General features: G+C 64.0%; 50 protein-coding genes, 1 tRNA gene and 1 pseudogene (1 of these 52 running past the window's edge). 9 read left to right on the forward strand and 43 right to left on the reverse strand.

Annotation, left to right across the window (positions count from 1 at the left end; all coding sequences use genetic code 11):
* Nucleotides 1-112 precede the first annotated feature (112 nt).
* The 21 genes from J7573_RS06120 to trmJ all read right to left on the reverse strand — a co-directional run bounded on the left by J7573_RS06120 (nt 113) and on the right by trmJ (nt 18,847).
* Nucleotides 113-904 (reverse strand): amidohydrolase, encoded by a 792-nt coding sequence (locus J7573_RS06120; protein ID WP_294330355.1) that lies wholly within the window; start codon nt 902-904, stop codon nt 113-115.
* Nucleotides 892-2,040, reverse strand: coding sequence for a pyridoxal phosphate-dependent aminotransferase (locus tag J7573_RS06125; RefSeq protein WP_294330356.1), 1,149 nt, complete (start codon nt 2,038-2,040; stop codon nt 892-894). Before J7573_RS06125 ends, J7573_RS06120 begins: the two co-directional genes overlap by 13 nt.
* A gap of 212 nt (nt 2,041-2,252) precedes the next feature.
* Nucleotides 2,253-3,716, reverse strand: coding sequence for a ribosome biogenesis GTPase Der (gene der / locus J7573_RS06130; RefSeq protein WP_110637516.1), 1,464 nt, complete (start codon nt 3,714-3,716; stop codon nt 2,253-2,255).
* Nucleotides 3,717-3,833: 117 nt separating this feature from the next.
* Nucleotides 3,834-4,976: an outer membrane protein assembly factor BamB gene (bamB, locus tag J7573_RS06135; RefSeq protein WP_103445618.1), complete on the reverse strand. Its 1,143-nt coding sequence runs from the start codon at nt 4,974-4,976 to the stop codon at nt 3,834-3,836.
* Nucleotides 4,977-5,615: a tetratricopeptide repeat protein gene (locus J7573_RS06140; RefSeq protein ID WP_085673696.1), complete on the reverse strand. Its 639-nt coding sequence runs from the start codon at nt 5,613-5,615 to the stop codon at nt 4,977-4,979.
* Nucleotides 5,616-5,654: 39 nt separating this feature from the next.
* Nucleotides 5,655-6,944: a histidine--tRNA ligase gene (hisS, locus tag J7573_RS06145; RefSeq protein WP_085673698.1), complete on the reverse strand. Its 1,290-nt coding sequence runs from the start codon at nt 6,942-6,944 to the stop codon at nt 5,655-5,657.
* 24 nt (nt 6,945-6,968) lie between these two features.
* Nucleotides 6,969-8,078 carry a flavodoxin-dependent (E)-4-hydroxy-3-methylbut-2-enyl-diphosphate synthase gene (gene ispG, locus J7573_RS06150; RefSeq protein WP_110637517.1) on the reverse strand — a complete coding sequence of 370 codons (1,110 nt, stop codon included), beginning with the start codon at nt 8,076-8,078 and terminating at the stop codon, nt 6,969-6,971.
* A 3-nt stretch (nt 8,079-8,081) separates the two neighbouring features.
* Nucleotides 8,082-9,107 carry a RodZ family helix-turn-helix domain-containing protein gene (locus J7573_RS06155; RefSeq protein ID WP_294330375.1) on the reverse strand — a complete coding sequence of 342 codons (1,026 nt, stop codon included), beginning with the start codon at nt 9,105-9,107 and terminating at the stop codon, nt 8,082-8,084.
* Complete coding sequence (pilW, locus tag J7573_RS06160; RefSeq protein ID WP_294331279.1) at nt 9,104-9,865, reverse strand: type IV pilus biogenesis/stability protein PilW; 762 nt, start codon at nt 9,863-9,865, stop codon at nt 9,104-9,106. Before pilW ends, J7573_RS06155 begins: the two co-directional genes overlap by 4 nt.
* A gap of 13 nt (nt 9,866-9,878) precedes the next feature.
* The gene (gene rlmN / locus J7573_RS06165; RefSeq protein ID WP_054887568.1) at nt 9,879-11,024 is read right to left on the reverse strand and encodes a 23S rRNA (adenine(2503)-C(2))-methyltransferase RlmN; all 1,146 of its coding nucleotides are present in this window, start codon (nt 11,022-11,024) and stop codon (nt 9,879-9,881) included.
* Nucleotides 11,025-11,052: 28 nt separating this feature from the next.
* Nucleotides 11,053-11,478 (reverse strand): nucleoside-diphosphate kinase, encoded by a 426-nt coding sequence (gene ndk, locus J7573_RS06170; protein WP_011532343.1) that lies wholly within the window; start codon nt 11,476-11,478, stop codon nt 11,053-11,055.
* A 90-nt stretch (nt 11,479-11,568) separates the two neighbouring features.
* Nucleotides 11,569-11,769, reverse strand: a complete 201-nt coding sequence (gene iscX, locus J7573_RS06175; protein WP_016393987.1) for a Fe-S cluster assembly protein IscX — start codon at nt 11,767-11,769, stop codon at nt 11,569-11,571.
* 11 nt (nt 11,770-11,780) lie between these two features.
* Nucleotides 11,781-12,122, reverse strand: coding sequence for an ISC system 2Fe-2S type ferredoxin (gene fdx, locus J7573_RS06180; RefSeq protein WP_054887566.1), 342 nt, complete (start codon nt 12,120-12,122; stop codon nt 11,781-11,783).
* Nucleotides 12,123-12,125: 3 nt separating this feature from the next.
* Nucleotides 12,126-13,988: a Fe-S protein assembly chaperone HscA gene (gene hscA / locus J7573_RS06185; RefSeq protein ID WP_294330417.1), complete on the reverse strand. Its 1,863-nt coding sequence runs from the start codon at nt 13,986-13,988 to the stop codon at nt 12,126-12,128.
* Nucleotides 13,989-14,030: 42 nt separating this feature from the next.
* A complete protein-coding gene (gene hscB / locus J7573_RS06190) occupies nt 14,031-14,552 on the reverse strand; it encodes a co-chaperone HscB (protein WP_110637521.1) in 522 nt (173 codons plus the stop codon).
* Nucleotides 14,553-14,560: 8 nt separating this feature from the next.
* Nucleotides 14,561-14,884 carry an iron-sulfur cluster assembly protein IscA gene (gene iscA / locus J7573_RS06195; RefSeq protein WP_023630636.1) on the reverse strand — a complete coding sequence of 108 codons (324 nt, stop codon included), beginning with the start codon at nt 14,882-14,884 and terminating at the stop codon, nt 14,561-14,563.
* A 35-nt stretch (nt 14,885-14,919) separates the two neighbouring features.
* Nucleotides 14,920-15,306, reverse strand: a complete 387-nt coding sequence (gene iscU / locus J7573_RS06200) for a Fe-S cluster assembly scaffold IscU (RefSeq protein WP_007929523.1) — start codon at nt 15,304-15,306, stop codon at nt 14,920-14,922.
* A gap of 46 nt (nt 15,307-15,352) precedes the next feature.
* The gene (locus J7573_RS06205; RefSeq protein WP_027920282.1) at nt 15,353-16,567 is read right to left on the reverse strand and encodes an IscS subfamily cysteine desulfurase; all 1,215 of its coding nucleotides are present in this window, start codon (nt 16,565-16,567) and stop codon (nt 15,353-15,355) included.
* Nucleotides 16,568-16,613: 46 nt separating this feature from the next.
* Nucleotides 16,614-17,105 carry a Fe-S cluster assembly transcriptional regulator IscR gene (iscR, locus tag J7573_RS06210; protein ID WP_008092572.1) on the reverse strand — a complete coding sequence of 164 codons (492 nt, stop codon included), beginning with the start codon at nt 17,103-17,105 and terminating at the stop codon, nt 16,614-16,616.
* Nucleotides 17,106-17,284: 179 nt separating this feature from the next.
* On the reverse strand, nt 17,285-18,073 hold the full coding sequence (gene cysE / locus J7573_RS06215; protein WP_294330789.1) for a serine O-acetyltransferase: 789 nt from the start codon (nt 18,071-18,073) through the stop codon (nt 17,285-17,287).
* Nucleotides 18,074-18,076: 3 nt separating this feature from the next.
* Entirely contained in the window at nt 18,077-18,847 is a 771-nt protein-coding gene (gene trmJ, locus J7573_RS06220; RefSeq protein ID WP_294330791.1) for a tRNA (cytosine(32)/uridine(32)-2'-O)-methyltransferase TrmJ, read from the reverse strand.
* A gap of 151 nt (nt 18,848-18,998) precedes the next feature.
* Here trmJ and suhB point away from each other — a divergent pair, with 151 nt between their 5' ends.
* Nucleotides 18,999-19,817 (forward strand): inositol-phosphate phosphatase, encoded by an 819-nt coding sequence (gene suhB, locus J7573_RS06225; RefSeq protein WP_294330793.1) that lies wholly within the window; start codon nt 18,999-19,001, stop codon nt 19,815-19,817.
* Between the two features lie 168 nt (nt 19,818-19,985).
* Here suhB and J7573_RS06230 read toward each other — a convergent pair whose 3' ends face one another.
* The 6 genes from J7573_RS06230 to queA form a co-directional block, all read right to left on the reverse strand.
* Entirely contained in the window at nt 19,986-20,528 is a 543-nt protein-coding gene (locus J7573_RS06230) for a glycine zipper 2TM domain-containing protein (RefSeq protein ID WP_294330796.1), read from the reverse strand.
* Between the two features lie 132 nt (nt 20,529-20,660).
* Complete coding sequence (secF, locus tag J7573_RS06235) at nt 20,661-21,569, reverse strand: protein translocase subunit SecF (protein WP_294330798.1); 909 nt, start codon at nt 21,567-21,569, stop codon at nt 20,661-20,663.
* Nucleotides 21,570-21,579: 10 nt separating this feature from the next.
* Nucleotides 21,580-23,442, reverse strand: coding sequence for a protein translocase subunit SecD (gene secD / locus J7573_RS06240; protein ID WP_294330800.1), 1,863 nt, complete (start codon nt 23,440-23,442; stop codon nt 21,580-21,582).
* 64 nt (nt 23,443-23,506) lie between these two features.
* Nucleotides 23,507-23,842 carry a preprotein translocase subunit YajC gene (yajC, locus tag J7573_RS06245; protein ID WP_027920288.1) on the reverse strand — a complete coding sequence of 112 codons (336 nt, stop codon included), beginning with the start codon at nt 23,840-23,842 and terminating at the stop codon, nt 23,507-23,509.
* A 42-nt stretch (nt 23,843-23,884) separates the two neighbouring features.
* Nucleotides 23,885-25,000: a tRNA guanosine(34) transglycosylase Tgt gene (gene tgt / locus J7573_RS06250; protein WP_165837370.1), complete on the reverse strand. Its 1,116-nt coding sequence runs from the start codon at nt 24,998-25,000 to the stop codon at nt 23,885-23,887.
* Between the two features lie 14 nt (nt 25,001-25,014).
* Nucleotides 25,015-26,064: a tRNA preQ1(34) S-adenosylmethionine ribosyltransferase-isomerase QueA gene (gene queA / locus J7573_RS06255; RefSeq protein ID WP_294330805.1), complete on the reverse strand. Its 1,050-nt coding sequence runs from the start codon at nt 26,062-26,064 to the stop codon at nt 25,015-25,017.
* A 108-nt stretch (nt 26,065-26,172) separates the two neighbouring features.
* On the opposite strand from queA, the gene J7573_RS06260 reads away from it, so the two are divergent.
* The 4 genes from J7573_RS06260 (at nt 26,173) to J7573_RS06275 (ending at nt 28,643) form a co-directional block, all read left to right on the forward strand.
* Nucleotides 26,173-26,257, forward strand: a tRNA-Leu gene (locus tag J7573_RS06260).
* A 287-nt stretch (nt 26,258-26,544) separates the two neighbouring features.
* A complete protein-coding gene (locus J7573_RS06265) occupies nt 26,545-27,192 on the forward strand; it encodes a trypsin-like peptidase domain-containing protein (RefSeq protein ID WP_294331286.1) in 648 nt (215 codons plus the stop codon).
* Between the two features lie 105 nt (nt 27,193-27,297).
* Nucleotides 27,298-28,068, forward strand: a complete 771-nt coding sequence (locus J7573_RS06270) for a hypothetical protein (RefSeq protein ID WP_294330808.1) — start codon at nt 27,298-27,300, stop codon at nt 28,066-28,068.
* Nucleotides 28,069-28,163: 95 nt separating this feature from the next.
* Nucleotides 28,164-28,643: a GNAT family N-acetyltransferase gene (locus J7573_RS06275; protein ID WP_294330811.1), complete on the forward strand. Its 480-nt coding sequence runs from the start codon at nt 28,164-28,166 to the stop codon at nt 28,641-28,643.
* A 45-nt stretch (nt 28,644-28,688) separates the two neighbouring features.
* Here the strand turns inward: J7573_RS06275 and phnE are convergent, their stop codons facing one another.
* The 4 genes from phnE to J7573_RS06295 are packed head-to-tail and all read right to left on the reverse strand — an operon-like array spanning nt 28,689 to nt 31,922.
* Nucleotides 28,689-29,456 carry a phosphonate ABC transporter, permease protein PhnE gene (gene phnE / locus J7573_RS06280; protein ID WP_294330816.1) on the reverse strand — a complete coding sequence of 256 codons (768 nt, stop codon included), beginning with the start codon at nt 29,454-29,456 and terminating at the stop codon, nt 28,689-28,691.
* Nucleotides 29,453-30,280 carry an ABC transporter permease gene (locus tag J7573_RS06285; RefSeq protein WP_294330819.1) on the reverse strand — a complete coding sequence of 276 codons (828 nt, stop codon included), beginning with the start codon at nt 30,278-30,280 and terminating at the stop codon, nt 29,453-29,455. Before J7573_RS06285 ends, phnE begins: the two co-directional genes overlap by 4 nt.
* Complete coding sequence (locus tag J7573_RS06290; RefSeq protein ID WP_294330823.1) at nt 30,274-31,071, reverse strand: ATP-binding cassette domain-containing protein; 798 nt, start codon at nt 31,069-31,071, stop codon at nt 30,274-30,276. The genes J7573_RS06285 and J7573_RS06290 overlap by 7 nt, the downstream gene beginning before the upstream one ends.
* Entirely contained in the window at nt 31,068-31,922 is an 855-nt protein-coding gene (locus tag J7573_RS06295; RefSeq protein ID WP_294330826.1) for a putative selenate ABC transporter substrate-binding protein, read from the reverse strand. Before J7573_RS06295 ends, J7573_RS06290 begins: the two co-directional genes overlap by 4 nt.
* 126 nt (nt 31,923-32,048) lie before the next feature.
* On the opposite strand from J7573_RS06295, the gene selD reads away from it, so the two are divergent.
* Both selD and mnmH read left to right on the forward strand, forming a co-directional pair.
* Nucleotides 32,049-33,083 carry a selenide, water dikinase SelD gene (gene selD, locus J7573_RS06300; protein WP_294330828.1) on the forward strand — a complete coding sequence of 345 codons (1,035 nt, stop codon included), beginning with the start codon at nt 32,049-32,051 and terminating at the stop codon, nt 33,081-33,083.
* Nucleotides 33,083-34,204: a tRNA 2-selenouridine(34) synthase MnmH gene (mnmH, locus tag J7573_RS06305; RefSeq protein ID WP_294330831.1), complete on the forward strand. Its 1,122-nt coding sequence runs from the start codon at nt 33,083-33,085 to the stop codon at nt 34,202-34,204. The genes selD and mnmH overlap by 1 nt, the downstream gene beginning before the upstream one ends.
* Nucleotides 34,205-34,272: 68 nt before the next feature.
* Here mnmH and J7573_RS06310 read toward each other — a convergent pair whose 3' ends face one another.
* The 12 genes from J7573_RS06310 to hmpA form a co-directional block, all read right to left on the reverse strand.
* Nucleotides 34,273-34,653 (reverse strand): lysozyme inhibitor LprI family protein, encoded by a 381-nt coding sequence (locus tag J7573_RS06310; protein ID WP_294330834.1) that lies wholly within the window; start codon nt 34,651-34,653, stop codon nt 34,273-34,275.
* A gap of 11 nt (nt 34,654-34,664) precedes the next feature.
* Nucleotides 34,665-35,222, reverse strand: a complete 558-nt coding sequence (locus J7573_RS06315; protein ID WP_294330837.1) for a hypothetical protein — start codon at nt 35,220-35,222, stop codon at nt 34,665-34,667.
* The gene (locus J7573_RS06320) at nt 35,219-35,782 is read right to left on the reverse strand and encodes a GNAT family N-acetyltransferase (RefSeq protein ID WP_294330841.1); all 564 of its coding nucleotides are present in this window, start codon (nt 35,780-35,782) and stop codon (nt 35,219-35,221) included. Before J7573_RS06320 ends, J7573_RS06315 begins: the two co-directional genes overlap by 4 nt.
* Before the next feature lie 214 nt (nt 35,783-35,996).
* A complete protein-coding gene (locus tag J7573_RS06325) occupies nt 35,997-36,380 on the reverse strand; it encodes a YkgJ family cysteine cluster protein (protein ID WP_132846393.1) in 384 nt (127 codons plus the stop codon).
* Nucleotides 36,381-36,531: 151 nt separating this feature from the next.
* A complete protein-coding gene (alaC, locus tag J7573_RS06330; RefSeq protein WP_103445641.1) occupies nt 36,532-37,740 on the reverse strand; it encodes an alanine transaminase in 1,209 nt (402 codons plus the stop codon).
* 337 nt (nt 37,741-38,077) lie between these two features.
* Nucleotides 38,078-38,965, reverse strand: coding sequence for a heme o synthase (gene cyoE / locus J7573_RS06335; protein ID WP_110638487.1), 888 nt, complete (start codon nt 38,963-38,965; stop codon nt 38,078-38,080).
* Nucleotides 38,966-38,976: 11 nt separating this feature from the next.
* Entirely contained in the window at nt 38,977-39,309 is a 333-nt protein-coding gene (gene cyoD, locus J7573_RS06340; RefSeq protein WP_103445642.1) for a cytochrome o ubiquinol oxidase subunit IV, read from the reverse strand.
* Nucleotides 39,309-39,932 carry a cytochrome o ubiquinol oxidase subunit III gene (cyoC, locus tag J7573_RS06345; RefSeq protein ID WP_027920308.1) on the reverse strand — a complete coding sequence of 208 codons (624 nt, stop codon included), beginning with the start codon at nt 39,930-39,932 and terminating at the stop codon, nt 39,309-39,311. Before cyoC ends, cyoD begins: the two co-directional genes overlap by 1 nt.
* Before the next feature lie 3 nt (nt 39,933-39,935).
* Nucleotides 39,936-41,954 carry a cytochrome o ubiquinol oxidase subunit I gene (gene cyoB, locus J7573_RS06350; protein WP_027920309.1) on the reverse strand — a complete coding sequence of 673 codons (2,019 nt, stop codon included), beginning with the start codon at nt 41,952-41,954 and terminating at the stop codon, nt 39,936-39,938.
* A 3-nt stretch (nt 41,955-41,957) separates the two neighbouring features.
* Complete coding sequence (gene cyoA, locus J7573_RS06355) at nt 41,958-42,893, reverse strand: ubiquinol oxidase subunit II (protein WP_103445643.1); 936 nt, start codon at nt 42,891-42,893, stop codon at nt 41,958-41,960.
* A gap of 558 nt (nt 42,894-43,451) precedes the next feature.
* Nucleotides 43,452-43,958: a disulfide bond formation protein B gene (locus J7573_RS06360; RefSeq protein WP_294330867.1), complete on the reverse strand. Its 507-nt coding sequence runs from the start codon at nt 43,956-43,958 to the stop codon at nt 43,452-43,454.
* A 497-nt stretch (nt 43,959-44,455) separates the two neighbouring features.
* Nucleotides 44,456-45,634: an NO-inducible flavohemoprotein gene (gene hmpA / locus J7573_RS06365; protein WP_294330870.1), complete on the reverse strand. Its 1,179-nt coding sequence runs from the start codon at nt 45,632-45,634 to the stop codon at nt 44,456-44,458.
* Between the two features lie 155 nt (nt 45,635-45,789).
* Here hmpA and norR point away from each other — a divergent pair, with 155 nt between their 5' ends.
* Both norR and J7573_RS06375 read left to right on the forward strand, forming a co-directional pair.
* The gene (gene norR / locus J7573_RS06370) at nt 45,790-47,343 is read left to right on the forward strand and encodes a nitric oxide reductase transcriptional regulator NorR (RefSeq protein WP_294330873.1); all 1,554 of its coding nucleotides are present in this window, start codon (nt 45,790-45,792) and stop codon (nt 47,341-47,343) included.
* A 137-nt stretch (nt 47,344-47,480) separates the two neighbouring features.
* Nucleotides 47,481-57,671 (forward strand): annotated as a pseudogene (locus tag J7573_RS06375) (BapA/Bap/LapF family large adhesin) (its annotated part continues 1,314 nt past the right edge of the window); the annotation flags it as partial.

The following is a 57,671-nucleotide window of genomic DNA, read 5'->3' on the forward strand; positions in this document are numbered from 1 at the left end:
GGCCCCGGCAACTTATGCAGCAACCTTGAAATCGTGGGGCCGCTTCGCGGCCCATCGCCGGCAAGCGCGGCTCCCACAAAGGCCATTCCAGGCCATACGGGCCAGTGTCGGTTCAGTGCAACTCGAAGGTATCGGCATCCAGGTTGGCCGGGAACTTGGTGCGGTACGCACCCAGCTCCGCAGCGCTCAACACTGCGGTGAACACCCCGTCCGCCTCCCCTGCACTGAGCAGGCTCTCACCCTGGAAGTCCAGCACCTGGCTGTCACCGGAGTAGGCAAAGCCCTTGCCGTCCGTCCCCACCCGGTTCACCGCCGCCACGTAGCACAGGTTCTCGATGCCCCGCGCCGGCAACAGGCGGTTCCAGTGCTGGCGGCGCGCTGCAGGCCAGTTGGCGGTGTACAGCAGCAGGTCGGTGTCCTGGGCATCACAGCTCCACACCGGGAAGCGCAGGTCGTAGCAGATCAGCGGGCGCACCCGCCAACCCTTGACCTCGAACTGCACCTGGCGCTCGCCCGGGGTGTAGTGCTTGTGCTCGCCCGCCATGCGGAACAGGTGGCGCTTGTCGTAATGCAGGATCTCGCCGTCCGGCCGCGCCCACAGCAAGCGGTTGCGGTGGCTGCCGTCAGCGGCCTGGATGATCACACTGCCAGTAATCACCGCGTCGATGCGCTTGGCCTGGGCCTTGAGCCATTTGTAGGTCGGGCCGTTCTCGGGCTCGCAGAGGGTTTCCGACTGCATGGAAAAACCCGTGGTGAACATCTCTGGCAGAACCACCAGGTCGCTGCCGCGAGCCTGGTCCAGCAGCACTTCGAAATGCGCGTAGTTGGCCTCACGGTCATGCCACGCCAGGGTGGTCTGGACCAGGGCGACTTTCAGGTTGGGCAGTGCACTCAGATCGCGCATAGTTTTTCCGCTGCCTGACGCAGCGTCTCCTCACGTTTGGCAAAGCACAGGCGCACCAGGCGTTGCTCGGGGATGGGTTGCTGGTAGAACACCGACACCGGAATGGTCGCCACGCCATGCTCACGGGTGAGCCACAGGGCCATGTCGACATCGTTCAGGTCCGGGCGGATCTGCGAGTAATCCACCAGTTGGAAATAGGTGCCCGCAGTGCGGGTAAAGCTGAAGCGTGAGCCTTCGAGCAGGTCGCAGAACAGGTCGCGCTTGGCCTGGTAGAAGGCCGGCAGCTCGTCGATGTGCTCCGGGTGCTCGGCCATGAAGTCGGCCAGTGCGCATTGCAGCGGTGTCACGCCGCAGAAGTTGACGTACTGGTGCACCTTGCGCAGTTCGGCGCTCAAGGCCGGCGGTGCGATGACGTAGCCGGTCTTCCAGCCGGTGACGTGGTAGGTCTTGCCAAACGAGCTGATAACGAACGCCCGCGAGTACAGCTGCTCGTGGGCCAGCACGCTGGCATGGCGCACGCCGTCGTAGACCAGGTGTTCGTAGACTTCGTCGCTGATCAGGTAGATATCGCGATCGGCGATCAGCCGGGCCAGCTGGTCGAGGTCCTCACGGCTGATCAGCGCACCACTGGGATTGTGCGGCGAGTTGAGAATGACCATGCGCGTGCGCGGGCTCAGGGCAGCACTGAACTTCTGCCAGTCGATGCGGAAGCCGCCGTCGCTCAGTTGCACATGCACGCAGCGCCCGCCCGCCAGTTCCACGGAGGGCTCGTAGCTGTCGTAGCACGGGTCGAAGACGATCACTTCGTCACCGGCGTGGATCACCGCCTGGATGGCGCAGAAGATCGCCTCGGTGGCGCCCGGGGTGATGGTCACCTCCTGGTCGGCATCCACCTGCGCGCCATACAGCCGCGCGACCTTGGCCGCCACTTGTTGGCGCAGGGCCGGCAAGCCGGTCATCGGCGAGTACTGGTTATGCCCGGCGGCCACGTGCCGGCCGACTGCATCGAGCAGCGCCTGCGGGCCATTGAAGTCGGGAAAACCCTGGGACAGGTTGAGCGCGCCGGTCTGCATGGCGAGCTGGGACATGGTGGTGAAGATGGTCGTGCCGACATTCGGCAGTTTGCTGCGGATCATGGAGCCCTCTTTCCTGGGGTGTATCCGGCACGGGGGTGGAGTCCGAGCATAGCGGATCGAGCGGTCAGGAAAAAGGTTGAAACAATAGGGGGATTGCGCTGGATCAAAGGGCCTCTTCGCGGGCTCGCCCGCTCCCACAGGTACTGCACACCGCTTGAGGTTTGTGCAGTACCTGTGGGAGCGGGCAAGCCCGCGAAGAAGCAGACGCGGAATCAGCGCTTGTCGCGGCGCTTCTTCTCGGCCTTCTTGTGGTGCGACATCAGGCGGCGCTTCTTGTTGACCTGACGATCGGTGAGGGTGTTCTTCTTGCCCTCGTACGGGTTCTCACCGCCCTTGTACTCGATGCGGATCGGCGTACCGACCAGCTTCAGCACACGGCGGTAGGTGTTCTCCAGGTAACGCGAGTAGGACTTCGGAATCTTCTCGGTCTGGTTACCGTGGATCACGATCAGCGGCGGGTTGGCACCACCCAGGTGGGCATAACGCAGCTTGATGCGGCGGCCGTTGACCAGCGGTGGCTGGTGCTCGCTCACGGCATCTTCGAGGATCTGCGTCAGGCGGCTGGTCGGCCAGCGGGTGACCGCCGACTTGAACGCGGCCTGTACTGACTTGTACAGGTGGCCCACGCCAGTGCCGTGCAGGGCGGAGATGAAGTGAATGTCGGCGAAATCGACGAAGAACAGCCGGCGCTCCAGCTCGGTCTTCACGTAGTCGCGCTCGCCCGACTCCATGCCATCCCACTTGTTCAGGGCGATGACGATGGCGCGGCCGGCTTCCAGGGCGAAGCCCAGCAGGTTGAGGTCATGGTCGACCACACCTTCGCGGGCATCCATGACGAAGATCACCACGTTGGCGTCCTTGATCGCCTGCAGCGTCTTCACCACCGAGAACTTTTCGACTTCCTCGTGGATCTTGCCGCGCTTGCGCACACCGGCGGTGTCGATGAAGGTGTACTTCTCGTCATCACGCTCGAACGGGATGTAGATACTGTCGCGGGTAGTGCCCGGCTGGTCGTACACCACCACACGCTCTTCGCCGAGCATGCGGTTGACCAGGGTCGACTTGCCCACGTTCGGGCGGCCGATGATGGCGATCTTGATGCCATCTTTCTCGCTCGGGCCGGGGATGCGAACCGCTTCCTCGCCTTCGGCGACTTCCTGGTCCAGGGCTTCTTCCTCGGCGTCACGAGGAATATGGCCGAGTACGCTTTCCATCAGCGCATTGATGCCACGGCCCTGGGAACCGGCCACCGGAATGGCGTTGCCCATGCCCAGCGGCGAGAACTCGGCGCGGGCGACGTCGGCGTCGATGTTGTCGATCTTGTTGGCCACCAGGATGGCCGACTTGTTGCGCTTGCGCAGGTGCTCGGCAATCATCTGGTCGGCGGCGGTCATGCCGGCGCGGGCGTCGACCAGGAACAGCACGTAGTCGGCTTCTTCGATGGCCATGAGCGACTGCTCGGCCATCTTCTCGTCCATGCCCACTTCGTCACCGGTGATACCGCCGGTGTCGATGAGGATGAAGGAACGACCCTGCCAGGTGGCATCACCGTATTGACGGTCACGGGTCAGGCCCGACAAGTCACCGACGATGGCATCGCGGGTCTTGGTCAGGCGGTTGAACATGGTGGATTTGCCGACGTTCGGGCGGCCCACCAGGGCGATTACGGGAACCATGCGGCTCTCCACTCTTGAATTCTTGAAAATGCAAAGGCCGCTGCAAGGCAGCGGCCGGAGTTCGGGCGGCGTGTCCTACGCCGCGGCCTGAAGCCCGCCAAGGCTTCAAGCATAGCTTCAGCGGATGGTCAGTGCCTCGAGCTTGCCGCTGTTGCCGAAGACGTAAATGGTGTCGCCGACCACAAGTGGGCGGGCGCGCAGGCCATCGCTGTCGATACGCTCACGGCCGACGAAGCGGCCATCGACCTGGCTCAGCAGGTGCAGGTAACCCTCGAAGTCCCCTACAGCCACGTAGCTGGAGAACACTTCTGGCGCGGTCAGCTGACGGCGGGCCATCGAATCGTTGGTCCACAGCGCGCTGGAAGAGCGCTCGTCGACACTTTCAACGGTACCGGTGGCTTCGCTGACATAGACGTTGCCGTAGCCCTGGGCGACACCCACGTAGCTGGAGGCATCGCGCTGCCACAGCACACGGCCGCTTTCCAGGTCCAGGCCCGCTACGCGGCCCTGGTAGGTGCTGACGTACAGGGTACCACCGGACAGCAGCAGGCCGCCGTCGATGTCGACCACGCGGTCCAGCTCGGAACGGCCCTGCGGGATGGCCACGCGGCTCTCCCACACCGGCACGCCATTGTTGATGTCCACCGCCACCACCTTGCCGGTGGACAGGCCGGCAACGGCCAGGCGGTTGGTGGCGATCGGCGCGCCGGTGCCACGCAGGGTCAGCACGGCCGGGGTGTTTTCATAGATCCAGCGGCGGTTGCCGGTGCTGGCGTCGAGGCCGATCAGGCGATCGTCCTGGGTCTGCACCACCACCACGTCACCGTTGTTGGCAGGCGGCGCCAGCACTTCACTGGTCACACGCGAGCGCCAGCGCTCTTCACCAGTGCTGGAGTCCAGGGCGACCACTTCACCCTTGAGGGTGCCGAGCATCACCAGGCCGTAGCCCACGCCGACAGCACCGGACACCGGCAGCTCGAGGTCTTTCTTCCACACCACGTCACCGGTGATGCGGTCGAGGGCAAAGACTTCACCGTTGACGTCGGAGGCGTAGATACGGTCGTTTTCGATGGCCGGAACCAGGGTGTTGTAGGTTTCACCCTGGCCGTCACCGATCGAACGGCTCCACTGCTTCTTCAGCACCACTTCTTCGGTGAACTTGGTCAGCTCGGCCGGAGGCAGTTCCTTCTTGCTGTTGCTGCTGCAACCTGCGGCCAGCACGGCCAGGGTCAGCACTGCTGCTTGTTTCCAACCGATCACTTACGCGTCCCCTTTGGCCAGGTCATCCAGCTTCAGTTGCAGGCCACCGACCGCTGCTTCGTCAGACAGCGCGGCCTTGGCTTTTTCGTAGGCACTGTGGGCATCGTCGCCGCGACCCAGTTGCACCAGCAGGTCACCCTTCAGTTCTTCGCGGCTGGCCAGGAAGGCCTTGTCAGCATCGCCGTCGAGCAGTTTGAGGGCCTCTTCGGCCTTGTTCTGGGCAGCGAGCACGCGTGCCAGGCGCTGGCGCGAGATTTCGCCCAGGGTGACGTCGGCCGGCTTGTCCAGCACGCTCTTCAGCTCGGCAGCGGCGTCGTCGAGCTTGCCGCTCTCGACCGCGACCTTGGCCACGAACAGGCTGCCGTACTGGGCGTACGCCGTACCGCCGAACTCGCTCTTGAGCTTGCCGGCCAGCTCCGCGACCTTGGTCGCGTCTGGCTGGCCATTCGGCGTCAGGCTGGTCTCAAGCAGGGCCTGATACAGCTGCGAGGCACCTTGCGACTGGTTGTTCTGGTACTTGTGCCAGGTATTCCAGCCCAACACCACCACGCCAGCCAGCAGGGCACCGGTCAGCAGCGGCTTGCCGTTGCGGTTCCACCAGTCCTTGACCCCTGCCAGTTCATCATCGGTACTCGACACCCCAATACTCCTTTTCGCCTATTCGCTTGTTGAACCGCGTTACGCCTGAGCGATCGCGGTTTCCAGGTGCTCAGCCAGAGCATCCCAGGCAATGTTCTGTTGTTCGCCCTGACCACGCAGGGGCTTCAAGCCGATTTCTTGCTTGGCCAGTTCGTCGTCGCCGAGGATCAGGGCGAACAGCGCGCCGCTCTTGTCGGCCTTCTTGAACTGGCTCTTGAAGCTGCCCCCCCCGGCGTTGACCGCCAGGCGCAGGCCCGGCAAGCGATCACGCAGGCCTTCGGACAGGCGCAGGCCGGCCAGTTCCGCCTGCTCGCCGAAGGCGCACAGGTAGACGTCGATGGTGCGGTTGATCGACTCGGGGACCTTGCCGAGGGTTTCCAGCAGCAGGATCAGGCGCTCGATGCCCATGGCGAAACCAACGCCAGTGGTCGGCTTGCCGCCCATCTGCTCGACCAGGCCGTCGTAACGGCCACCGGCGCAGACGGTACCCTGGGCGCCGAGCTTGTCGGTGACCCACTCGAACACGGTCTTGCTGTAGTAGTCCAGGCCGCGTACCAGCTTGGTGTTGATCACGAACGGGATGCCAGCGGCATCGAGGCGTGCCTTGAGGCCCTCGAAGTGCACGCGGGAATCTTCGTCCAGGTAGTCTTCCAGCTTCGGCGCGCCGACCAGCACCGCCTGGGTGCCCTGGTCCTTGCTGTCGAGGATGCGCAGCGGGTTGCTCTTGAGGCGGCGCTGGCTGTCTTCGTCAAGCTGCTCCAGGCGCGCCGAGAGGAACTCGACCAGCGCGTCACGGTAGCGGGCACGGGCTTCGCTGGTGCCCAGGCTGTTGAGTTCGAGCTTGACCGCGTCCTGGATGCCCAGCAGGCCCCACAGGCGCCAGGTCAGCATGATCAGCTCGGCGTCGATGTCCGGACCGTCCAGGTTGAACACTTCCACACCGATCTGGTGGAACTGGCGATAGCGGCCTTTCTGCGGGCGCTCGTGGCGGAACATCTGGCCGATGTACCAGAGCTTCTGCACCTGGCCGTTGCCGGTGATGCCGTGCTCCAGCACAGCGCGCACGCACGCGGCAGTGCCTTCGGGGCGCAGGGTGAGCGAATCGCCGTTGCGGTCCTCGAAGGTGTACATCTCTTTTTCGACGATGTCGGTGACTTCACCAATGGAGCGCTTGAACAGCTCGGTGAACTCGACGATCGGCGTGCGGATCTGGCTGTACCCGTAGGTGTCCAGCAGGCCGGCGACGGTGCCTTCGAAGTAGCGCCACAGTGGCGACTGCTCTGGCAGGATGTCGTTCATGCCACGGATGGCTTGCAGCGATTTGCTCACGAAAAGTCCTTACGAATCTGTGTGTCAGCTGCGGGCGATCAGCGCCGCGTCAGCCTCGACCTTTTCGGCCGCTTTCTGGCGGATGAGCTTCTCCAGCTCATCGACCAGGTTGTCATTGGTCAGTTTCTGCGCCGGCTTGCCGTCGATGTAGATCAGGTTCGGCGTGCCACCGGTCAGGCCGACGTGGGCTTCCTTGGCTTCGCCGGGGCCGTTGACCACGCAACCGATCACCGCCACGTCCAGCGGCACCAGCAGGTCTTCCAGGCGGCCTTCCAGCTCGTTCATGGTCTTGACCACATCGAAGTTCTGCCGCGAGCAGCTCGGGCAGGCGATGAAGTTGATGCCACGCGAACGCAGGTGCAGCGACTTGAGGATGTCGTAGCCGACCTTCACTTCTTCGACCGGGTCGGCCGCCAGCGAGATACGGATGGTATCGCCGATGCCTTCGGCCAGCAGCATACCGAGGCCGACGGCGGATTTCACCGTCCCCGAGCGCAGGCCACCGGCTTCGGTGATGCCCAAGTGCAGCGGCTGGATGATCTGCTTGGCCAGCAGGCGGTAGGCTTCGACGGCCATGAACACGTCGGAGGCCTTGACGCTGACCTTGAAGTCCTGGAAATCCAGGCGATCGAGGTGTTCGACGTGACGCAGGGCCGATTCGACCAGCGCGGCCGGGGTCGGCTCGCCGTACTTCTTCTGCAGGTCCTTTTCCAGGGAACCGGCGTTGACGCCGATGCGGATCGGGATACCACGGTCGCGGGCAGCGTCGACCACCGCGCGCACGCGGTCTTCACGGCCGATATTGCCCGGGTTGATGCGCAGGCAGTCGACGCCAAGCTCGGCCACGCGCAGGGCGATCTTGTAGTCGAAATGGATATCGGCAACCAGCGGCACGCTGACCAGCTGCTTGATCTTGCCGAACGCCTCGGCGGCGTCCATGTCCGGTACCGAGACGCGGACGATGTCGACGCCGGCATCGACCAGGCGCTGGATCTGCGCCACGGTGGCCATCACATCGTTGGTGTCGGTGTTGGTCATGCTCTGCACCGCGATGGGGGCATCACCACCCACCGGCACATTGCCGACCCAGATTTTGCGGGATTCGCGACGTTTGATCGGAGATTCGCCGTGCATGACTTACTGTCCCAACTTCAGGCGAGCGGTCTCGCCACTGGTGAACGGGGCAACATCGACGGCCTGGCCGTTGTAGCTGACCTGGGCGCCACGGGCAAAGCCCAGGCGGACCGCGAAGGGCGGCTTGCCGGTCAGCTCGAGGTTGTCCCCCTTGCGCTTGATGGCGCTGAACAGCACCTTGCCGTTGCCATCGGACACTTGGGTCCAGCAATCGGCGGTGAACTGGATTGCAACCTTGGCACTGCCGGCCGGCACGGCCGCAGGGGCGGCAGGCTCGGCGGCGGCGACGGCCGGCACGCTGGCAACTGGCGCGGCTGGCGCTACCGGAGCCGCAGGGGCCGGGGCTGGTGCGACAACATGGGCCGGAGCCTGCTGAACCAGGGCAGGAACAGGCGCTGGGGCCGGTGCAGGCAGAGCTGGGGCGGCTTCGCTGGTAGTTTCGACTGCGGTTTCGGCGGAGGCCTGTTCCAGTGGCAGCGGTGCGCTCTCAGGTTGCTGACCCGCCGTCACGGCCTGGTCTTCAGGCTCGTCCAGCGGGTGGATCTGGGTGGTGCCGTCGGCACTTTCGACTTCCACATGCTCGAGGGCGATCTTGGCCAGGTCCTTGCCTTTCATGCTGCCCTGGTCCTGCCACCAGATGAAGCTGCCGCCAACCACTGCGACCAGCAGCAGCAGGGTGACGCCGCGCATGATGTTGTGCGACAGCCGCACCGGTTCCTCGATACGACCCAGGGAGTGCACTTCACTGCCCTTGGCGTGGGTGCCGGTGTACTGGTCGAAGGCCTCGACCAGCGGAGCCTGGTCCATGTCCATCAATTTGGCGTAGGCGCGGATGTAACCACGGGCAAACGTATGCCCTGGCAGCTTGTCGAAGGCGCCGGTTTCCACGTGGTTCAGCGAACTTACGGTGAGGTTGAGCTTGCGGGCCACCTCGGCTTGCGACCACTCCCGTTTCTCGCGGGCCTGGCGCAACAGCTCACCGGGGTTCTGGCCAGTCGCTGCTGCTACTTCGGGATGCGCGGCTTTCATCGTTGCTCCGACAGGTATTGCTGATATTCCGGCGTACCGGGATAAAGTCGTTGTAATTGCTGGCCCAGATCGGCCAGGGTGCCCTGCTCGTCGAATACCCGGGCAAGGCGGCTGCCCAACAGAAGGCTACGGGCGCTGTGATCGCTCAACTGGCTGAAACGATCGTAGTACTCCCGGGCCGGCACATAATGCCTGTTTTCGTAGGACAACTCAGCCATTTCCAGCAACGCTCTGGGCTGGCGTCGGTTGAGTTGCAGGGCCTTGGTCAGATACGCATGTGCCTGGTCGCGATCATCGAGCTCCAGGGCCGTCAGGCCAAGGTTCTCGTACACCCGCGAGCGTTCAGGATACAGGGTATCGGCACTGGCCAGGCGAAACATCTGCTCGGCTTCGGCAAAACGTTGCTGAGCATATAGGAAACTGCCGTAGTTGTTGCGAATTCGCGTGTCGCCCGGCCGGGCGGCCAGCGCCTTTTTGAAGTGTGCCTCGGCAAGGGCTGGCTCGCCTTCGGCCTGGAACACCAGGGCCAGGGCCGCGTGAGCGTCGGCATCCGCGGCATCCAGCGCGAGGGCCTTGCCCAGGGGGGCCTTGGCCTGCTGGGTCAAACCTTGTTGCAAATAACCCAGGCCAAGCTGCGTGTAGGCCCGCCCTGCCTCCGCCCGCCCCTGGCGGTTGGCCAGGGGATCGCCCGCGCCGCCCGACACGCAGCCGGCCAGCAGCGAAAGCGCAAGGATCGACAGCGCGGCGCGCAGGCTCATGGCAAGGCCGGACTCAGTGACGCACGGCGCTGTCTTGCAGCTCGGCGTCAGCGGACAGCTGGCGGACCGCGATGTAGCGCTCGCTGCGGCGGGTACGGTCATTGACCTGGCCGACCAGTTGACCACAGGCAGCGTCGATGTCGTCGCCACGGGTGGTACGCGTGGTGACGTTGAAACCACCGTGGTGCAGCAGGTCCTGGAAGCGGCGGATCGCGTTGTTGCTCGGCCGCTCGTAACCCGAATGCGGGAACGGGTTGAACGGGATCAGGTTGATCTTGCACGGTACGTCGCGCAGCAGCTCGATCATCTGTGCCGCATGCTCAGGCTGGTCGTTGACGTCCTTGAGCAGGGTGTATTCGATGGTCAGCACGCGCTTGCCGCCCAGGGTCGACATGTAGCCCATGCACGATTCCAGCAGCATCTTCAGCGGGTATTTCTTGTTGATCGGCACCAGCTGGTTGCGCAGTTCGTCGTTCGGCGCGTGCAGCGACAGCGCCAGGGACACGTCGATGTGCTTGGCCAGTTCGTCGATCATCGGCACCACGCCCGAGGTGGACAGGGTGACGCGACGCTTGGAAATGCCATAGCCCAGGTCATCCATCATGATGTGCATGGCGGCGATGACGTTGTCGAAGTTCAGCAAGGGCTCGCCCATGCCCATCATGACCACGTTGGTAATCGCGCGGTCGATCTTGGCCGGGACGGTCCCGAAGGATTTGTTCGCAAGCCACACCTGGCCGATCACTTCGGCGGCGGTGAGGTTGCTGTTGAAGCCTTGCTTGCCGGTGGAGCAGAAACTGCAGTCCAGGGCGCAGCCGGCTTGCGACGAAACGCAGAGGGTACCGCGGTCGTCGGTAGGGATGTAGACGGTTTCGACGCAGCTGCCGGAGGCAACGCGGATCACCCACTTGCGGGTGCCGTCGGCGGAAATGTCTTCACTGACCACTTCCGGGGGGCGAATCTCGGCAACGGCCTCGAGCTTTTCGCGCAAGACCTTGCCTACGTTGGTCATGGCCGCAAAGTCGGACACGCCAAAATGGTGAATCCATTTCATCACCTGACCGGCACGGAAGCGCTTCTCCCCTATCGAGTCGAAGAACTTTTCCATTTCCGGCTGGGTCAGCCCCAACAGGTTGATTTTGCCAGTAGATGTCGTCATGGATTCACCCTCACCCGTAAGCTTTCGCTTAGCGAGTGGTTACCTCGGTAGCAGCGAAGAAGTAAGCGATTTCGCGAGCAGCGGCAGCTTCGGAGTCCGAACCGTGAACGGCGTTGGCGTCGATCGACTCGGCGAAGTCAGCACGGATGGTGCCTGGAGCAGCTTCTTTAGGGTTGGTAGCGCCCATCAGCTCACGGTTCAGAGCGATGGCGTTTTCGCCTTCCAGAACCTGAACAACAACCGGGCCGGAAGTCATGAAGGCAACCAGGTCACCGAAGAAGCCACGAGCGCTGTGCTCGGCGTAGAAGCCTTCGGCTTCGGCTTTGGACAGTTGCTTGATTTTCGAGGCAACGATTTTCAGACCAGCTTCTTCGAAGCGGGTGGTGATCTTGCCGATTACGTTCTTGGCAACGGCGTCAGGCTTGATGATCGAGAAAGTACGTTGAACAGCCATGGAAAACTCCAGAATATTGAGTGTTACGAAAAATTAAACCCGCGAATTATACGCGGGTTCCAGGGGATTGCCTAACCTGCAGCGTCACGCTTAGTCGGCTTCTTCGATCCAGGCCGCCTGGATGGCCTCGAGCACTTTCTCACCGCCACGTGACGGATCGTCGCTGAACTCTGGCAAGGCCAGCACCCAACGGTGCAGATCGACGAAATTCACATATTTAGGATCGACTTCCGGCTTGCTTTCCGCAAGCTGGATGGCGATCTCAAGTACATCAATCCATTTCAGGCTCATGGGGGCAAACCTCAGTGCGGCGCTTCGGCAGCGTGGTTGAGCGAATACTTGGGAATCTCGATGGTGAGGTCATCCTCACCAACGATCACCTGGCAGGCCAGGCGCGATTGCGCCTCCAGGCCCCAGGCCTTGTCCAGCATATCCTCTTCCAGCTCGTCGGCTTCCTCGAGCGAGTCGAAGCCTTCGCGCACGATGCAGTGGCAGGTGGTGCAGGCGCACACACCGCCGCACGCGCTTTCCATCTCGATGTGGTGCTCGTGGGCCAGCTCCAGGATATTGGTCCCTGGCTCCACCTCAACCACCAGCCCGTCCGGGCAGAACTTCTCGTGCGGCAGGAAAATCACCTGGGGCATCGGTTACTCCTCGATCTCATTCAGGTTGCGCCCGGCCAGTGCGGCTTTGACCGTCGAATCAAGGCGACGGGCGGCAAAGGCATCGGTCACCTGCGACAGACGCTTGGTCTGCTGCTCGATGGCCGCGCCATCGGTGCCGCTGAGCAAATCACGCAATTCTTGCATCTGGTACTCGATGGCGACCCGCTCGTCTTCGCTGAGCAGGCGCTCACCGTCGGCGTCCAGGGCGCCCTGCACCGCTTCGAGCAGGCGTTCGCCGTCGACCTGGTGCTCGCGCAGCTGGCGCGCCTGCTTGTCTACGCCTGCGTGCTCGAAGGAGTCCTTGAGCATGCGGGCGATCTCGCCGTCGGTCAGGCCGTAGGACGGCTTGACCTGGATGCTGGCTTCCACGCCCGAGCCCAGTTCACGGGCGGCAACGCTGAGCAGGCCGTCGGCGTCGACCTGGAAGGTCACGCGAATCTTGGCGGCGCCGGCAACCATGGCCGGAATGCCGCGCAGCTCGAAGCGCGCCAGGGAGCGGCAGTCGCTGATCAGCTCGCGCTCACCCTGCAGGACGTGGATCATCATGGCCGACTGGCCATCTTTATAGGTGGTGAACTCCTGAGCGCGGGCCACCGGAATGGTGGTATTGCGCGGGATCACCTTCTCCATCAGACCGCCCATGGTCTCAAGACCCAGGGACAACGGGATGACATCGAGCAGCAGCAGTTCGCCACCTTCGCGGCGGTTGCCGGCCAAGGTGTCGGCCTGGATGGCAGCGCCAATGGCCACGACCTGGTCCGGGTCGATCGAGGTCAGCGGGGTGCGACCAAACAGCGCGCCCACGGCTTCACGCACGCGAGGCACGCGGGTCGAACCACCGACCATCACCACTGCGCCCACTTCTTCCAGCTCGACACCGCTGTCGCGTACGGCGCGGCGGCAGGCTTTCAGGCTGCGGGCAACCAGGGGCTCGATCATCGCTTCGAAGGCGGCACGGCTCAGCTCGCCCGTCCAGGCGCCATGGCTGACGCTGACAGTGTCGGCATCGGTCAGGGCTTCCTTGGCGGCGCAGGCGGCCTGCAGCAGCTGGCGCTGGGTAGCCGGGTCGAGATCGGCGGAGAGGCCGGCCTGCTCGATGATCCAGCCAGCGATGGCGTGGTCGAAATCGTCACCGCCCAGGGCAGTATCGCCACCGGTAGCCAGCACTTCGAACACACCGGCGGTCAGGCGCAGGATGGAAATATCAAAGGTACCGCCACCCAGGTCATAGATGGCCACCAGGCCTTCGGCATTCTGGTCCAGGCCATAGGCCACGGCAGCGGCGGTCGGCTCGTTGAGCAGGCGCAGCACGCTCAGGCCGGCCAGGCGTGCAGCGTCCTTGGTGGCCTGGCGCTGGGCGTCGTCGAAATAGGCCGGCACGGTAATCACCGCACCCACCAGCTCACCACCCAGGGTGGCTTCGGCACGTTCGCGCAGCACCTTGAGGATGTCGGCGGACACTTCCACCGGGCTTTTCGGCCCCTGCACGGTGTCGATGAATGGCATGTGCGACTCACCGCCGATAAAGCGGTACGGCAGCTGCTCGCCGAGCTGCTTGACGTCCGCCAGGCCACGGCCCATCAGGCGCTTGACCGACAGCACGGTGTTCAGCGGGTCGCTGGAAGCCGCTTCGCGCGCGGCAAGGCCGACTTCGCTGTGGCCAGCCAGGTAACGCACCGCCGACGGCAGAATGACGTTGCCCTGCGCATCGGGCAGGGGCTCGCTGCGACCGCTGCGCACGGCAGCGACCAGAGAATTGGTGGTACCCAGGTCGATCCCCACCGCCAGGCGACGCTGGTGCGGCTGAGGGCTTTGACCGGGTTCGGCGATCTGCAGTAGGGCCATGCTTATCTGAATACCTTAGGCGTCATCACGGGCGACACCGGGTTAATCGTCGAGGCGCTCTTCCAGTTGGCGCACTTCTTGGGCGAGCTTGTCGAGGAACTGCATGCGGCGCATCAGGCGCTCGGCCTTGTCGCGCTCGGCAGGCACATCCCAGCAGGCGGCGAAATCCTCGTTGAGGGTGTCCTGGGCAGCCTTCAGGCGCTTCTTGAACACGGCCACGCCATCGAGGTCGGCTTCGTCCTGCAGCTCTTCGAGCTCTTCGCGCCACTGCATCTGCTGCAACAGGAAATCAGGGTCATGGACCGTGACTTCCTGGGGCACTTCGTGGCCACCGATAGCCAGCAAGTAGCGGGCACGGCGCGGCGCACTGCGCAGGGTCTGGTAGGCGTCGTTGAGGGCCGCGGACTTCTCCAGCGCTACCCGCTGCTCGCGCTCGGAGGCATCGGCGAAGCGGTCCGGATGGACCTCGCGGGCCAGCTCGCGATAGCGAGTGGCCAGTTTGTCGAGGTCCAGGCGGAATGAAGGCTGGAGGTCAAACAGAGCGTAATGACAAGGAGTACCCACGGCCAGCCTCAGACGTTGAAGCTTTCGCCGCAGCCACACTCACCGCGCACGTTGGGGTTGTTGAACTTGAAGCCTTCGTTCAACCCTTCCTTGACGAAGTCCAGCTCGGTGCCATCGAGGTACACCAGGCTCTTGGGATCGATGATCACCTTGACGCCATGGTTCTCGAACACCTGGTCCTCTGCGGCCAGCTCGTCGACGAACTCCAGCACGTAGGCCAGGCCCGAGCAGCCGGTGGTGCGCACGCCCAGGCGAATGCCTTCACCCTTGCCGCGCCCGTCGAGGGAGCGGCGAATGTGGTTGGCGGCGGCTTCTGTCATGCTGATAGCCATCGGAACTCCTTGAGTCTTACCTTGCAACGGGCGGCTTAGATCAAGCCTTTCTTCTGCTTGTAGTCGCGAACAGCTGCCTTGATGGCATCTTCGGCGAGTACCGAGCAGTGGATCTTCACTGGCGGCAACGCCAGTTCTTCCGCCAGCTGGGTGTTCTTGATGGTTTCGGCTTCGTCCAGGGTCTTGCCCTTCATCCACTCGGTGGCGAGGGAGCTGGAAGCGATGGCCGAACCGCAGCCGTAGGTCTTGAACTTGGCGTCTTCGATGATGCCTTGCTCGTTGACCTTGATCTGCAGACGCATCACGTCACCGCACGCTGGAGCGCCGACCATGCCGGTACCGACATCCGGGTCCTCGGCGTTCATCTTGCCGACGTTGCGTGGGTTTTCGTAGTGGTCGATGACCTTTTCACTGTATGCCATGGTGCAATTCCTTCCTCATCAGGGAGCCGCTCTTGCCGGCGACTGCTTAGTGGGCGGCCCACTCGATCTTGGAGATGTCAACGCCGTCTTTGTACATATCCCACAGCGGCGACAGCTCACGCAGTTTGTTGACGGCCATGCAGACTTGCTGCGCGGCGTAGTCGACTTCTTCTTCGGTGGTGAAGCGGCCGAAGGAGAAGCGGATCGAGCTGTGCGCCAGCTCGTCGTTGCGACCCAGAGCGCGCAGTACATACGACGGCTCGAGCGAAGCGGAGGTGCAGGCCGAACCGGACGATACGGCGATGTCCTTCAGGGACATCAGCAGCGACTCGCCTTCGACGTAGTTGAAGCTCAGGTTCAGGTTGTGCGGTACGCGGGCAGTCTTGCTGCCGTTGACGTACAGCTCTTCGAGGTCCGAGACCTGCTTGAAGAAGCGGTCGCTCAGGGCCTTGATGCGCACGTTCTCGGCGGCCATTTCCTGCTTGGCGATGGCGAAGGCTTCGCCCATGCCGACGATCTGGTGGGTCGGCAGGGTGCCCGAACGCATGCCGCGCTCATGGCCACCACCGTGAATGATGGCTTCCAGGCGCACGCGCGGCTTGCGGCTGACGTACAGCGCGCCGATACCTTTAGGGCCGTAGACCTTGTGCGCCGAGAACGACATCAGGTCGACCTTCAGCTTCTGCAGGTCGATTTCAACCTTGCCAGCCGACTGGGCGGCATCGACGTGGAACAGCACGCCACGCGAACGGGTCAGTTCACCGATGGCGGCGATGTCGTTGATCGAGCCGACTTCGTTGTTCACGTGCATCAGCGAGACCAGGATGGTGTCGTCGCGCAGGGCGGCCTCGACCATGGCCGGGGTGACGATGCCGTCTTCGCCCGGTTCCAGGTAGGTGACTTCGAAACCTTCACGCTCGAGCTGGCGAGCGGTATCCAGGACCGCCTTGTGCTCGATCTTGGAGGTAATGATGTGCTTGCCCTTGGTCTGATAGAAGTGCGCCACGCCTTTCAGGGCGAGGTTGTCGGACTCGGTGGCACCGCTGGTCCAGACGATTTCGCGCGGGTCGGCGTTGATCAGCTCGGCAACCTGGCGGCGACCGTTCTCGACCGCTTCTTCGGCCTTCCAGCCAAACACGTGGGAGCGCGAGGCCGGGTTACCGAAGTTGCCGTCGACCAGCAGGCAGTCGGCCATCTTCTGGGCGACACGTGGGTCGACCGGCGTGGTAGCGGAGTAATCGAGGTAGATCGGCAACTTCATGGGTATCTCCTATCAGGCGGTGGCGTCGCTCGTCACTGTTAAAAGGTCAGTCGACGGCGGACGTCTCAATCTTGTCCAGCTGGGCGGTACGGCCTGCGACACGCCGCAGGTCCTGGCGCTGGGCGACCTCTTGCACCTCACGGCGCATGACGAGGTCGGCCAGGCTGATGCCACTGAGGAATTCGTGGATCTGCTGGCTGAGGTCGCACCACAGGTGGTGGGTCAGGCAGGTGTCACCGGCATGGCAATCCCCGAGGCCCTGGCAACGGGTGGCATCGACCGACTCGTTGACCGCGTCGATGACCTGGGCCACCTGGATGGTTTCCATGCCGCGCGACAGCTGGTAGCCACCGCCCGGACCGCGCACGCTGGAGACCAGGCTGCTGCGGCGCAGCTTGGCGAACAGCTGTTCCAGATAAGAGAGGGAAATGCCCTGGCGCTCGGAAATGTCGGCCAAAGACACCGGCCCATGCTGCGCGTGCAGTGCCAGGTCGAGCATGGCAGTGACGGCGTATCGGCCTTTGGTAGTCAGTCGCATGGCTAATGGGTACCACGGGAGTTACGGGATGTGTGCGAGTATGCGATTCCCGAGCATTTAAGTCAACTATTAGACCTACTGCTTTAGTCGGATTTGCATCTGGGAGGCGGGCGCGAGTGTAACAGCAATGGGGCGTGAGCACACGCCCCATATGTCAGGGTGACGTCACTGCGGCGTAATCAATGCGACTGAGTGTCGCGCTGGGCCGCCTGGGTTTCGACCGCAAAGTCATCTTCCGGCAGCTTCGGCAGCTCCTTGGCACAGTAGTCACTGCCCATCTTGGTCAGCGCGCCACACATACCCTCCAGGCGCTCGTCGACGGCCTGCAGGTGATCAAGCATCTGACCGATGGCACGGGCTACCGGGTCCGGCATGTCGCCGCTGACACCATAGGCATCGAAACCGATCTTCTCGGCCATGGCCTTGCGCTTGACCTCAAGCTCGGTGTCCTCGCTGTTCTTGACGATGATCCGCCCCGGGATGCCGACTGCAGTGGCACCGGCCGGCACCGCCTTGGTCACCACCGCATTGGAGCCGATCTTGGCCCCGGCACCGACGGTGAACGGGCCCAGCACCTTGGCGCCCGCCCCTACCACCACACCGTTCTCCAGGGTCGGGTGGCGCTTGCCCTTGTTCCAGCTGGTGCCGCCCAGGGTCACGCCCTGGTAAAGGGTGACATCGTCGCCGATCTCGGCAGTTTCGCCGATGACGATGCCCATGCCGTGGTCGATGAAGAAGCGCCGACCGATGGTCGCACCGGGATGGATCTCGATACCGGTCAGCCAGCGACCGAAGTTCGACACCAGGCGGGCCAGCCACTTGAAATCGCGCTTCCACAGGGCGTTGCCCAGGCGATGCAGCCAGATGGCGTGCATGCCGGGGTAGCAGGTCAGCACCTCGAAGGCATTGCGCGCCGCCGGGTCACGATGGAATACGCTCTGGATATCTTCACGCAGACGCTCGAACATCTGTCAGTCCTTCCGTTTATGCGGCTCGCCCCGGGCGACCTTCTGGGTCTCGGTGAGGATGCCGCGCAAAATGCTCATTTCCGAACGATTGACCGAGCTGCGCCCATACAGCCGACGCAGGCGCGGCATCAGGTGCTTGGGCTTCTCGGGGTCGAGGAAGCCGATGTCCACCAGGGTCTTCTCCAGGTGTTCATAGAACAGCTCCATTTCGTCCATGGTCGCCAGCTCGTTGCTGCGCAGCGAGTTGGCGTCGAACTTCTCGACTTTCGAGGGCGCGCCCTCGGCTGCCAGCCAGGCCATGCGCACCTCATAGGAGAGCACCTGGACCGCGGCGGCGAGGTTCAGCGAGCTGAAGTCGGGGTTCGAGGGAATGTGCACGTGGAAGTGACATCGCTGCAGTTCTTCGTTGGTCAGGCCGGCGTGTTCGCGCCCGAACACCAGGGCGATCTCTTCACCGCCGTTGGCGTGTTCCACGGCCTTGGCCCCGCATTCGCGCGGGTCGATCAACGGCCAGGGGATGCTGCGCTCACGGGCACTGGTGCCCATGACCAGACTGCAGCCGACCAGCGCGTCTTCAAGGCTGTCGACCACCTGGGCATTGGCCAGGATGTCGTCGGCGCCCGAGGCACGCGCAGTGGCGTCGCCGGACGGGAACTCTTTTGGCTGCACCAGCACCAGACGCGACAAGCCCATGTTTTTCATGGCACGCGCAGCGCCGCCGATGTTGCCGGGGTGGCTGGTATTGACCAGAACAACACGAATATTTTGCAGCAAGGTGTTGTGCTCACAGATGCAGGTTTGGGGGAAATCGATCTTACAGAACCGACCAGCGTAACGCCATGAAAGCAAATGTGACACTTCTGCCGCCAAACTTTTCTGCTAGAATGTTCGGCTTTCTTCTTTAACATCTCCAGGTGACCCGCCCATGCAGCCTATGCTGAATATCGCCCTGCGCGCCGCTCGCAGCGCCAGTGAACTGATTTTCCGCTCCATCGAACGCCTGGATAGCATCAAGGTCGACGAGAAAGAGGCCAAGGACTACGTCTCCGAAGTGGATCGCGCCGCCGAGCAGAGCATCGTCAACGCCCTGCGCAAGGCCTACCCGAACCACTCCATTCAAGGTGAAGAAACCGGCCTGCACGCCGGCACCGGCGAAGAAGGCAAGGACTACCTGTGGATCATCGATCCGCTGGACGGCACCACCAACTTCCTGCGTGGCATCCCGCACTTCGCTGTCAGCATCGCCTGCAAATACCGTGGCCGCCTCGAGCACGCCGTGATTGTCGACCCGGTTCGCCAGGAAGAATTCACCGCCAGCCGCGGCCGTGGCGCCCAGCTCAATGGCCGTCGCCTGCGCGTCAGCTCGCGTACCAGCCTGGAAGGCGCCCTGCTGGGCACCGGCTTCCCGTTCCGTGACAACCAGATGGCTGACATGGACAACTACCTGGGCATGTTCCGCGCCCTGACTGGCCAGACCGCCGGCATCCGCCGCGCCGGCTCCGCCAGCCTGGACCTGGCCTACGTGGCTGCCGGCCGTTTCGACGCCTTCTGGGAGTCGGGCCTGTCCGAGTGGGACATGGCAGCGGGTGTGCTGCTGATCCAGGAAGCCGGTGGCCTGGTGAGCGACTTCAACGGTGGCCACGACTTCCTCGACAAGGGCCACATCGTTGCAGGCAACATCAAGTGCTTCAAAGCCGTACTGACCGCTATCCAGCCACACCTGCCAGAAAGCATGAAGCGCTAAGCGCGGATTGCAGGCAAAAAAAAGCACCCCTCGGGGTGCTTTTTTTATACCTGGATGTTTTGCACTAGCTGTACCGCCCTCTTCGCGGGTAAACCCGCTCCCACAGGGACCGAATTACCACTGCGGGAGCGGGTTTACCCGCGAAGAGGGCGGCGCAGGCAACACAAATTACTGACCGGCCTCGCTAAGGATCAGCTTGCCGTTCTTGTCCAGCGGAATGGTCGAGCCCGGCTCGCGGTCCATCTTCACCTGGCCAGCCTGGTTGCCAATGGTGTACTTGACGTTGTAGCCCACCACCTTCTCGCTGATGTCGTTGACCGTGTTGCAGCGGGTTTGCGTGGTGGTGTAGGTGTCACGCTCCTGCATGCCTTCCTGCACCTTGTTACCGGCATAACCACCACCGACCGCACCGGCCACGGTGGCGATCTTCTTGCCAGTGCCGCCGCCAATCTGGTTACCCAGCAGGCCGCCAGCAATGGCACCGACCACGGTACCGGCGATCTGGTGCTGGTCCTTGACCGGCGCCTGACGCGTGACGGCGACGTCCTTGCAGACCTCGCGCGGGGTCTTGACCTGTTGCTTGATCGGTTGCACGTCGGTGACCTGAGCGTACTCAGGCCCTTTGTTCACCAAGCTGTAGGTCGCCACAGCACCTCCGGCAGTTACACCGACAGCACCCAGTACCGCACCCACCAGCATTGATTTGTTCACATGAACCTCCTGATCATTTCCCGATCGTTCCTGCAGGGGACTAGCCCGCCTTCTCCCAGCCTTGGAGCGAAAAAAAAGGCGCGAGTTCAACACTCGCGCCTTTTTGGTCGCCGAACGGCGTAGGACTAATCCTTAAGGACGGTCATCCACGCCTTCGTTTTTCGCAGGCGGAATCAGGTCTTCGCTGTTCAGGTTCAACCAGATCAGTACCACGTTGGCGATGTAGATCGACGAGTAGGTACCGGCCATGACACCGATGAACAGTGCCAGGGAGAAGCCGAACAGGTTATCGCCACCGAAAATCAGCAGCGCGCCGATCGCCAGCAAGGTCGAAACCGAAGTGGCGATGGTACGCAGCAGGGTCTGGGTGGTCGAGACGTTGATGTTCTCGATCAGCGAGGCCTTGCGCATCACGCGGAAGTTCTCACGCACCCGGTCGAATACGACGATGGTGTCGTTCAGCGAGTAGCCGATGATCGCCAGTACCGCCGCCAACACCGTCAGGTCGAAGGTGATCTGGAAGAACGACAGGATACCCAGGGTCACCACCACGTCGTGGATCAGCGAGACGATCGCGCCCACGGCGAACTTCCACTGGAAGCGGAAAGCCAGGTAGATGAGGATGCCGCCCAGCGCCAGGAGCATGCCGAGGCCGCCCTGGTCACGCAGCTCTTCACCCACCTGCGGGCCGACGAACTCGACACGCTTGAGGGTAGCCGGGTTGTCGCCGCCCGCCTTCTGCAGGGCCGCGCCAACCTTGGCACCCAGTTGCGGGTCATCGCCCGGCATGCGCACCAGCAGGTCGGTGGTGGCGCCAAAGCTCTGCACCACGGCCTCGTGGAAGCCGGAGTCGACCAGCTCGGCACGCACCGCCTTGAGGTCGGCCGGGCGCTCGTAGGTCAGCTCGATCAGCGTACCGCCGGTGAAGTCCAGGCCGAAGTTCAGGCCCTTCTGCCACCAGCTGAACAGCGCCAGTACGGTGAGGAGCACGGTAACGGCGAACGCGACATTGCGCACGCCCATGAAGTTGATGGTTTTCATCGCAGCTCCCTCAAACCCACAGCTTCTTGATGTCACGCCCGCCGCAGGTCAGGTTGACCATTGCGCGGGTCACCATGACGGCGGTGAACATCGAGGTGAAAATCCCGAGGGACATGGTGACCGCGAAGCCCTTGACCGGGCCGGTACCCATGGCGAACAGGATGCCGCCGACCAGCAGGCTGGTCAGGTTGGCGTCGATGATCGCGGTATAGGCGCGGTTGAAACCTTCGTGGATGGCGCGCTGCACCGACATGCCGGCATTCAGCTCCTCGCGGATACGCGAGAAGATCAGCACGTTGGCGTCCACCGCCATACCCATGGTCAACACGATACCGGCGATACCCGGCAGGGTCAGGGTCGCGCCCAGCAGCGACATCAGCGCCAGCAGCAACACCATGTTGCCCGCCAGGGCAACGGTGGCGATCACGCCGAAGCCGCGGTAGATGGCGATGATGAACAGCGAGACGAACAGCATGCCCCACAGCGACGCATCGATACCCTTGGTGATGTTGTCGGCACCCAGGCTTGGACCAATGGTACGTTCTTCGGCGAAGTACATCGGCGCGGCCAGACCACCGGCACGCAGCAGCAGGGCCAGTTCCGACGATTCACCCTGGCCGTTCAGGCCAGTGATGCGGAACTGGCTGCCCAGCGGCGACTGGATGGTCGCCAGGCTGATGATCTTCTTCTCTTCCTGGAAGCTCTGTACGGCAACGTCCTTCTCGACGCCGTCGACAGTCTGCTTGACGTAGCGGGTGACCGGCTTCTGCTCGATGAAGATCACCGCCATGCTGCGACCAACGTTGCTGCGGGTCGCACGGCTCATCAGCTCGCCACCGTGGCCATCCAGACGGATGTTCACCTGCGGGCGGCCATGCTCGTCGAAGCTGGCCTGGGCGTCGGTGACCTGGTCACCGGTGATGATCAGGCCGCGCTCGACAGCAGCGGAGCGGTTGCCTTCACGGAACTCGAAGACTTCGGTAGTGGCCTTGGAAGCGCCCGGCTCGGCACCGAAGCGGAACTCCAGGTTGGCGGTCTTGCCGAGGATACGCTTGGCTTCGGCAGTGTCCTGCACACCTGGCAGCTCGACCACGATGCGGTTGGCGCCCTGGCGCTGTACCAGCGGCTCGGCCACGCCCAGCTCGTTCACGCGGTTGCGGACGGTGGTGAGGTTCTGCTTGATCGAGTATTCGCGGATCTCGGCGACTTTCGCCTGGGTCAGCGCCAGACGCAGCACGGCGAGCTCGTTGCGCTCGGTGGTGGTCAGGTCGAAATCATTGAAATTCTTGCGGATCAGGGCACGTGCCTGTTCGCGGGTAGCATCGTCAGCGAAGCCCAGCATCACACCGCCATCCTGCTGCGGCAGGCTGCGGTAGCGGATGCGCTCTTTGCGCAGCAAGGTCTTGACCTCGCCTTCGTAGACTTTCATGCGGGCACTCATGGCCTTGTCCATGTCCACTTCCAGCAGGAAGTGCACACCACCGGACAGGTCCAGGCCCAGCTTCATCGGGCTTGCACCCAGGTTGCGCAGCCATTTCGGAGTGGTCTGGGCCAGGTTCAGGGCCACGACGTACTCATCGCCCAGCGCCTTGCGCACTACATCCTTGGCTGGCAGTTGATCTTCCTGGTTGGTCAGGCGAATCAGCCCACTGCCCTTCTCACCCAGGCTTGCGCCCTTGACGGTGATACCAGCATCGCCCAGCGCCTTGCTGACGCGGTCGAGGTCGGCCTGGTTGACCTGCAGCGCCGAACTGGCACCGCTGATCTGCACCGCCGGATCATCCGGGTAGAGGTTGGGAGCGGAATAAATGAAACCGATCGCCAGTACCACCAGGATCAGTGCGTATTTCCACAGAGGGTATTTGTTCAGCATCACGCCGCCCGTTCAAGACGCGGGGCGCTTTGCGCGCCCCGACTGGAAAAATGAAACCGGTAACTCAGATAGCCTTGAGCGTACCTTTTGGCAGGGTGGCCGCGATGGCACCCTTCTGGAACTTCAGCTCGACGGTGTCGGAAACTTCCAGGACCACGAAGTCATCGGAAACCTTGACGATCTTGCCGGCGATGCCGCCGTTGGTGACAACTTCGTCACCTTTCTGCAAGTTGCTCAGCAGGTTCTTCTGCTCTTTGGCGCGCTTGGACTGCGGGCGCCAGATCATCAGGTAGAAGATGACCAGGAAACCGACCAGGAAAATCCACTCGAAACCGGTACCGGCTGGGCCAGCGGCGGGTGCTGCAGCGTCCGCGTAAGCGGCGGGGATCAAGAAGCTCATTGGGCACTCCTAATGTAATTTTCTAATAATGGATGCGAACAGTCAGTCCAAAGGCGGCACAGGCAGCCCGCGCTTGGCGTAGAAGGCGTCGACAAAGGCGGCCAATTTACCCTGTTGAATAGCCTCGCGTAAACCGGCCATCAAGCGCTGGTAATGGCGCAAGTTGTGGATGGTATTCAGCATGCTGCTCAGCATTTCGCCGCACTTGTCCAGATGGTGCAGATAAGCGCGGGAGAAGTTGGTGCAGGTGTAGCAGTCACAGGTCGGATCCAGCGGCGAATCATCGTGGCGATGGAACGCGTTGCGGATCTTGATCACCCCTGTATCGACGAACAGGTGGCCGTTGCGCGCGTTGCGCGTGGGCATCACGCAGTCGAACATGTCGACGCCGCGGCGCACACCCTCAACCAGATCTTCCGGTTTGCCTACCCCCATAAGGTAACGAGGTTTGTCAGCCGGCATCTGGTCCGGCAGGTAGTCGAGCACTTTGATCATTTCGTGCTTCGGCTCGCCGACCGACAGGCCGCCGATGGCCAGGCCGTCAAAGTCGATATTGACCAGCGCTTCCAGCGAGCGCATGCGCAAGTCCTGGTACATGCCACCCTGGACGATACCGAACAGCGCTGCGCTGCTGTCGCCGTGGGCATTCTTCGAGCGCTGGGCCCAGCGCAGCGACAGCTCCATGGAGGTACGCGCCACATCGTGCTCGGCCGGGTACGGCGTGCACTCGTCGAAGATCATCACGATGTCCGAGCCCAGGTCGCGCTGCACCTGCATGGACTCTTCCGGGCCCATGAACACCTTGGAGCCGTCGACGGGCGAGGCGAAGGTGACCCCCTCTTCCTTGATCTTGCGCATGGCGCCCAGGCTGAACACCTGGAAACCACCAGAATCGGTGAGGATAGGGCCTTTCCACTGCATGAAGTCATGCAGGCCGTTGTGCTTCTTGATCACCTCGGTACCCGGGCGCAGCCACAGGTGGAAGGTGTTGCCGAGGATGATCTCGGCGCCGATGGCCTCGATGTCACGCGGCAGCATGCCCTTGACCGTGCCATAGGTGCCCACCGGCATGAACGCCGGGGTCTCGACCGTGCCACGGGGGAAGGTCAGCCGACCACGACGGGCCTTGCCGTCGGTGGCCAGCAGTTCGAACGACATTCGACAGGTGCGACTCATGCTTGATCCTCTGGGCCGCGTGGCGCCGGATTGCGGGTGATGAACATGGCATCACCGTAACTGAAGAAGCGGTAACCGTTGTCCACCGCCGCCGCATAGGCAGCCATGGTCTCGGGGTAACCGGCGAAGGCCGAGACCAGCATCAGCAGCGTGGACTCCGGCAGGTGGAAGTTGGTGACCAGGCAATCGACCACATGGAAGGGCCGACCCGGGTAGATGAAGATGTCGGTGTCACCGCTGAAGGCCTTGAGCACGCCATCACGCGCTGCGCTCTCCAGCGAGCGTACGCTGGTGGTGCCGACTGCGATCACCCGGCCGCCACGGGCGCGGCAGGCCTCGATGGCGTCGACCACGTCCTGGCTCACTTCGAGCCACTCCTTGTGCATGTGGTGATCTTCGATCTTGTCGACCCGCACCGGCTGGAAGGTGCCGGCGCCCACGTGCAGGGTGACGAAGGCGCGCTCGACGCCCTTGGCAGCGATCTTTTCCAGCAGCGCTTCGTCGAAATGCAGGCCCGCAGTCGGCGCAGCAACCGCACCGGCGCGTTCGGCGTACACGGTCTGGTAGCGCTCACGGTCGGCGCCTTCATCGGGGCGATCGATGTACGGCGGCAACGGCATGTGGCCGACACGATCGAGCAGTGGCAGCACCTCTTCGTTGAAGCGCAGCTCGAACAGCGTGTCGTGGCGGGCGACCATTTCGGCCTCGCCACCACCATCGATGAGGATCACTGCACCCTCTTTCGGCGCCTTGCTGGCACGCACATGGGCCAGCACGCGGTGGCTGTCGAGCACACGCTCGACCAGCACTTCCAGCTTGCCACCGGAGGCTTTCTGGCCAAACAACCGCGCCGGAATCACCCGGGTGTTGTTGAACACCATCAGGTCGCCCGGCCGCAGATAGTCGAGCAGATCGGGGAATTGCTGGTGCGCCAACGCCCCGCTCGGCCCATCGAGGACCAGCAGACGGCTGCCATGGCGCTCGGCCAGAGGGTGGCGGGCGATCAGGGAATCGGGGAGTTCGAAAGAAAAATCGGCGACGCGCATGATGATGTTCGGGTTCGACAGGGCCGGGAAGTTTAGCCCAATGCGTGAAAATTGACCATGAAAGCCGATTGACCGGCTTGGACGACCTCTCTATACTGCGGCGCCTAAGCCCTGATGGCGGAATTGGTAGACGCGGCGGATTCAAAATCCGTTTTCGAAAGGAGTGGGAGTTCGAGTCTCCCTCGGGGCACCAAGATCCAGAAAAAACCGACCGAATGGTCGGTTTTTTTGTGCCCGCCATTCAGCGTTCATGCAAACCTCCCGGCGCAACCAATATTGGCGCCAACCCAACGACCTCGAACCCTACTGACATCCACGCATTCAATTGGCCAACCGTTCGATAGTGGCCATAAGCTGTCACTCGTCGGTTATATGCCGAAAGTATTGATACCGTAATGTCACTTGGCCATAGTGGCGCCCCCTTGACCCATGACCACTGCGTGCCCCATGAACAAAACCGCGCCCTGTCTGGCAGCAATGATGCTGCTGAGTGGGTGCAATGGAATGCCAACCGCATACGTTTCTGACCCCGTCTACGACCAGGCTTTTGTCGTCACCTCCGGTGCCCCCCTGCCAATGCTGCTGATGGCTAGCGCCATCCAGTGGAACGAAGACTACGCCGTCACTGCCAAGCACACTCCGTTCCTGCGCAACGTGGTGCATGAAGGGCTGGGTGATGTGGTGTTCTTCAAGCACAAGGCCAGCAAGGTTCCGCAGTGGCGCCAGTTCGTACCGGGCGAGTCGGTGACTGCGGTCGGCTTCAACAGCTTGATGATGCCGGTGCAAGGCAAGGGCCATACGCTCGACTCGCTGGTGCGCCTGGAAGGCACACCGGGTAGCGTCTTCTACTCGGTGCACGACGGCCCGCTGGTCAAGGGCATGTCCGGTGGCCCGGTGTTCGCCGATGACGGCAAGGTGGTCGGGATGAACGTCGCCTTCATCGCCAAGGACGGGATCGATGCCCGCAACCGCCCGGACCTGGCCGACAAGGCGCGGGTCAGCGTGTTTCTGTCATACAGCGAACTCGACAAGGAATGGCGGCGCTTCCAGTATCTGGCGCACAAGGGCAAACCGCACAGCGCGCCTGCTGCGGTCAAGGGCTATGTGGCGGTGGCGAGCAAACCCTGATCAAACGAAGCAGCCCGACCCTTTACCCCTGCGACCTACAACGCCGATAATGTCATTTTGAAATCACTCGTCTCGACCACCTTGAGACAATGACACGGAGTTCGTATGTCACAGATGGAGCAGACCCTGCCGGCTGCCAAGAGCAATCGCGTCACCTCCATGGTCGCCAAGATCATGACGGGTATAGGTGTCGCACTTGGCGCGATGTGGGCGGTCATCACCTACCTGGTGCCCGATCCAAGCGTATTTGGTTTCGGCTTCATCAATTGGCGCAACATCGTCCTTCTGGTCAGCACCTTCGCACTGCTGTCGAGCCTGTCGATCTGCTGGCAGATTCGCAACTTGCCAAGAATGATGCGCGGCTCGCTTACAACGGTACTGATTACCGTCCTGTGCTTCGTGTTTTTCATTCTTGGCACCGAATACGCCAAACCCAGCTTCGAGTTCGCCAAGGTGCAATCCAATGTCATCGAGAACGATGGTAGCAACCTGCTCGGCAAACGCATGGAAGTGGTCGACGATATACGCTTCGAGTTGATCGGCTGCGAGAACATTGGCCGCTACCCCAATTGCACGCTCCAACTGACCAACCTGGGCATGGACCGCTCATTCAGGTTCCAGAGTGAATCACGCCTGTTCGATGAGGCTGGCGCCCCGATCAAGATCAGCCAGGTGCGGGTAGGCCAGCAGCTCAGCGAATGGAATGGATTCCAGTTGATTCGCAATGTGCCAACATCGGTCACCTTGCTGTTCATGGAAGCCGACCGGAAAATCGAACGCTCGCCATCCATCAAGCTGATGTTCCAGACCCGCAGCAACGATGAGCAAGCACTCAAGTTCAATGATGTCTCGATGAGCAACCAGTCCGAACGCTAGTATGTCGGTATCCGTGACCACAGGGCCTGCGCACCTTCCCGGGAGCACACCCTGTGGGGCAGGCTTGAAGACCCTACAGCGCAAAGGCCCCTGTCATGCACCTTGCCCACCGCCCTGTCCAACCCAGTGACATCCCGGCCATCTGCTGCTTCCCGCAAGGCCCGGACGAGCTGTTCTACATGTTTCCCAAAGCCACCTACCCGCTCACCCCCGCGCAATTGGGCGACGCCATCGCCCAGCGCAGCGGTTCGACCGTGGTCGAAGGTGACGGCCTGGTGCTCGGTTTCGCCAACTTCTACAAGGCCGAGCACGGCGGTATCTGCGCCCTCGGCAACGTGGTGATCGCCCCCGCCGCTCGCGGTCAGGGCGTGGCGCGTTACCTGGTGCAATGCATGGTCGAGCAGGCCCGCGTGCAGTTCGCGGCGCGGGAGGTCTGGGTGTCGTGCTTCAACCACAACACCGCAGGCTTGCTGCTTTATCCACAGCTTGGCTTCGTGCCGTTTGGCATCGAGGAGCGGCAGGCTCAGGATGGCAAACGGGTGGCGCTGGTGCAGATGAAACAGCAACTTCGTTGATCAGGGCATTGCGCGCCCGGGCCGCGAAGCGGCCCCGGCTAACTGTCAGGCGCGCACATACCGCTGGCGCAACACATCACTGAAGGCATCCACCAGCAGCACCAGCAGCAACATCGCCATGATCACCGTACTGGCCTGGGCCTCCTGGAACAGGCTGAGGGTGGTATAGAGCATCTGCCCCAGTCCCCCTGCCCCGACAAACCCCAGCACACTGGCCATGCGAATGTTGTTCTCCCAGCGGTACAGGCTGTAAGCGAGCAACTGCGGCCACAGGTTCGGCAAGGTCCCGAAACAGAACGCGGCCACCTGCCCCCCGCCCTGCAGGCGAATGGCTGCGGCGGGCTCTGCCGGTGCATTCTCCAGCGCTTCTGCGAACAGCCGCCCCAACACCCCGGACGTGTGCAGCGCCAGGGCCAAGGTACCGGCATTGGGCCCCAGGCCCGCCGCCAGCACCGTCAATGCCGCCCACACCAACTCCGGAATGGCCCGCAAGGCATTGAGCAGCAACCGCGCCAGCGATTGCAGCGGCCAACCGAAGCGCCCCGCCGCCGGCAAGGCCAGCAGCATGCCGAGGAACATCGCCAGCAACGTGCCCAGCCCGGACATGGCCAGGGTCTCCATGGCACCCCGCCCTACCGCCTGCAGATGTTCGCCGGACAAGTCCGGATGCAGGAAGCGAGCTGCATACTCGCCCATCTGCCCCAACCCGCCATCACCCACCAAGGCATGCAGGTCTAACTCCAGATAACCGAACGACGCCACCACTGCCGCGACGATGGCAACGATCACCAGCAGGTTGATCACCCGGTTCATGCCAGCCTCCCGCGCAGGAAGCGGCTGAGCAGGTCGGCCAGCAGCACCAGGCCGAGGAACGCCAGCAGCATGCTCGCCACTTCGCCCCCGGCGAACATGCGCATCGACAGGTCGATCTGCTGCCCCAGCCCACCGGCACCGACAAAGCCCATCACCACCGAGGCGCGCACGGCACATTCCCAACGATAGACGGTATAGGACACCACTTCCGCCGACGCGCTGGGCAAGATGCCGTAGAAGAACGCCGTCAATCGGCCGCTGCCGGCCTGCAGCAAGGCATGCGCCGGGCGCTGGTCGACCGATTCGAAGATTTCCGCGTAGACCTTGCCCAGCATGCCGCTGTAGGTAATGGCGATGGCCAGCACCCCGGCCGTCGGCCCCAGGCCCACGGCCCGCACGAACAGCAGCGCCCAGACGATCTCCGGCACGCTGCGCAGAAAAATCAGCAAGCCGCGCACAGGCAGGCGCAACAAGCGCGACCACGGCCCGGCCCGGCCACCCCGGGAGGCGGCGCGCAGTGACAGCGCACGGCTGGCCAGCAGGCTGGTCGGGACCGCCAGCAACAGCGCCAGGGCCATGCCGGCTGTCGCCACGGCCAAGGTCTGCAAGGTGGACTCGTACAGCAACTTGAGGAATTCGGCACTGTGCGCCGGCGGCCAGAAGGCGCTGGTGAAGCTGGCGATCTGCTGCCGGTTCTCCGCCTGCAGCAAGACGCCAGGGTTCAGTTCGCTCAATTGCAGCCCAGGCCACAGCACGGCCAACGCCAGCAAGGTCAGCAACAAACGCGGCAACGCAGCCGGGTCGCGGGCGTCGGCCTTCAGCATCGCGGAATCTGCACGGTCAGAGTCGGCCCCTGGGCTTGCGCTGGCGAACCCAGTTGTTCGTTGGCGTACAGCGCCTCCAGCAACTGCTCGGTCACCGCCTCGGCGGGGCAGTCGAACGCCACCTGCCCTTCACGGATACCGATCACACGCGGAAAGTGCGCCAGCGCCAGGTCCACCGCATGCAGGCTGGCCACCAGGGTCACGCCATTGGCCACGGCATGGCGATTGAGCAATGCCAGGCTGTGATCGGCCAGCACCGGGTCCATGGCTGACACCGGCTCGTCGGTCAGCAGCAGTTCCGGGCGCTGATACAACGCCCGGGCGATGCCGACCCGCTGCAACTGCCCGCCAGACAACTGCCCGCACTGGACGAACAGCTTTTCGGCCAGCCCCAGTTCGGCCAAGGCCTGACGCGCGCCCGGCACATCGGTCGGATACACCAGGTTGAGCAGGCCACGCAGCAGGCCCCACTTCCCCAGGCGCCCCGCCAGTACGGCCGTCACCACACGCTGGCGCGGCGGCAGCGGCGGAGCCTGGTGCACCAGGCCAATCCGTGCACGCAGGCGCTGGCGCGCCCTGGCAGTGAGCGCCCAGGGCTGCTCACCGAACAGTTCCAGGTGCCCGCTGCTGGGCTGCACGGCGGTGGCCATCAGGTGCAGCAGGCTGGACTTGCCGGCCCCCGAAGGGCCGATGATCGCCACCCGCTCCCCCTTGGCAATGCTCAGGCTGACAGCATCGAGCGCGCGGACCTGGCCGTGGCGCAGGCCGGCGCCGTGTACATGAATAGTCACTTGAGCAGGCCGGCCTCACGTGCGGCTTGCTCGGTGCCCGCGTAGTTTTCAGGCTTGGTCTCGATGAAGCGGCTGGCCGCCTGCAGGTCGAGGATCGCTTTGTGCTCCGGGTTGGCCGGGTCGAGGTCGAGGAAGGCCTTCTTGATTTTCTCTTTCAGCGCCGGGTCCATGTTGCCGCGCACGGTCCAGTTGTAGTCGTAGTAGGTCGGCGTGGTGGCGAACACCTTGACCTTGCTGGTATCGACCTTGCCGGCATCGACCAGCTTCTGCCAGACGCTGGCATTGAGCACGCCGCCATCGACCTTGCCCGCCTGCACCCAGGCCACGGTGGCGTCGTGGGCTCCGGAATAGGCCACACGGCTGAAGTAGCTCTCAGGCTTGATGTTGTCTTCCTTGAGCATGAAGTAGCGCGGCATCAGGCTGCCCGAGGTGGACGAGATCGAACCGAAGGCGAACGACTTGCCCTTGAGGTCGGCCAGGCTCTTCACGGCCGGGTTGGCGGTGATGAACTTGGAGGTGAACTGGGCGTCCTGCTCACGCTGCACCAGCGGCGTGGCGGTCGGGTCCTTCAGGTGCACCTGGACGAAGGTGAAACCACCCAGCCAGGCCATGTCCAGGCGGTTGCTGGCCAGCGACTCGACCACCGCCGGGTAGTCGGCGACCGGAACGAACTTCACGTCCATGCCCAGTTGCTGGGACAGGTACTTGCCCAGTGGCTCGAACTTGCGCAGCAGTTCGGTCGGCGCTTCGTCGGGGATGGCACTGACCCGCAAGGTGTCGGCAGCCTGGGCGACTACGGCACAGCAGGACAGCACGAGGCCGGCGGCGAGCGCCAGGGGGCGTTTGAGCATGGGAGTTCTCCGGTTCAATAGCGGGGAAAGTGCCGGCGACGCGCCGACGGTGGGAATTATAAGAGTCGCAGGCGCAAAGGCCAGCTTTGCTACAATCGCGCAACAAATTGATCCCCTGAGGTGCACATGAGCGAGCCGATTCGCCTGACCCAGTACAGCCACGGTGCCGGCTGTGGCTGCAAGATCTCCCCCAAGGTGCTGGATGTGATCCTCGCCGAAAGCGGCGTCCAGGCCCTGGACCCGAAGTTGTGGGTCGGCAATGCCTCGCGTGACGACGCTGCCGTATATGCCCTGGATGACGAGCGCGGAGTGGTATCGACCACCGACTTCTTCATGCCGATCGTCGACGACCCGTACGATTTCGGGCGCATCGCCGCGACCAACGCGATCAGCGACATCTACGCCATGGGCGGCGACCCGCTGATGGCCATCGCCATCCTCGGCTGGCCAGTCAACGTGCTGCCACCGGAAGTCGCCCGCGAAGTGATCCGCGGCGGCCGCGCCGTGTGCGCCGAAGCCGGCATCCCGCTTGCCGGCGGCCACTCCATCGACGCCCCCGAGCCCATCTTCGGCCTCGCGGTCACCGGTGTGGTCAGCAAGCGCCACCTCAAGCGCAACGACACCGCCACTGCCGGCTGCCGCCTGTACCTGACCAAGCCACTGGGCATCGGCATCCTTACCACCGCCGAGAAGAAGGCCAAGCTGCGCGAGCAGGACCAGGGCCTGGCGCGCGACTGGATGTGCACGCTGAATACCCCGGGCAGCCGCTTCGGCAAGCTCGATGGCGTCAAGGCAATGACCGACGTCACCGGCTTCGGCCTGCTCGGCCACCTGGTGGAGCTGGCCGAAGGCAGCGGCCTGACGGCAGAGCTGGACTACGCCGCCGTGCCACGCCTGCCGAGCGTCGACCATTACCTGGCCGAAGGCTGCATTCCTGGCGGCACACTGCGCAACTACGACAGCTACGGGCACAAGCTCGGCGCGCTGACTGACGAGCAGAAGCACCTGCTGTGCGACCCGCAGACCAGCGGCGGCCTGCTGGTTGCCGTTACCCCTGAAGGCGAAGCCGAGTTCCTGGCAGTGGCAGGCGAACTGGGGCTTAACCTGTCGCCAATCGGCCTGCTGGTCGAGCGACAGAGCCATGCGGTCGAGGTGAACTGATGCGCCCCGACTGCACCGACTTCCGCCAGCTGTTCCTCGACGACGCGCCGATGATGGACATGCGCGCGCCGATCGAATTCGTCAAAGGTGCCTTCCCCGGCACCGTCAACCTGCCGCTGATGACCGACCAGGAGCGGCAGAAGGTCGGCACCTGCTACAAGCAGCAGGGCCAGGCCGCTGCCATCACCCTCGGCCACCAGCTGGTCAGCGGCGCGACCAAGCGCGAGCGCCTGCATGCCTGGGCCAGCTTCGCCAAGGCCCACCCTGATGGTTACCTGTACTGCGCCCGCGGCGGCCTGCGCTCGCTGATCGTGCAGCAGTGGCTGCGTGACGAGGCCGGCATCGACTACCCGCGCATCAAGGGCGGCTACAAGGCCATGCGTACCTTCCTGCTGGAAACCACCCAGCAGGCGGTCGAACAATGCGACTTCGTGCTGGTTGGCGGCCTCACCGGCACCGGCAAGACCGATGTGCTGCACCAGCTGAACAACGTGCTCGACCTTGAAGGCCATGCCAATCATCGCGGCTCCAGCTTCGGCAAGCGTGCCACCGGCCAGCCGGCGCAGATCGACTTCGAGAACAAGCTGGCCGTCGACGTGCTGAAGAAGCGTGCCCGTGGCATCGAACAGTTCGTGCTGGAAGATGAAGGCCGCATCGTCGGCAGTTGCTCGGTGCCGCTGGAGTTGTACCAGGGCATGCAGCAGTACCCGATGGTGTGGCTGGAGGACAGTTTCGAGAATCGCGTAGAGCGCATCCTGCGCGATTACGTGATCAACCTGTGCGCCGAGTTCGTCGATGTGCATGGCGAGGACGACGGTCGCCGGCTGTTTGCCGAACGCATGTCGCAGAGCATGAGCAACATCCACAAGCGTCTTGGCGGAGAGCGCTTCCAGCGCCTGAGCGAAATCCTGCGCGAAGCGCTGGACGAGCAGCTGCGCAGTGGCGCGGTGGACCTGCACCGGGGCTGGATCGAAGGGTTGCTCAAGGAATACTACGACCCGATGTACGCCTACCAGCGTGAAGCCAAGGCCGAGCGAATCGAGTTTGCCGGGGATGGCGTGGAAGTGCGCGAGTACCTCAAGGCCCGGGCCCTGCGCGAAGCAAAGTCCCACTCATTCTGACCGACTGGCGCGATCCATTGTAGGAGCGGCCTTGCCGGGGCGCTCCTACAGTAACCGCGTCAACCCGGTCACTGCCCAGGGCTGAGTACGCGCTCGAGCTCTGCCGCCCGCTCGCGGGTCATGTCCAGCACACACATGCCACCTTCCAGCTGCGCCAGGGTCCCGCCACTGGCCTGCACATGGAACTTGCAGTTGGCATCGCGGTAGGCGATCCACTGCCGCTGCACATCGCGCAGGCTCTTCTGCGGCCCCGACTCAAGCTTGCTCGTCAGTTGCTTGTAGACCCGATTCAGGCGCTGGTCCTGAAGTTGCGTCTCTGCCTGGATGCAACTGCTCATGGCCAGCGTGCTGGAGGCTTTGTCCATGCACTGGTTGTAGGCCGGCGAGTTGTCATCGGCCAGCGCCATCGGCGCAAGAAAGGCCAACAGCATCAGGTATCGCTTGTTCATCGCAAATCCCTTCATAGCGTTTGTACCGGCGGCGGCGGCATCAGCACCTTGCCCGGCTCGAATTGCAGCGCTGGCATCTGGGTCGCCGCGTAGGCGGTCACGGCCAGTGCCGCAATCAGGGCGACATCCAGCCAGTTCCAGCCCGGCACATCGTCACTGCAGCGCGCGGTCCAGCATTGCCAGGCCTGGCCCACGCAAAACACCGAGATCGCTGCCAGCCACAGGTAGAAGCCCGCGCCGAAACCGGTGCGGTTGGTGAATTCATAGCTGATGTTGTCCGGCAGGCGCTCTATACCAAAGCTGCTGGCAGCGAGGTACAAGGCACCCAGCCCAAGCAGCAACGCCAGCCGACGCAAGCGTCGATGGCAAAGGATGGCCACCGCCAGCAGCGGGTTGGCGAACCACTGGAACATGCCGAAGGGGATGCCCCAGGGGCCGTACAGGAACATCTGCAGCGCCGGCATGTGCCGGCCGGCGCTCATCTGGGCGCCGTCGAAGGCCAGGCTGAGCAGGTACAGGCCAAGGCTCAGGGTCAGGTAGAAGGCCGGTAAGCGGGCGCCCAGGGTCATGCGACTGGCGGCTCCAGCAGCAGGCCGTAGATGCCCGAGTCGGTCAGCTCGCCCGCCACGCACCAGCGTGCGCGCAGCGTGCCTTCGAGGACGAAGCCCTGGCGTTCGAGGGTGCGGGCCGAGCCTTGGTTGCGTGGGTCGATCTCGCCTTCAAGGCGGCGCATGTGGAGGGTGTGGGCGATGTAGTCGATGAAGCAGGTCAGCGCTTCGTCCATGTAGCCCCTGCCCTGCACGGCGCTGGCCAGGCAGTAGCCGATCTCGCCGCGGCGTGAGACATCGTCGATGTTGAACAGCTGGACCATGCCGATCAGTTCGCCGTTGTCGCGGCGGTACATGCCCAGCTTGAGCTGGTCGCCATTGGTATAGGCTTCGCGGTCGGCGGCCAGGGCGCTTTCGGCTTCGGCCAGGTCTTGCCAGGGGGCATGGTGCCAGTAACGCATGACCTCGGGGTCGGCCATGATCGTCAGCCATTGCGCAGCGTCGGCATGGCGCATCGGCCGCAGCTGCAGGCGCGGGCTGTCGAGGCAGAGGTCAGTCGGGAAACTGCGGGGTGGGGTCACGCCGGATCTCCTGTCCATTGCTGGGGAGATGACAGTTTAACGTCATGTGACCGGTTCGAGCATCCCGGGGCTCTGTAGGAGCGGCCTCGTGTCGCGAAAGGGCCGCAAAGCAGCCCCAGGGAATTCGCGCGGTTGCACAACTTACTGGGGCCGCTGCGCAGCCCTTTCGCGATACAAGGCCGCTCCTACAACGCCCGCGCAGACTCGAGGGTTATCAGGCCACCTCGGCCCCATCATCCGGCCAATGCGGCTCGTTGGCCCCGGGCGGGGTCAGTGGCGGCAGCCCATAGGCCGCCCGCGCATCGTCACAGCTGGGGTTGTGCACTCCACCCTCCCACGACGCTTCGAACTCACGGCATGGGCTGGAACGGTTGGCGTAGATGGTGCACGCCACCTCCTGGCCGATCTCGCCCTGCAGGCTCACGCAGCGGCAAGGCTTGGCGTCGGTGCCGATCATGGCAACACGGGTGGGGTTGATCTGTACCACCAGGTCATCCGGCACGAGGCCGCCGGCAGACTGGCATTCGCCCCAGAAGAAGGACACACGGAAGTACCCGCAGCAGGCGCCGCAGTCAAGGCAAGGGTTGTATTCGGACATGATGGCACGGAAGGAGGGTTGTTGTTATCGGGGCTGGGCCCGCGCGCCATTTGTAATCGAAGCCAGGTCGGCTGAGAAGAGGGGCAATGCAAAAATAGTTTGCCGTTGATCCGGCAGGCCCGAGCCCGCCGAAGCGGGCCCGGGTGAAGCGCTATTTCTGGGTCAGGCCATCGGCCCGGAACATCTGGCGGATACCGCGAATCGCCTGGCGAATGCGGTCCTGGTTCTCGATCAGGGCGAAGCGCACATGGTCGTCGCCGTAGTCACCAAAACCGATGCCCGGCGACACGCAGACCTTGGCTTCGGCCAGCAGTTTCTTGGAAAACTCCAGCGACCCCAGGTGCGCATACTGCTCCGGAATCTTCGCCCATACGTACATCGACGCTTTGGGGTTCTCGACCATCCAGCCCAGTTCGTGCAGGCCCTTGACCAGCAGGTTGCGGCGCTGGCGGTACTGCTCGGCGATGTCACGCACGCACTGCTGGTCGCCTTCCAGCGCGGCAATCGCAGCCACCTGCAGCGGGGTGAAGGTGCCGTAGTCGTGGTAGCTCTTGATCCGTGCCAGGGCGCTGACCAGCTCGGGGTTGCCGACCATGAAGCCGATCCGCCAGCCGGCCATGTTGTAGCTCTTGGACAGCGTGAAGAACTCCACCGCAATGTCCTTGGCACCCGGTACCTGCATGATCGATGGGGCCTTCCAGCCGTCGTAGACGATGTCGGCGTAGGCCAGGTCGTGCACCACCAGCACGTCGTACTGCTTGGCCAGGGCCACCACGCGCTCGAAGAAGTCCAGCTCCACGCACTGGGCGGTGGGGTTGGACGGGAAGCCGAGGATCATCATCTTCGGCTTGGGGATCGATTCGCGGATCGCCCGCTCCAGCTCGTTGAAGAAGTCCACCCCCGGCACCAGTGGCACCGAGCGCACCTGGGCACCCGCGATCACGGCACCGTAGATGTGGATCGGGTAGCTCGGGTTGGGCACCAGCACAGTGTCGCCGTGGTCGAGGGTGCCGAGCATCAGGTGCGCCAGGCCCTCTTTCGAGCCGATGGTGACGATGGCTTCGCTTTCCGGGTCGATGTCGACCTCGTAGCGTTCCTTGTACCAGTTGGAGATGGCCCGGCGCAGGCGTGGAATGCCGCGGGAGGTGGAATAACCATGGGTGTCATCACGCTGGGCGACCTGCACCAGCTTCTCGACGATGTGCGGCGGAGTCGCGCCATCGGGGTTGCCCATGCTCAGGTCGATGATGTCCTCGCCACGGCGGCGGGCAGCCATCTTGAGTTCGGCAGTGATGTTGAAGACGTAAGGGGGGAGACGATCGATGCGCGCGAAGCGGCGCGGCGAACCTGGATTGGCCATGGTTTCCTCTGGAGACGTAAGCGCCCGGAACCGTCCGAGCGACGCTGGCCGCTGCGGCGGCCTGAATCAGAAGATAGTGCCGAAACAGGATACCTGTAAAGGATAATTTCCTGTTTTGTTATAGCTTTCCAGATTTATTGTTTGAAAATCAGAGTTTTATGTTTTCAGGCAAGGCCTCTTCGCGGGCACGCCCGCTCCCACAGGTACCGCGCTATCCCACGGCATGTGCATAACCCTGTGGGAGCGGGCATGCCCGCGAAGAAGCCACCACTAAAATCACAGGCATAAAAAAACCCCGGCACAGCGGCCAGGGTTTTTAGTGAAGCACTCGCCTCGATCAGCGCGCGTAGGTCATCAGCACGTCCGCAGCGGTCTGGCTGTCCACACCCATCATCACGCTCAGGGCAGTGACGGTGAGGATGGAGAAGCCGAACACCTTGCGGGCCCACTTGCTGTCGTCCTCGGCCTTGTAGCCACCCCAGGCCATGTACAGCCAGTACAGGCCCATGGCTGCTGCCACGGCCAGGTAGCCGAGGCCGGCGTAACCGCCGAGGGTGAGCATCAAGGTGGCGAGCAGGAAGGCCAGCACGTACAGCACGATCTGCTTCTTCGCTGCGAGGACACCACGTGCCACCGGCAGGACCGGAATGTTGGCAGCGCTGTAATCCTTGAAGCGGAAGATCGCGATGGCAAAGCTGTGCGGCATCTGCCACAGGCTGAACATCACCAGCAGGGTCACTGCAGCCAGGTCGAAGCTGTTGCTCACGGCGCAGTAGCCGATCACCGGAGGCATGGCACCAGACAGGCTGCCGACCAAGGTGCCGTGCACCGATTTGCGCTTCAGCCAGAGGCTGTAGAAACCGACGTAGACGATGAAGCCGATCAGCGCACAGAACGCCGACAGCGGGTTGGCCTGGACATACAGCAGGCTGAAGCCCGCCACCCCGAGGAGGGTGGCGTAGACCAGCGCGAGGGTCAGCGACATGCCGCCCTGCACCATGACGCGGTTCTTGGTGCGCTCCATCTTGTGGTCGATGTCACGGTCGATGCAGTTGTTGAACACGCATCCGGACGCCACCACCAGCGAAGTACCGATCACCACCGCCAGGAACAGGGCGAAGTCCACATGGCCCTTCGAGGCAAGGAAGAAACCGCCTGCCACGGAAAGCACGTTACCGAAAATGATCCCCGGTTTGGTGATTTGGATAAAGTGCTTAACGGACATGCAGTCTTACCTCACTTGGCCATCATTTCGAAGTGGATGCTGAACATGATCCACAGCGACAGGCCGACCAGCAGAGCGATTACCATCGCGGTGAACAGGAACGTCGACACATTGGAACGTTGCTCTTTCGAGCGGTCCATGTGCAGGAAGTACACGAGGTGTACCACTACCTGAATCACGGCCATGGCCACGATGATCAGAACGGTCAGGTTCTTCGGCAGGCTTGGCGACATGGCCAGGCCGAACGGGATCGCGGTCAGGATGATCGACAGGATGAAGCCGATCATGTACGACTTGACGCTGCCGTGGTTACCTTCGTGATGAGTGTCGTGTGCGTTAGCCATTACAGAACTCCCAGCAGGTAGACGACGGTGAATACGCAGATCCAGACCACGTCCAGGAAGTGCCAGAACAGGCTCAGGCAGCTCATGCGGGTCTTGGCGGTCGGCGTGATGCCGTGCTTGTTGATCTGGTACATCATGATTGCCATCCAGATCAGGCCGGCAGTCACGTGCAGACCGTGGGTACCTACCAGGGCGAAGAAGCCCGACAGGAAGCCACTGCGGGTCGGGCCGAAGCCCTCGCCGATCAGGTGATGGAACTCATAGATTTCCATCGCGATGAAGCCTGCACCGAACAGGAAGGTCACAGCCAACCAGCCCAGTACGCCCGCCTTCTTGCCGTCGAACATCTTCAGCATGGCGAAGCCGAAGGTGATCGAGGACAGCAGCAGGAACAGCGTTTCAACAGCTACGAAGTCGAGCTGGAAGATGTCGTGACCCGACGGGCCGCCGGCAAAACTGCCGGACAGCACCGCGTAGGTGGCGAAGAGCGACGCAAACAGGATGCAGTCGGTCATCAGGTACAGCCAGAAACCGAGGACGGTCATCTGGCCCGAGTCGTGGTGGTGGTCATCGTGAGCATGGTCATGACCATGCGCGCCACCGTGGATTACTTGACTGGACATTGATTACACCCGTTCAAACGATTCGACACGTGCGCCGGCAGGCAGAGCACCTGCTTTGGCCAGCGCCTTGAGACGCTCGCCTTCGATGCGCGCCACTTCTTCGGCCGGAACCATGTAGCCCTGGTCGTCACGCGCAGCGTGGCGAACGAAGACCGCGATGGTTGCCAGCAGGCTCGCGCCAACCAGCCACCAGATGTGCCAGATGAAAGCGAAGCCGAAGACAGTCAGGAACATACCCATGAACAGACCGGTAGCGGTGTTGTTCGGCATGTGGATCGCTTCGTACTTGCCCGGCACCTTGTAGGCAACACCGGCTTCCTTGGCTTCGTTCCAGCAGTCCAGGCCAACTTTCTCTGGCATGTGGGCGAAGTTGTAGAACGGAGGTGGCGACGAGGTCGACCATTCCAGGGTACGGCCGCCCCATGGGTCGCCGGTCACGTCCAGGTTCTGCTCGCGATCGCGGATCGAAACGACGATCTGGATCAGCTGGCAGGCGATACCGAACAGGATCAGCACGGCGCCGACAACGGCTACGTACAGGTAGGGTTCCCACAGTGGGTTGTCGGAGTGGTTCAGACGACGGGTCATGCCCATGAAGCCCAGGGCGTACAGCGGCATGAACGCTACGTAGAAGCCGGAGATCCAGAACCAGAAGGCAGCTTTGCCCCACTTCTCGTTCAGCTTGAAGCCGAACGCTTTTGGCCACCAGTAGGCGAAGCCGGCGATGTAGCCGAATACCGCACCACCAATGATCACGTTGTGGAAGTGAGCGATTACGAACAGGCTGTTGTGCAGCACGAAGTCAGCACCTGGAACAGCCAGCAGAACGCCAGTCATACCACCGATCGAGAAGGTGATCATGAAGCCCAGGGTCCACAGCATCGGTGCGGTGAAGCGCACACGGCCCTGGTACATGGTGAACAGCCAGTTGAACAGCTTCACACCGGTCGGAATGGAGATCAGCATCGTCGCCAGGCCGAAGAAGGTGTTGACGCTGGCGCCGGCACCCATGGTGAAGAAGTGGTGCAGCCATACAGCGAAGCCCAGAACGGCGATGGCGCCCGATGCGTAGATCATCGAGTGGTGGCCGAACAGACGCTTGCCGGAGAAGGTCGAAGTCACTTCCGAGAACACGCCGAAGGCCGGCAGGATCAGGATGTAAACCTCAGGGTGACCCCACGCCCAGAACAGGTTGACGTACATCATCGGGTTCCCACCAAGCTCGTTGGTGAAAATGTGGAAGTCCAGATAACGGTCAACAGTCAGCAGTGCGAGTGCAGCGGTCAGGATCGGGAACGAAGCCACGATCAGCACGTTGGCCCAGGTGCAGGTCCAGGTGAAGATCGGCATGTCCATCAGCTTCATGCCAGGTGCGCGCATCTTCATCACGGTGACGAGGAAGTTCACGCCGGTCAGTGTCGTACCCAAGCCTGAGAGCTGTAGCGCCCAGATGTAGTAGTCGACACCCACCCCAGGGCTGTACTGAATGCCCGCGAGCGGCGGATAGGCAACCCAGCCGGTCTTGGCGAATTCACCAACGCCCAGCGAGATGTTGACCAGCAGCACGCCTGCCAGCAGCAGGTAGAAGCTCAGGGAGTTCAGGAACGGGAAGGCAACGTCACGTGCACCGATCTGCAGAGGAACCGCGAGGTTCATCAGGCCGGTGAAGAACGGCATCGCCATGAAGATGATCATGATCACACCGTGAGCGGTGAAGATCTGGTCATAGTGTTCAGGCGGCAGGTAGCCTTCCGAGCCACCGGTAGCGGCAGCCAGCTGGGTACGCATCATGATGGCGTCGGCAAAGCCGCGCAGCAGCATGACCATCGCGACGACGATGTACATCACGCCGATCTTTTTGTGGTCGACAGTAGTCAGCCACTCGGTCCACAAGTAGGTCCACTTGCGGAAATAGGTGATAGCACCAACGACAGCAATACCCCCGAGCGCGATCATGGCAAGCGTCACCATGACTATCGGCTCGTGGAAGGGTATCGCCTCCAGGGTTAATTTACCGAACATCTCTTACTCCTCTGCACCGGCAGCTGGTTGCACACTCGACTCGGTGGTGGCCAGATCTTTGCTGCCTGCTTCTTCGTGGACCGGCTTGCCGCGGTTCATACCTTCGTACTTGTCGACGATGGTCTGGAACAGTTCAGCAGGTGCCTCGCTGTACAGCGCGACTGGGTTGTATTCGCTAGGTTTGGCCAGTGCTTCGTACTCGGCCTTGCCCAGTTTCAGTGGCGACTGCTTGACCTCGGCGACCCACTTGTCGAAGTCTTCCTGAGAGGTCGCATTAGCCTTGAATTTCATGCCGGTGAAGCCAGCACCGCTGTAGTTGGCGCTGATACCGTCGAAGACGCCATTTTCGTTGGCGATCAGGTGCAGCTTGGTGGTCATGCCCGCCATCGCGTAGATCTGGCCACCCAGGCCCGGGATGAAGAACGAGTTCATCACGGCGTCGGAGGTGACGCGGAAGTTCACCGGGACGTTAGCCGGGAAGTTGATCTGGTTGACGGTGGCGATGCCCTGTTCCGGGTAGATGAACAGCCATTTCCAGTCCAGCGCGACCACGTCGATCTGGATCGGCTTCACGTCGGAATCCAGCGGACGGTATGGGTCCAGCTTGTGGGTCGACTTGTAGGTGACGTAACCCAGGGCGATGATGATGATGATCGGGATGATCCACACCGCGAGTTCGATCTTGGTCGAGTGCGACCAGTCTGGGGTGTAGGTGGCTGCCTTGTTGGAAGCACGGTACTTCCAGGCGAACGCCACGGTCATGATGATGACCGGAATCACCACCAGCAGCATCAGGCCGGTAGCGATCAGGATCAGGTTCTTTTGCTCAATGCCGACCTGACCTTTCGGGTCGAGCAGGGTCCAGTTGCACCCACTGAGTAAAAGCATGCCTAAAAAGGGCAATATGCCAAACAGTCTGGGGTAACGCTTTTTACTCATCTCACGACCTCTAGATCAGCTTGCTTCAATGCAATTTGTGTTTTGGTAGCCAACACTTCGTCCTGCCAAGTGCGGCATTTCGCGCCCGTACTCGCTCCTGCCCGGGTCCGACTGCAGGACCTTGGCGCAAAGCGTGTTAGCGGTGCTTATGGTTTCGTAGGCAACAGGCCTGTACTTCAGACCAAGTCCATTTGGTGCGGGAAAACGCGGAGGGGGGTCCGCCCGGTATCGCCGTTGGGCGAAACTTGACGAAGTCAGCAAAAAGGAGCGCTGGGGCTTCCTTCAATCCTGCGACTCGCAAGCAGTGCCGAACGGAAATTGGGGGCGATTGTAGATAGGTCGCCAACCCTTGACTATGACTTATTGAGCAACAGTCCTTTACAGAATATGCAACAATCCGGCTCGACAAATCAACTTCGCGACAGTTTGTCGCACCCCGCTTGCTAGCCCTCGAACCCGCATTTCGCAAGGCTTTGAGGTTGATCTGGATCAAGCGGGAGAGGACTTTTCGCTCTTCTCATCCGGTGCAAAAGACCACACCGAAATCGGGACTTATGTCTAAGACTGGCGCCGGTTGCGATAGATGCCGAACGGTACCAGGATGGCCGTCAGGACGAACGCCACCAGTGCCCACTGCGCCAGCGACAAGCCGAGGATCGGCGGGTACGGCGTGCTGCAGAAGCCGTCGACCTGGAACGCCAGTGGCCAGAGCTTGGCCAGGGGCAGGTCGTCGACGATCGGTTGCAGCGTATCGATACCGCAACTGACCATGGGGTTGGCGAGTATATACACATGGTTGCCAGCCGCAACGATTCCGCCAATGGCACTGAGCACCACCAGGCCCTCGAACAGGGTCAGGCTGCGGCGCCCGGGCATGGCAGCGGCAATGAACGCGAAGATGGCGATAAAGAGCAAGGCATAGCGTTGCAGGATGCACAGTGGGCAAGGTGCCTCACCCAGTACCACCTGCATGTACAGCGCTCCGCCGATCAGGGCGAGGCAGATCACCCCCAGCAGCACCAGAAAGCGCCGTTCGCGATTCAGGCGCGATGTTTGTTCGTTCATTGCCGATTCCTTCGATGGATAGGTGGCAGCGTGGTCCGCCCGCCTGAGTGCAATTCTACACGCTGGCATGGCCCTTTAGCGTGTCGAGGGGGCGGCGAGACAGCACTGCGCAGGGCTATCCGGAGACTCTGTGACCGGCTGCAGCAACGTCGGTTCAACGTCGGCCGGTAAAAAAGCGGCTGCCCGGGTGCCGCGCAGGGGCAAGCCCCTCGACACCCGGGAGTGAAGGATACAGTGATTAAAGGAGGATTAAAGATGAAAGCTGCCCGAGGCTCCGTTCATCTTTCCTTATATATAGGCAGGAATTCTTGATCGGCCCAGTCGCTGGCAAGCCAGCCCCCGCGCGGCAAATGCGATCGACCGTTTCGTTCTCGATTACCCACGGGCGGGAGCACTGCTGCAGGGGAGCTGGCTTGCCAGCGACTGGGATTTCTCTATATGCCTGTACCGGCCCTTTCGCGGCGGTTCGGCGCGAAGAGGCCAGTACAGTCAGTGCATCACTCCAGGGCAGCCGCCGGCCCGAAGAACTCGTAGCGGCTCTGCTGCTCCGGCACACCCAGGCCCTTCAACTGGCGCTTGACCGCCGCCATGAAGCCCTTGGGCCCAAGGAAGTAGGCATCCACGTCACGCCCGTGCGGCAGCCACTCGGCCAGCAGGTCCTCGCTCAGCAAGCCCACGGCATCGGCGGCAGCACCGCCTTCGGGCTCGGCATAGCAGTAGAAGCGCTTGAGCTGCGGGTGGCGCTCGGCAAGGCCGTCGACCCAGTCGCGGAAGGCATGCACCGCACCGTTACGCGCGCAGTGGATGAAATGCACCTCACGCCGGGTCTGCAGTGCGGCTTCGAGCATCGCCAGGGTCGGGGTAATGCCCACACCACCGCTGATCAGTACCAGCGGCTTGTCGCTGGCCGCCAGGGTGAAGTCACCCGCTGGCGGGAACAGCTGCAGGGTGTCGCCCACCACCAGCTGATCGTGCAGGTAGTTGGAGACCTTGCCGCCCTCCTCGCGCTTGACGCTGATGCGGTATTCCTGGCCGTCGCACAGGGCCGACAGCGAGTAGTTGCGGCGCTGCTCGGCACCGTCGATGAACAGCTGCAGGCCGATGTACTGGCCAGGCTCGGCCTTTAGTACCGGCTTGCCATCCACCGGGGCGAAGTAGAACGAGGTGATCTCGCTGCTTTCCTGCTCGCGACGGACCAGGCGGAATTCGCGCGTACCGCGCCAGCCGCCAGCGGCCTCTTCCTTCTGTTTGTAAAGGCTTTCCTCGGCGCCGATCAGGATGTCGGCCAGTTGGCTATAGGCAGCGGCCCAGGCAGCGATGACCTCAGGGGTGGCGATTTCCTTGCCCAGCACTTCTTCGATGGCGCGCAGCAGGCAGCTGCCGACGATCGGGTAGTGCTCCGGCAGAATTTGCAGGGCAACGTGTTTGTTGATGATCTGGCCGACCAGGCCACCCAACTGCTCCAGCTGGTCGATGTGACGGGCATACATCAGCACGCCATTGGCCAGGGCACGCGGCTGGTCGCCGCTGGCCTGGTGGGCCTGGTTGAACAGCGGGCGCACCTCTGGGTACTCGCTGAGCATCATCTTGTAGAAGTGGGTGGTCAGCGCCTCACCACCGGTTTCCAGCAGAGGGACAGTGGCTTTGATGATTGCACGTTGTTCGGCATTGAGCATTTGCGACAACTCCTGAGCCTGAGGCTTCAAATGGTTGCCCTTGCTATTACAGCAATCGTGCCAACTTTTTTCGCCAATGAAATCAGGGCATTGACACCGATCATGTCAAATCGACCCACCCGGGCGTATAGTCAAATCGACTAACAGGAGTCCATATGACTACAAAGCCGTTGCTCACCACCCTGCTGCCCTTGGTCAGCGACCTGTCCCGCGACTTGCCCGACCAGGAGCGCTACCGTCGCCTGCTGCAGGCCATGCGCGGGCTGTTGCCCTGCGATGCCGCCGCGCTGCTGCGCCTGGATGGCGAATGGCTGGTGCCGCTGGCCGTCGATGGGCTTTCGCCCGATACCCTGGGCCGTCGCTTCAAGGTCAGTGAGCACCCGCGCTTCCAGATCCTGCTCAGCCGCCCGGAACCGACACGCTTTGCCAGCGACTCCGAGCTGCCCGACCCTTACGATGGCCTGGTCAATGCGCCTGACGCCCACCTTGAGGTGCACGACTGCATGGGTTGCCCGCTGATGGTCGACGAGCGCCCGTGGGGCCTGGTGACCCTCGACGCCCTGACCCCCGGCCAGTTCCAGAGCCTGGAGCTGGACGCCCTGCAGGCCTTCGCCAGCCTCGCCGCCGCCACCGTGACCGTGGCCGAGCGCATCGAGCACCTGGCCCTGCGTGCCGAGGACGAGCACCACCGTGCCGAGATCTACCGCCAGGCCAGCGGCCAGGACAAGGAGCTGATCGGCCAAAGCCCGGCGCACAAGCGCCTGCTCGAAGAAATCCGCCTGGTGGGCGGCAGCGAGCTGACCGTGCTGATTACCGGCGAAACCGGCGTGGGCAAGGAACTGGTAGCCATGGCCCTGCACCAGGCCAGCAACCGCGCCGACAAACCCCTGGTCAGCCTCAACTGTGCAGCCCTCCCCGACACCCTGGTGGAAAGCGAACTGTTCGGCCACGTGCGTGGTGCCTTCACTGGCGCCCATGGCGAACGCCGCGGCAAGTTCGAGTTGGCCAACGGCGGTACGCTGTTCCTCGATGAAGTCGGCGAATTGCCGTTGACCGTGCAAGCCAAGCTGCTGCGCGTGCTGCAGAGCGGCCAACTGCAACGCCTGGGCTCGGACCGCGAACACCGCGTCGATGTACGCCTGATCGCCGCCACCAACCGCGACCTGGCCGCCGAAGTGCGCACAGGCAACTACCGCGCCGACTTCTACCACCGCCTCAGCGTGTATCCGCTGCAGGTGCCGCCGTTACGCGAGCGTGGCCGCGACGTGCTGCTTCTTGCTGGCTATTTCCTCGAACAGAATCGATCACGCCTGGGTTTGAACAGCCTTCGCCTGAGCAATGAGGCGCAAGCAGCACTGCTGGCGTATGACTGGCCGGGCAACGTGCGCGAGCTCGAACACCTGATCGGTCGCTCAGCCCTCAAGGCCATGGGCCAACACCCGGAGCGCCCGCGCATCCTCACCCTGGAGGCCAGTGACCTCGACCTGCGAGTCGCCCAGTCAGCTACCACGGAGCCCCTTCCCCATGCCACGCCTGCAGCCTTGGCGCTACCCGCAGGTGGCCTGCGCGAAGCCCTCGATGATTACCAGCGCCAGCTGATCGATGCCTGCCTGCAACGCCATCAGGACAACTGGGCCGCAGCAGCCCGTGAGCTGGGCCTGGACCGCGCCAACCTGAGCCGCCTGGCTCGTCGCCTGGGACTTCGCTGACCCCACATCCACTAAAGGACTATCCGTAAAGCCATCTGGTGGCAATCTGCTGGGCTGCTATATCTCCCTAATCTCCGGTTACACGGCCATGGGTCGCGAAGGCGGCCCTGTGTACCGATATCCAGCAGGGAGCACTCATGGACAACATCGTCGTCGCCGACAAGCAATCTGCCGTCGCCACCCAGAATGCCTGGGGCAACATCACCCTCAACGGCCCTGGCGTCGTGCAGATGCCGGTCGCCCCGGATCAGGTGGCGACCGTCACCCGCCGTGGCCAGGACCTGATCGTCACGCTCAAATCCGGAGAAAAGGTCACCGTCGGCAATTTCTTTGCCGTGGACCAGGCCGGTGTCGGCAGTGACATGGTTTTCGTCGGCGAAGACGGCACCTTGTGGCACGCCAACTATGACTCGACGGCCTTCACCGGCTTCACCTTCGACGAAGTGGCCTCGCTCGATGAGCTGGTGGCCGGCATCGGGGTTGCCGGCGCTGGCACCTCGACCTTTGCCATCGCTGGTCTCAGCCTGCTCGGCGTCGGCGGCGTGGCAGCAGCGGCAAACAACAGCAGGGGTGGCGGGAGCGGCGGAGGTAGCGGCAGCTCGCCTGGCGACACCACGGCACCCGCTACGCCGATCGACCTGCTGGTTTCGCCTGACGGCCTGCGCCTTAGCGGGCGCGGCGAACCCGGCACCACCGTGCAAGTGCACGATGCCGCCGGCAATCTGGTCGGTAGCGGCCTGGTCGATGCCAATGGCAACTTCACCGTCACCCTCAGCCCTGCCCAGGCCAACGGTGAAACGCTGGATGTGCGCCTGGTCGACGCCGCAGGCAACAGCTCCCCACCACTACAGATCAATGCCCCCGACATTACTCCACCAGCCGCACCATCCAGCCTTGCCGTCAGCCACGACGGTACCGTGCTCACCGGCCGTGCCGAAGCAGGCAGCACGGTACGCGTGCTGGCTGCCGATGGCATCACCGTACTGGGCAGCGCCGTGGTCGGCGCGAACGGTGCGTTCAGCATTACCCTCACCCCGCCTCAAGTCGACGGCCAACAGCTGCAGGTCACGGCTACCGATGCTGCGCATAACACATCCATTGCCGGCAGCGTTACCGCGCCTGATATCGTCAACGGCGGCGACACCACCCCGCCACTCCCGGCCAGCGGCGTGATCATCAGCGCCGACGGGCGCACCGTGTCGGGCCGTGGTGAAGCCGGCACCACCGTCAAAGTGCTGAACGATCAAGGTCAGCTGATCGGTACCGGTACCGTGCAGCCCGATGGCAGCTTCACCTTGCAGCTGACCTCGCCGGTGGTCAATGGCTCGTCGCTGCAGGTCACCCTCACCGATGCCGCCGGCAACGTCTCGACGCCAAGCCCGCTGACCGCGCCGGACCTGCTGCCCCCTGCACAACCCACCGGGCTCAGCCTGGCCAATGGCGTGACCCTGAGCGGCAGTGCCGAGGCGGGCGCCCGGGTGGAGGTGCGTGATGCCAACGGCACCTTGATCGGCAGCGGCATCGTCGGGCCGAATGGCCACTTCAGCTTCACCCTCGCCCCGGCCCAGACTGACGGTGAACACCTGGCGATCAGCGTGATCGATGCCGCCGGCAACCGTTCGACACTGCTGGATTACACCGTGCCGGACACCACACCACCGTCGATTATCAGCAACGTCATCGTCGGCGCCGGTAGCCTGGTCGTGTCCGGCCGAGGCGAGCCGGGTGCCACCGTTGAAGTGCGCGACGCCAATGGCACGGTCATCGGCACCGGCGTGGTGACAGCCAACGGCACCTTCCTGGTCGACCTCAACGGCCCGGTCAGCGCCGGCGAAACCATCGTGCTGGTGCAGACCGATGCCGCCGGCAACCCTTCGGTATCACTCACCGTGATCGTCCCCGCTACCGCCGTACCTGAAGGCCCGGCCGGGCTGGTGCTGGCCGCCGACGGCTCGTCCATCAGCGGTAGCGCCCCGGCGGGCAGCCTGGTGGAAGTGCGCGATGCCAACGGCAACCTGATCGGCAGCGTGCAGGCAGGCAACGACGGTACCTTCACCATCGCCCTGAGCCCGGCCCAAGCCAATGGCGAACTGCTCGACGTGGTGGCCATCGACGCCGACGGCAACAGCTCGCTGCCGACCCAGATCACGGCCCCCGACATTACCCCGCCTGCGCAAGCCAGCGACCTGCACCTGGCGGCCGACGGCATCACCCTCACCGGGCGCGGCGAAGTCGGCGCCACCGTGCAGGTGACCAACGCCCAGGGCACGCTGCTGGGCACCGCCACAGTGGGCGCCAACGGCTATTTCACCGTCACGCTGTCGTCCGCCCAGCTCAATGGCCAGGCGCTCGACGTGGTGCTGCGCGATGCCGCCGGCAACAGCTCCACCGCCAACCTCACCGCACCGGACCTGGACGGCCCGCTGCAGCCATCGGCGCTGGCCGTCGATGTCAGCGGCCTGCACCTCACCGGCGCCGGCCAGGCGGGCTCGATCGTCACCGTGCGCGCGGCCGACGGCAGCGTGCTGGGCACGGCCATCGTCGGTGCCGACGGGCGTTTCGACGTCACCCTCAACGCCCCGCAACGCAACGGTGAACACCTGAGCGTCGAAGCCACCGACGCGCTGGGTAACAGCGCCGGCCCGGTCAGCTTCACCGCCCCCGACACCACGCCACCGCAAACGGTCGGCAACCCGAGCATCGACGGCGCTGGCAGCACCGTCAGCGGCACCGGCGAACCCGGCGCCACGGTTACCGTGCGCGGCCCGAATGGCAGCGTGCTGGGCACCGCCGTGGTGAACGGCGATGGCAGCTTCCAGGTCACCTTGAGTACTGCCCAGACCAACGGCCAGGCCCTGACCGTCGAGCAGCGCGACCCCACCGGCAACGTCTCGGCCGCCATTGACCTGTCTGCCCCGGACACCCAGGCCCCGGCCACGACCACTGGCCTGGCCCTGTCCGCCGACGGCACGGTGCTCTCCGGCAATGGCGAGCCTGGCGCGCAAGTGCAGGTGACCGGCGCCGGCGGCGCGGTGCTGGGCACTGCCACGGTCGGAGCCAACGGCAGCTTCCATGTGACCATCGACCCACCGCAGCTCAATGGCCAGGTGCTGACCGTCATCCAGACCGACGGCGCCGGTAACCCCTCCCCCGCCAACACCCTGACCGCCGCGGATATCGAGGCGCCCGCAGTGGCACAGGGCCTCGGCCTGAGCGCGGATGGCAGCACCCTGACCGGCCAGGGCGAGCCCGGCGCTACCGTCGAGGTCCGCGACACGGCCGGGCAGTTGCTCGGCAGCGGCGTGGTCGATGGCGGCGGCACCTTCAGCGTCACCCTGACACCTGCACAGATCAACGGCGAAACCGTCTCGGTGGTGCTCACCGACGCCGCTGGCAACGCTTCGCCATCGGCCCCCTTCACCGCCGATGACAGCAGCGCCCCGGCGGCCCCCAACGGCGTGCAGGTCAGCGCCGACGGCACCCGCGTGCAAGGCACCGGTGAAGCCGGTGCGACCGTGGAAGTGCGCAATGCCGCGGGCGACCTGCTGGGCTCTGCGGTGGTTGCCGCCAATGGCAGCTTCAGCGTGTCGCTGAACCCACCGCAGCTCGATGGCCAGTCCCTCGACGTCACCCAGACCGACCCGCAGGGCCACGCCTCTGGCGCCGCCCAGGCGACCGCACCGGACCTCACCCCGCCCGCGCTGCCCACCGGCCTCGCCATCAGTGGCGATGGCCTCACGCTGACCGGTAACGCCCCCGGCGCAGCTTCGGTAACCGTGATCAGCCCGACCGGCATCGAAACCACCGTGGCGGTGAATGGCGACGGTAGTTTCAGCGTGCCGCTGTCCCCTGCCCTGCTCAACGGCGAAACCGTGACCGTGGTGGTCAGCGATGCTGCCGGCAATGCCACGCAACCGACCAGTGTCACCGCCGCCGACAGCACGCCACCGGCAGTGGCCACCGACATCGCCGTCAGCCCGGATGGCGGCACCATCAGCGGCAGGGCCGAACCCGGCACCACCGTGATCGTGCGCGATGGCAGCACCGAACTGGGTACCGCACAGGTTGGCGCCGACGGCACCTTCGTGGTTCAGGTCAACCCACCGCTGGTAGCCGGCGACAACGTGCAACTGGTGGTGCACGATGCCGGCAACAACGAAACCGCAGTCAACGTGGCCGGCCCGGATGGCAGCCAGCTTGCCGCGCCAAGCAACCTGGCCATCAGCGCCGATGGCTTCCTGCTGACTGGCCAGGGCACCGTCGGTTCGCTGATCACCGTCACCTCCGGGGGCACCACCCTGGGCACCGGCACGGTCGGCAGCGACGGCACCTTCCGCATCTTCTTCACCAATGCCCAGCTCAACGCACAGACCCTGCAGGTCACTGCCCGCGCCTCGGCCGGTGGCAACCCGTCGGTACCGGCCATCATCGTCGCCGCCGACAGCACGCCACCGGACGCACCGACCCAGGTCACCATCAATCGCAGCGGCAGCACGGTCAGCGGCCATGGCGAAGTGGGCGCGACCGTCAGCGTTACCGATGCCAACGGCACGCTGCTGGGTTCCGGTATCGTTGGCAGCAACGGCCTGTTCACCCTCAACCTGGTGCCGCCACAGGCCAATGGGCAGAACCTCACGATCACCCAGGCCGACGCCGCCGGCAACGTCTCGCTGGCCGCGACCGTGCAGGCTCCCGACCTGCAAGCGCCCGATGCGGCCACCGGCCTGAGCCTGAACAACGCCGCCACGGTCGTCAGCGGGCAAGGCGAAGCCGGCGCGACGGTGACCGTGCGCGACGCCAGCGGCAACGTACTTGCCACCGGCACGGTGAACCAGAGCGGACAGTTCCAGATCACCCTGCCCAACGCCCAGACCACCGGCAGCCCCCTGCAGGTGACCCTCAGCGATGCCGCCGGCAACGTGTCCGGCCCGGCCAGCCTGGCGACCCCGGACCGCACACCACCGGCGGCGATCACCAACCCTTCGTTGAGCGCCGATGGCCGGCAACTGTCCGGCAACGGTGAAGTGGGTGCGACCGTGCAGGTGCGCGATGCCAGCGGCACGGTGCTCGGTACCGCCACCGTGGGGGCCGACGGGCGCTTCACGGTGACGTTCGCCACCCCGCAGGCCACCGGCCAGGCAATTGGCGTAACCCAGGCTGATGCCGCCGGCAACGTGTCCCCCGCCGTCAATGTCACCACCCCGGACCTCACTCCGCCTGCGGCGCTGACCAACGTCGTGCTCAACAACAACGGCCTGACCCTCACCGGCCTCGGCGAGGCGGGTGCCTCGGTCACCGTGCGCGGCCCGGACGGCACCATCATCGGCACCGGCCTGGTGGGCGCCAACGGTAGCTTCACCCTTACCCTCACCAGTGCCCAGCTCAATGCCCAGCACCTGAGCGTGACCCAGACCGACGCCAGCAACAACACCTCGGTCGCCGTCAGCGTCACCGCGCCCGACTTTACGGCGCCGGCCGCACCGACGGCCTTGTCACTGTCCGGCAGTGGCCTGCAACTGAACGGCACTGCCGAGGCCGGCAGCACGGTGACCGTACGCGACGCCTCGGGCAATGTGCTGGGCACCGCCGTGGCAACAGGCAATGGTGTGTTCCAGGTCACCCTGAGCAGCCCCCAGACCAATGGCCAGGTCCTGCAGGTGACCGCCACCGACGCCGCCGGCAACGTCTCGCCAGCGGCGCCCTACACCGCCGCCGACACCACACCGCCTGCGGCGGTGGACCACCTCGCGGTCTCCGCCGACGGCACCAGCCTGGCCGGTACCGGCGAAGCCGGCGCCACCGTCACCGTGCGCGCGCCGAACGGCAGCACACTGGGCACCGCCACTGTCGGTGCCGATGGCCACTTCACCGTGGCCCTGAGCCCGGCTGCCAGTACCGGCGAAGTGCTCAGCGTGACCCAGGCCGACGCCGCGCAGAACGTGTCGCCCGCGCAAACCGTGACCGCGCCGGGCAACGTTGCCCCGGACAGCCCGGACAACCTGGTGCTGTCGGCCAACGGCCTGGTCGTCACCGGCTCCGCCGCCGTGGGCGCCACGGTCAACGTCTACGGCCCCAATGGCGTATTGCTGGGCACCGCACGGGTGGCCAGCGATGGCACCTTCAGCGTCACCCTCGCCAGCGCCCAGGCCAACGGCGAGGTGCTGCATGTCAGCGCGGTGGGCAGCGATGGCAGCGTCTCCCTGCCTGCGACCCTGCAAGCACCGGACACCACCGCACCGCAACCGCTGACCAACCTGGCGCTGTCCAGCGATGGCCTCACACTCACCGGCCGTGGCGAAGCCGGCGCCACCGTCACCATCACCGGGCAGGGCGGCGCCAGCCTGGGCACCGCCGTGGTCGATGCCAACGGCAACTTCAGCGTCAACCTCGCCAGCGCGCAGATCAACGGCCAGCGACTCAGCGCCGCACAGACCGACGCCGCCGGCAACGAGTCCAACAGCGTCAACCTCACCGCGCCCGATCGCGTGGCCCCGGACGCGCCTGCCAACCTGGCGTTCGCCGGCGGCGGCAGCCTGCTCAACGGTATCGGCGAAGCCAACGCCACGGTGAAAGTCATCGCCGCCGACGGCACCGTGCTGGGCACCGCCGTGGTGATGGCCAACGGCAGTTTCCAGGTCATCCTCGGCACACCGTTGGCCAACGGCCAGGCCGTGCAGGTGGTGCTGACCGATGCCGCCGGCAACCAGTCTTCCCCCGGCGCCATCACCGCCCCCGACACCACGCCACCGGCCGCGCCCACCGAGCTGGCCATCGCCAGCGACGGCGCGACCATCACCGGGCGAGGCGAAGCCGGCGCGCTGGTCACCGTAACCGACCCGGCCGGCCAGCAGATCGGCACGGCCATCGTCGATGCCAGCGGCCACTTCACCCTGACCCTCAACCCGGCCCTGGGCAACGCCGAGCTGCTTGGCGTGACCCTGACCGATGGCGCCGGCAACGTGTCGCCGGTCACCACCCTGCAGACGCCGGACTTCACCCCGCCGGACTTGCTCACCAACGTGCTGATCAATGCCAATGGCAGCGTGGTCAGCGGTTCCGGCGAGCCCGGCGCGACGGTCACCGTGACCAACGCCGCAGGCGTGGTGCTGGGCACCACCACCGTGCTCGCCGATGGCAGCTTCCGCGTCGAACTGACCCCGGCGCAGATCAACCAGCAGGTGCTGTCGGTGCAACAGGCCGACCCGCCCGGCAACATCAGCCTGCCGGTCACGGTCAATGCGCCGGACCTGACCCCGCCGGCTGCGGCGGCCTCGCTGCACCTCAATGCCGCCGGCGACCAGCTCAGCGGTACCGGCGAAGCCGGCACCACGGTGCGCGTCTACGTCGGCACCACCGAGATCGGCACCGCCACGGTCGCGGCCAATGGCACCTTCGTGGTCAACCTCAGCGCGGCACAGCTCAACGGCCAGCTGCTGCAGGTCACCCTGACGGACGCCAGCCAGAACATCTCGCCGATCAGCACCCTCAGCGCCGTCGACATCACCCCACCCGCCACGGTGGTCGCCCTGCTCAACGCCAGTGGCACGCAGATCAGTGGTACCGGCGAGGCCGGCGCGCACGTCACGGTGATGAACAACCTGGGTAACATCGTCGGCCAAGGCACCATTGCCGCCAATGGCAGCTTCGTGATCAACCTGACCACGGCGCAGATCAACGGCCAGGTGCTGACCATCATCGCCCAGGACGCCACCGGCAATCCGTCGGTACCCCTGCTGCTGACCGCGCCAGACCTGGTCCCACCGACCGAGCCCGGCAACCTCACCCTGACCGGTAACGGCACCCTGCTCAGCGGCACCGGTGAAGTCGGCAGTGTGATCAGCGTGCGCGACCCGTCGGGCGCCGTGGTCGGCACCATCACGGTGCCCGCAGGCGGCAACTTCACCGTCATCCTCAGCCCGGCCCAGAACAACGGCCAGCTGCTGAGCGTGATCGCCACCGACAGCGCCGGCAACATCTCGACGCCTGCCGCCTACCAGACCCTCGACACCGCGCCACCAGCCGCGGTCACCAACCTGGCCATCAACAACACCTACAACGTCCTCACCGGGCGCGGCGAAGCCGGTGCCACCGTGACGGTCAGCTTCGGTGGCGTGGTCATCGGCACGGGCCTGGTCGACAGCGGTGGCAACTTCTCGATCAACCTGTCGCCTGCACCGGGCTCGGCGGCGTCCCTGGCCGTCACGCAAACCGACGCCGCCAGCAACACCTCGGCGGTGGCGACCTTCCTCACGCCGCTGGTGCCGCCACCGGAGCCACCGGTCAACGTGACACTGGCCGCCGATGGCCTGACCCTGACCGGGACCGCTGCCACCGGCGCTTCGATCCGCGTCTACGACGCCGCTGGCAACCTCATCGGCGCCGGCTCGGCCAACATCGGCAACGGCGGCTTCTCCATCACCCTGAGCGCCGCGCAGCTCAACGGCCAGCATTTGTCGGTGACCTCGGTGTCGCTGCTGGGTGGCGAGTCGCAGCCGGTGTTCATCACCGCCGCCGACATCACCCCGCCGGCCAACCCGGTGGTCAGCGCGCTGTCGGCCAACGGCCTGGTGCTCACCGGTACCGGTGAAGCGGGCGCCACGGTGACCGTGCGCGATGCCAGCGGCAACGTGCTCGGTACCGGCCTGGTCAACGGCTCCGGCGGCTTCAGCATCAACCTCAGCAGTGCCCAGCTCAACGGCCAGGTGCTCAGCCTGACCCAGGCCGACGTCGCACTGAACGTGTCCGGCGCCACCAGCTATACCGCACCGGACGTTCAGGCCCCGCTGGCGCCGACCAACCTGGCGATCAATGGTGCCGGGACAGTACTGACCGGCGTAGGCGAACCGGGCGCAACTGTTACCGTGACCAACGCCAGTGGCACATCGCTCGGCACCGCCTTGGTGCTGGCCAACGGCACCTTCAGCGTCACCCTGACCGCCACCCAGAACAACGGCCAGGCCCTGGTGGTGCGCCAGTCCGACGTCGCCGGCAACCAGTCCGGCAGCACCGGCATCACCGCCCCGGACACCACCCCGCCCACCGCGCCGGTGGCCAACATCAACGCCAACGGCACCACGGTCAGCGGCTCTGGCGAAATCGGCAGCACGGTAACCGTGCGCAACAGCCTGGGCACCGTGCTCGGCACCGCCACTGTAGGCAGCAACGGCCTGTACGTGGTCAGCCTGAGTGCGGCGCAGATCAACTTCCAGGCATTGAGCGTCACCCTCACCGATGCCGCCGGCAACACCTCCACCGCCACCACGCTGAACGCACCGGACCTGACCCCACCTGCCAATGCCGCCAACCTGGTGATCAGCGCCGACGGCACCACCCTCACCGGCACCGGTGAGGTCGGCGCCACGGTCACCGTGCGCAGCGCCAGCGGTACCGTGTTGCAGACCGCGACCGTGCAACCCAACGGTACCTTCACCGTGACCTTGAGCCCGGCCCAGGACAACGGGCAAGTACTCTCGGTGACCCTCACCGACCCTCGCAGCAGCACCTCAGGCGCCTCCGGCACCGTCACCATCACTGCACCGGACGTCGATGCCAACGCCCCGGTAATCGCCAGCGACAACCTGGCCACCGCCACCGTCAACCTGGCGCCGGTCACCGCCACCACCACCTACACCGACAGCTTCACCACCCTGCTGTCGGGCTTCAGCAAGACCTACACCTGGACGGTGGCGGCCGGCTCCACGGTCGACCCGACCCTGACGCTGACCACCAACAGCGTGCTGGCGCTGCTCAACAACTCCACCTTCACCCTGCAGGTGAAGGACGCCAGCGGCGCCTGGGTGACCATCGCCACCGGCAACACCCAGGGGCTGCTCGACCTGATCGTGCTGCCGCTGGGGCTACAGGTCGACATCGGCAAGCTGCAGGCTGGCGACTACCGCCTGACCGTGGCCAGTGGCGGTATCGGCCTGATAACCCAGGTCACCACCAGCCTGGACATCGAAGCCACCAGCCTGACCCAGTTCACCGGCACCGGCACCGCCACCTCGGGCAACGTCATCACCGACCCGGGCACCAATGGCACGGTCGACGCCCTTGGCCCGGACAGCGGCGCCGTGCTGAAGATACTGGTCAACGGCACCTACGTGACCGCGGCCAGTGGCGCGGGCACCACGGTGCAGGGCCAGTACGGCACCTTGGTGATCCATGCCGACGGCAGCTACACCTACACCCCGAGCGGCAGCCCGTCGAGCGTCGGCAAGGTGGATGTGTTCAGCTACGAGCTGGTGCACCCGAACGGACTGACCGCCACGGCCAACCTCTACGTGCGCATCGACAGCCCGCAGGCCACGGAGATCTGGAACGACAGC

It is taken from the genome of Pseudomonas sp., from assembly GCF_017744435.1.
In the GTDB taxonomy this organism is placed as follows: Bacteria; Pseudomonadota; Gammaproteobacteria; order Pseudomonadales; family Pseudomonadaceae; genus Aquipseudomonas.

What these genes read in the sequence shown, in the direction of transcription:
- yajC (WP_027920288.1), bottom strand. Translation starts at nt 23,842, where the DNA reads ATGAGCTTCTTGATCCCCGCCGCTTACGCGGACGCTGCAGCACCCGCC.
- J7573_RS06315 (WP_294330837.1), bottom strand. Translation starts at nt 35,222, where the DNA reads ATGACCCTGGGCGCCCGCTTACCGGCCTTCTACCTGACCCTGAGCCTT.
- J7573_RS06285 (WP_294330819.1), bottom strand. Translation starts at nt 30,280, where the DNA reads ATGCTGAAGGCCGACGCCCGCGACCCGGCTGCGTTGCCGCGTTTGTTG.
- J7573_RS06325 (WP_132846393.1), bottom strand. Translation starts at nt 36,380, where the DNA reads ATGTCCGAATACAACCCTTGCCTTGACTGCGGCGCCTGCTGCGGGTAC.
- cyoA (WP_103445643.1), bottom strand. Translation starts at nt 42,893, where the DNA reads ATGAGTAAAAAGCGTTACCCCAGACTGTTTGGCATATTGCCCTTTTTA.
- selD (WP_294330828.1), top strand. Translation starts at nt 32,049, where the DNA reads ATGAGCGAGCCGATTCGCCTGACCCAGTACAGCCACGGTGCCGGCTGT.
- ispG (WP_110637517.1), bottom strand. Translation starts at nt 8,078, where the DNA reads ATGCACGGCGAATCTCCGATCAAACGTCGCGAATCCCGCAAAATCTGG.
- cysE (WP_294330789.1), bottom strand. Translation starts at nt 18,073, where the DNA reads ATGTTCGAGCGTCTGCGTGAAGATATCCAGAGCGTATTCCATCGTGAC.
- iscA (WP_023630636.1), bottom strand. Translation starts at nt 14,884, where the DNA reads ATGGCTATCAGCATGACAGAAGCCGCCGCCAACCACATTCGCCGCTCC.
- hscA (WP_294330417.1), bottom strand. Translation starts at nt 13,988, where the DNA reads ATGGCCCTACTGCAGATCGCCGAACCCGGTCAAAGCCCTCAGCCGCAC.
- tgt (WP_165837370.1), bottom strand. Translation starts at nt 25,000, where the DNA reads ATGTCGTTCGAACTGCTGGCCACCGACGGCAAGGCCCGTCGTGGTCGG.
- rlmN (WP_054887568.1), bottom strand. Translation starts at nt 11,024, where the DNA reads ATGACGACATCTACTGGCAAAATCAACCTGTTGGGGCTGACCCAGCCG.
- der (WP_110637516.1), bottom strand. Translation starts at nt 3,716, where the DNA reads ATGGTTCCCGTAATCGCCCTGGTGGGCCGCCCGAACGTCGGCAAATCC.
- J7573_RS06265 (WP_294331286.1), top strand. Translation starts at nt 26,545, where the DNA reads ATGCTGCTGAGTGGGTGCAATGGAATGCCAACCGCATACGTTTCTGAC.
- alaC (WP_103445641.1), bottom strand. Translation starts at nt 37,740, where the DNA reads ATGGCCAATCCAGGTTCGCCGCGCCGCTTCGCGCGCATCGATCGTCTC.
- mnmH (WP_294330831.1), top strand. Translation starts at nt 33,083, where the DNA reads ATGCGCCCCGACTGCACCGACTTCCGCCAGCTGTTCCTCGACGACGCG.
- J7573_RS06275 (WP_294330811.1), top strand. Translation starts at nt 28,164, where the DNA reads ATGCACCTTGCCCACCGCCCTGTCCAACCCAGTGACATCCCGGCCATC.
- cyoD (WP_103445642.1), bottom strand. Translation starts at nt 39,309, where the DNA reads ATGGCTAACGCACACGACACTCATCACGAAGGTAACCACGGCAGCGTC.
- secD (WP_294330800.1), bottom strand. Translation starts at nt 23,442, where the DNA reads ATGCTGAACAAATACCCTCTGTGGAAATACGCACTGATCCTGGTGGTA.
- J7573_RS06125 (WP_294330356.1), bottom strand. Translation starts at nt 2,040, where the DNA reads ATGATCCGCAGCAAACTGCCGAATGTCGGCACGACCATCTTCACCACC.
- J7573_RS06295 (WP_294330826.1), bottom strand. Translation starts at nt 31,922, where the DNA reads ATGCTCAAACGCCCCCTGGCGCTCGCCGCCGGCCTCGTGCTGTCCTGC.
- queA (WP_294330805.1), bottom strand. Translation starts at nt 26,064, where the DNA reads ATGCGCGTCGCCGATTTTTCTTTCGAACTCCCCGATTCCCTGATCGCC.
- cyoE (WP_110638487.1), bottom strand. Translation starts at nt 38,965, where the DNA reads ATGTCCGTTAAGCACTTTATCCAAATCACCAAACCGGGGATCATTTTC.
- J7573_RS06120 (WP_294330355.1), bottom strand. Translation starts at nt 904, where the DNA reads ATGCGCGATCTGAGTGCACTGCCCAACCTGAAAGTCGCCCTGGTCCAG.
- norR (WP_294330873.1), top strand. Translation starts at nt 45,790, where the DNA reads ATGACTACAAAGCCGTTGCTCACCACCCTGCTGCCCTTGGTCAGCGAC.
- J7573_RS06310 (WP_294330834.1), bottom strand. Translation starts at nt 34,653, where the DNA reads ATGAACAAGCGATACCTGATGCTGTTGGCCTTTCTTGCGCCGATGGCG.
- iscX (WP_016393987.1), bottom strand. Translation starts at nt 11,769, where the DNA reads ATGAGCCTGAAATGGATTGATGTACTTGAGATCGCCATCCAGCTTGCG.
- iscU (WP_007929523.1), bottom strand. Translation starts at nt 15,306, where the DNA reads ATGGCATACAGTGAAAAGGTCATCGACCACTACGAAAACCCACGCAAC.
- secF (WP_294330798.1), bottom strand. Translation starts at nt 21,569, where the DNA reads ATGAAAACCATCAACTTCATGGGCGTGCGCAATGTCGCGTTCGCCGTT.
- J7573_RS06270 (WP_294330808.1), top strand. Translation starts at nt 27,298, where the DNA reads ATGTCACAGATGGAGCAGACCCTGCCGGCTGCCAAGAGCAATCGCGTC.
- hmpA (WP_294330870.1), bottom strand. Translation starts at nt 45,634, where the DNA reads ATGCTCAATGCCGAACAACGTGCAATCATCAAAGCCACTGTCCCTCTG.
- iscR (WP_008092572.1), bottom strand. Translation starts at nt 17,105, where the DNA reads ATGCGACTGACTACCAAAGGCCGATACGCCGTCACTGCCATGCTCGAC.
- J7573_RS06360 (WP_294330867.1), bottom strand. Translation starts at nt 43,958, where the DNA reads ATGAACGAACAAACATCGCGCCTGAATCGCGAACGGCGCTTTCTGGTG.
- cyoC (WP_027920308.1), bottom strand. Translation starts at nt 39,932, where the DNA reads ATGTCCAGTCAAGTAATCCACGGTGGCGCGCATGGTCATGACCATGCT.
- ndk (WP_011532343.1), bottom strand. Translation starts at nt 11,478, where the DNA reads ATGGCTGTTCAACGTACTTTCTCGATCATCAAGCCTGACGCCGTTGCC.
- J7573_RS06205 (WP_027920282.1), bottom strand. Translation starts at nt 16,567, where the DNA reads ATGAAGTTGCCGATCTACCTCGATTACTCCGCTACCACGCCGGTCGAC.
- fdx (WP_054887566.1), bottom strand. Translation starts at nt 12,122, where the DNA reads ATGCCCCAGGTGATTTTCCTGCCGCACGAGAAGTTCTGCCCGGACGGG.
- J7573_RS06155 (WP_294330375.1), bottom strand. Translation starts at nt 9,107, where the DNA reads ATGAAAGCCGCGCATCCCGAAGTAGCAGCAGCGACTGGCCAGAACCCC.
- phnE (WP_294330816.1), bottom strand. Translation starts at nt 29,456, where the DNA reads ATGAACCGGGTGATCAACCTGCTGGTGATCGTTGCCATCGTCGCGGCA.
- suhB (WP_294330793.1), top strand. Translation starts at nt 18,999, where the DNA reads ATGCAGCCTATGCTGAATATCGCCCTGCGCGCCGCTCGCAGCGCCAGT.
- cyoB (WP_027920309.1), bottom strand. Translation starts at nt 41,954, where the DNA reads ATGTTCGGTAAATTAACCCTGGAGGCGATACCCTTCCACGAGCCGATA.
- pilW (WP_294331279.1), bottom strand. Translation starts at nt 9,865, where the DNA reads ATGAGCCTGCGCGCCGCGCTGTCGATCCTTGCGCTTTCGCTGCTGGCC.